Here is a 57,671-nt window from a genome sequence, read left to right on the forward strand (position 1 = left end):
GGAGCGACATATCAGGTTCGAACTGATGACCTATACCTTGGCAAGGTATCGCTCTACCAACTGAGCTAATGTCGCATTTTGGTGTTTCAACTTTCAAACTTCAACCTCTTGCAGTAATGACTCTTACTGTAAAAAGTTGAGGCCGCATTATATGTAATATTCACTACACTGCAACCCTTATTTCAAAAAAAAAGTCTGATCGGTTAAATTTTAAATACTTCGCGGCGATAAAACTGCAATTCTTCGATAGATTCTTTGATATCTTCTAAAGCTTGGTGGGTATTCTTCTTAGTCAGCCCATCCATCACTTCCGGTTTCCAGCGCTTGGTAAGCTCTTTAATCGTACTGACATCAATATTGCGATAATGGAAGAACTCTTCCAGCTCCAACATGTACTTGTTCAAAAAGCGGCGATCTTGGCCAATGGTATTGCCACACATAGGTGACGCACCTTTTGGCACATACTGCTCTAAAAAGGCAATCGTCTGTCTAATGGCATCTTCTTCAGTGTATGAACTCGCCTTTACGCGATCAATTAAACCTGATTGTCCATGGTGAGTTTGATTCCATTCATCCATACCGGCTAACACTTCATCTGATTGATGAATCGCAACCACAGGGCCTTGGGCTAATACGTTTAACTCTTGATCTGTCACAATAGTGGCAATTTCAATTACACGATCGACGCTAGGTTCTAGACCCGTCATTTCTAAATCAACCCAAATTAGATTGCTTGAGTTTACAGCCATAATATCTGCCTTATTCTGTCAAAAGCCCATAATTCAGGCTTTTTTATTAAAGAGGGTGTATCATACTGTTTTTTTAAGCGACACAAAAACACCAAATTAATGAAGATTAGCCTGTGAGTAAAAAGAAACCACTTAGCCAAGGTCAAAAGCGCAGAATGCGCGACAATCAGAGTAAGCGCCTAAAACGCAAAGACACACAAGATTCTGCTAACGAGTTACAGGATAGTCTACTAGGGCCTGAACAGCAGGGTATTGTTATTTCACGTTTCGGTCAGCATGCTGATATTGAAACCGAAGATGGCACTGTCGCCCGTTGTAATATTCGCCGTAATATCACTAGCCTTGTAACCGGTGATAAAGTGCTAGTGCGCCTTGCCAATGAAACCGATCGTGGTATTGGGGGCATTGTTGAAGCGGTTCATCCACGGATTTCGTCGCTAACTCGTCCAGATTTATATGATGGCGTAAAAATCATTGCTGCCAATATTGATCAAATTTTGATTGTATCGTCGATTTTACCCAGCTTTACCACCCAAATTATTGACCGCTACTTGGTTGCCGCTGAAGACACCGATATTCCACCAGTCATCATTCTTAATAAAATGGATTTATTAACCGATGACAATCGTGAAGAAGTCGAAGTGGCATTAGAGCGTTACCGCCAGATTGGTTACCCCGTCTATATGGTCAGTAGCCATACTGGTGAAGGTGTTGATCAAATAAAAGCCTTACTTGCTGATAAAATTAGCGTATTTGCAGGGCAATCAGGTGTAGGTAAATCATCGCTGATTAATGCACTGATGCCTGATGCAGAGCTAACAATTGGCGATGTATCCAATAACTCAGGCCTAGGTCAGCACACTACAACGACGGCAAAGTTACTTCACTTTCAAAGTGGCGGCGACTTAATTGACTCTCCAGGTGTACGAGAGTTTGCGCTATGGCACTTACCTGCCCCGCGCGTAGGCTGGTGCTTTATTGAATTTAGAGATTACATCGGTACCTGTAAGTTTAGAGACTGCAAACATGGTGATGATCCAGGTTGCGCCTTGCAAGCGGCGCTAGCTGATGGGAAAATAACCCAAGATAGATTTAGTAATTACCAGCGCATTATTGCCAGCCTAGATGAACAGCGACATGCTCGCCACTTCCGCGCCGCTGACGAGTAACTTCGCTGACGTACAAATATTAACTGTTATATTATAACAACCTCAACAACTCAAAAGGGTATTCAATTGGACTCTGTTAAAATTGCTTTGCAATACATCTTACCTAAACACTTACTTTCACGTCTTGTGGGTAAACTTGCTGCCGCTGAAGCTGGCGCAATCACCACTGCAGGTATTCGATGGTTCATCAAGCAGTATAAAATTGATATGTCTGAAGCGGCTCAAAGTGAGCCTGAAGCCTATAAAACATTTAATGCCTTTTTTACCCGCGCATTAAAACCGGGTCTTCGCCCAATTGTTGAAGATGCGAAAACAGTCGCTCACCCTGTTGATGGCGCAGTAAGTCAATGTGGTCCAGTACAAGCTGGCAAAATTGTCCAAGCAAAAGGCCATGACTACACCACCTTAGCCCTGTTAGGCGGTCAGATTAAGGATGCTGAACGTTTTAATGATGGCGAGTTTGCAACGATTTATTTAGCACCCAAAGATTATCACCGAATTCACATGCCAATCACTGGCACCTTGTCGAAAATGACTTATATTCCTGGTGATTTGTTTTCGGTTAACCCGTTAACTGCGCAAAATGTACCAGGGCTATTTGCCCGTAACGAACGTGTTGTCGCTATTTTTGAAACTGAAGTAGGCCCACTTGCCATGGTATTAGTTGGCGCAACGATTGTGGCAAGTATTGAAACTGTTTGGGCAGGCACAGTGACCCCGCCTTGTGGTAAGCAAGTCTTCACATGGGATTACCCAACTGAAGGTCCTGAAGCACTGACGTTAGAAAAAGGCGCCGAAATGGGCCGCTTTAAGTTAGGCTCTACCGTAGTAATGTTATTTGCTCAAGACGCTATTGAAAGCTTTGCCGAAGGCGTTGAGCCAACGCAAACCACACGCATGGGTCAAGCCTTCGCTCATTTAAAGTAATCGTTATTGCCCACAACATGGTTAGTTGAACGAGTATGATGCCAACAGGCGCTTTCAAAGGATCGAATCCAAACTCAGGGTTAATTCAATTGCATATCGCAGTACTGCTATTTGGCGGTACTGCACTATTTTCTAAAATTATCCCCCTCAATGCGCTAGACATCACAGTACTGCGTTGTGTTATCGCCTTTTTTGCACTTGGCTGTATCGTCAAATTAAGCAAGAAAAAGCTACAATTACAGCAATTCAAACATTACTTAGTCGCCCTAGGCCTCGGTATTCTTGTTAGCTTGCATTGGGTGACCTATTTCGCCTCAATGCAACTGTCATCAGTTGCCATTGGCATGATTGCTTTTTTCACCTACCCCGTCATGACTGTGCTTATAGAGCCGCTAGTCAATAACACACGGCTTAAATTAGTGGATGTTATTTCAGGTTTAGTGGTATTAATCGGAGTGATGTTACTTATTCCCGAGGCCAACCTCGAAAATGATGTCACCTTAGGCATTGCTACAGGTATTTTATCTGCTGCGTTATTCACTGGCCGCAATTTGCTCCATAAACGCTACTTCAGTGGTTATAGCGGCCCTCAGGCTATGTTTTATCAAACATTCGTAGCTGTAGTCGTGTTAAGCCCGTGGTTAGAAGTGGAATTAGATACTATCAAGGCTGAAATGTGGACAACAATTGTCATTTTAGGGGTATTTTTTACCGCTGCCCCCCACGCCTTATTTGCCTCAGCGCTGCGTCAATTAAGCGCTAAAACTGTCGGACTCGTCTCATGTCTGCAGCCCTTTTATGGCACGGTATTAGCCTTGCTATTGTTAAATGAGCAAGTCAATGTCACTACCACTGTGGGAGGGTTGATTATCTTAGCCACCGCAATTTTCGAAACTCAGCAAAATCATAAAAAAAATAAAGCGTAAACTCAGGTTTTTGTTACCATTGTATTAGTCCCTCTTAAGTAATCATCCAACTATGATACGTATTGCGGTTTTATTGTTCTGTATTATTTCTTTTACTGCCTCTGCAACCTCTCCGCTGCAGTTAGACAAGCGCTTGGGCTTTGCTAAAAATACCAATACAATCGCGGTTGTGGACATTCCAACTCAAATAGACAATGTCCAGCAAAGTATCACAAGGCTGCGTAATGAAGCCCAAAGCTATGATGATCTTGAGTCGACAAGTGCTGGCACAATCAACAGCATTACTGCAAAAATCAATCAGCCCGCAGCGCCAATCATCATCAATGACGATGTTGATATTAGCCAACAAGCCTCAATGGCTTACTACCATTTATCAGAGCAAAAACAATCCGAAAATGATTTAAGCTTGCAGTTAGTTGAGCTTAATAAAAGACAAACAGCCTTACCCACCTTAATACGCCAAGCCAAAGAAGCCTTAAATCAGCATAAGCGTGCCCGACAAGCGCCTTTGGATACCCCTTTAGGCAAGCTGCAAAGCTTACAAACTGAGTTACTTGAGCAACATATCGCAACCTTATCTTCTGAGCTCTCCAGTGGTCCTAAACAAAAACAAATCGTGCAACTGCAATTACAGCTTTTGCGCTTAGAGCATGCCCAGCAAGAGCGATTAATTGAGCAGTTAAACCAAAAAAACAATCAATATCGCCAACAAAAAGCCGCCAATACCATTGCCAACAACCTGATTGATGAGCAACAACTTGCCGATGAAGCCTCGCAAGAGATAAGCGCACAAAATCAGCAGTATGCTGACGAATTAATCCGTATAAATAATGCCATTTCAGACACCATCGAGTTGCAAGAAAAAGCAGAGAAACAATACCAATCCCATGCGCTACAGCTGGCTAATGTTGAGGAGCAAATCACCTGGGTAGAAACTAACTCTGCATTTGGCGACCGTTTTTTACAGATGCTGCAGTCCTTACCTAAGCCGACAAACCAAGATAAATTACTGGCATCCGTTGCTGACTCACGCCTAAAGCGTTATCAGGCTGAGCAACAAAAAGCGTTAAATAAGCAACAATTGAGCAATCAGAAGTATCTTAATAATACCCAAGTAAAATTACTTACCTCTCAGCAAAGCCTAATCGAACAAGTAGTACAAAGCTATGATGTATACCTCAATGAGCAAGCTAAACTGCGCAATAGTTATGAGCAGCTAACACAGATTTATCTTGATCTTAAAAACACCCTCAATGAACATTTATTTTGGGTTCCCAATGCGGCGGCAATATCCGGTTTGTGGCTTATTGACTTAAAGAATGCCACCGTATGGATGATGCAAACCCAACAAGGGCAACTGCTTAAACAAGCGTGGGCAGAGCAAAATATATATTGGGCTTGGTGGGTGATCACCTTGATATTGTGCTTAATGGCCCAGGATTTATTGACGCCTAAATTTAATAGAACCATTGAACATTATGGTCAATATGTGGGTAACGTAACCCAAGATAAATTCAAATACACCGCTAAAACCTTAGCGCTAACCTTATGTTATTCACTAGTAAAACCATTACCGGTACTACTTGCTGGATGGATTTTATTTGCCTCAGAACTGAACTTGGTGCATGCAATTGGGGTTGGCGTGTTATCTGTGGGTGGCAGCTACTTGGTGTACCGAGTCTTTGCATTACTTGCCTGTGATAATGGCATTTTAGTCTGTCACTTTAGAAGACCTGAAACCTTAATTAGGCGCCTTCAAGAAAAAACCCTGCGCTTTATTGTCTTAAGCTGGCCATTAATTGGCATTATCGGTTTTACTGAAGCCCTTGATAGCTCGCTTATTCGTAACAGTATTGGTCGTTTGGCATTTTTCTTATTCACCATCTCGCTATTGATGCTATATAAAGATTTATATGCCTTTATTAATGATTTTCGTGCCAACGCCAATGATGGCAAGAACATGAAATTACTCCATAAAGTCATTTGGGCATTTTTAATCACAGTGCCTTGCGCCAGCATTGTTTTCGCCCTAATAGGTTACTATTTTAGTGCCTTTCAAGTATTACTGCAGCTGCAATTAGCCTTATTGCTAGGCTTAGGCTTTTTATTGTTGTACCAACTACTAAAGCGTTGGATGCTAATCGAGCGCCGTTTAATTGCCTTTGATCGCGCTAAAACCAAACGAGCAGAAAGACTGGCGCAACGTGAGCGTGGCGAACTAAATAATACCCCAGATGTCTCTGAAAACTATGAAGAGCCCAAAGTCGACCTGGAAACTATCTCGAGTCAGTCGCTGGGGTTAGTACGTTCGCTATTGATTTTAGCCTTTTTTGCTAGTTTACTTGGGCTTATTTCTCAAACCCATACTGCACTGTTTTCTTTCCTTGATGGCATTACCTTATGGAGCACCCATTCGGTAGTTAACGGTATAGAGCAGCAAATTCCGATCACCTTAAAGTCAATTCTGTTTGCCTTTATCACCGTTGGCTTTTCCGCCATGATTGCTAAAAATCTGCCGGGTTTACTAGAGCTGACCATTTTACAACGATTAGAGCTATCGCCAGGTACAGGGTTTGCTATCACCACCGTAAGTAGTTACGTGGTGGTATTTCTTGGCATGTTAATCGGGTTTTCCACCGTCGGGGTTGAATGGTCGAAATTACAATGGCTTGTTGCAGCGCTATCGGTGGGCCTTGGTTTTGGCTTACAAGAAATTTTTGCTAACTTTATTTCTGGTTTGATTATCTTATTTGAAAAACCGATTCGAATAGGCGATACGGTGACCATTCGCGACTTAACCGGCACCGTCAGCAAAATTGAAATTCGAGCCACAACCATTGTCGATTGGGACAGAAAAGAGATTATTGTCCCCAATAAAGCCTTTATTACCGAACAACTGGTCAACTGGTCGTTATCTGATCCTATTACCCGAGTTATCGTTTATGTGTCAGTGCAGCGTGATGCAGATCCATCAAAAGTTGAAGCCTTACTCCATCAAGCAGTAAGAGAATGTGACTTATCATTGACCTTCCCTGAGCCTGAAGTCTGGTTTGCAGGTTTTGGCCAGCACACCCAAGATTATGAAGTCAGATCCTATGCTAAAGACATGAACGATCGTTGGCCCTTAAGGCATAACCTTCACAAACGTATTTGTAAAAAACTAAAAGAAAACCAAGTTGAATTGGCGTACCCACAAATGGAAATCCATATCAATAATGGTCAGAGTCGTGAATTTAATAAAATTATCAAAGGTTAAATAAATGCTGATTTTTGCTCACCGCGGTGCGAGTGGTTATGAAGTAGAAAACACCCTTGCGGCAATGGAAAAAGCACTGGCGTTAAAGGTTAGTGCCATTGAACTTGATGTTTATAATGTGGAAGGGCAACTGATTGTATTTCATGATCGCCGCCTAGAAACCAAAACCTCAGGACAAGGGTTAGTGCATCTAAGTAGCTTAGACACTATCAATAATGTGACTATCAAGCAGCATAAACTACCGACGCTATGGCAAGTCATGGGCCTGATTAAAGGTCGCTGTATTGTCAATATTGAGCTTAAAGGCTATCACACCGCCGCGCCTCTTATTGCTTGCTATAACGACATGATTGAGCAGCTTGGCTTTAGCCCAGATCAGCTACTGATCTCATCATTTAATCAGCCTTACTTACTCGAGGTTAAACAACATCTCCCCCATGCTAGAGTGGCACCCATTTTAGCGGGCGTGCCGCTAAACTATGCTGAATCAGTATCAGCCCTTGATGCCTATTCTATCCATGTTGATATACATTTTGTCACCCATAAAATGGTCAATGATGCCCATCAACGCGGCGCTAAAATTTATGTCTACACCGTCGATAATGCCGAAGACATTCAAGCTTTGAACGCCATTGGCGTAGATGGGATATTCAGTAACTATCCCGATAAAGCCGCCGAAGTAATCCAGCAATTAAATCAACAAGACACTGATTCTCAAGCAACTGACCACCATTTATACTTTGGCTAAATACCCCCTAAAGCAACAGGCAAGTGACACCGTTAAACTTGCCTGTTTCGTTGCGCCCAAGCGCCAACAGCAAAAAATGCCACCAGTAGCAGTAACAGCATCCATTGTGAAGGCATTGATTTAAGTTGCCTAGCTAACCACGGGCTAACGCTGACAATCCCTAAGCCGTAACCAAAAGCATTCACCAGTACAAATACCCAAGTTCGGACAAAAAAGCCCTGACCCGATAACGCCTTGCGTAATACCCGATTAATATCGGTGGCAAACACCACAATACAACAGGCCACTAACGCAGTGGCAATTTCACTCATCCACGGATGAAGCATTGCGCCAAGTTTGGCGATAAATGCTATGATTTGACTCATTAACAACCTCAATTTAATCAGCTTACGGGGATTTTATGGCGCACAAGTTATTATTGTTAACCCAAGATAACGACAGGTTTCGTCAATTATTAGCGGCTCACCACCTCAAGGATCTGACAATTCTAGGCGATGAGCCTAGTAGTATTACTGAGGCTGATATCTGGTTTGCAGAGCCACATCTTGCGGCGCCATTACTTAACTTAGGTCGCAACTTAACTTGGATGCAATCCACTTTTGCTGGTGTTGATCGCCTTACAGGTTCTAGACAACGACGGGATTACGTCCTAACCAATATCAAAGGGATTTTTGGCCCTTTGATGAGTGAATATTTATTTGGTTATTTACTTGCCCACCAGCGAGAGCATGCAAAATATAAACAACAGCAGCAACATAAGCAATGGATCCCTGGTAGCTACAGAACCTTACAAGGCCAAGGCTTACTGTTACTCGGTACCGGCTCGATTGCCCAGCATATTGCTAAAACGGCGAAGCATTTCGGCATGACGGTTACCGGCCTGAGTCGTAGCGGCGAGCCAAAGGCGCATTTTGACCATGTTGATACTATTGAGCACTTAGCTAACTATTTGCCTAGTGCACACACCATCGCCAGTACGCTACCTAGCACCTTAGAAACTGAGAATCTATTAAGCAAAACCATGCTGGCATTACTACCTGATGAATGTGTGCTGTTCAACCTTGGCCGCGGAAATGTGCTCGATTTAGATGCCTTAGCTGCGCAATTACTCAATAAGCCACAACAAAACGCAATCCTTGATGTCTTTAATCAAGAGCCATTGCCCGCAGACCACCCTATTTGGCACTGCCCTAATGCCATTATCACCCCCCATATTGCCGCCCCAAGCTTTCCTGAACAAGTGGTAGAAGTGTTCGTTGAAAACTTCCATTTATGGACAACACAGCAACCTTTAAAGCATCTGGTCGATTTTTTTAAGGGCTATTAATCTTTATTATTAACCGCCAGCATAATGCCTAACAATTAAGTCATACTGTAATTTAAATCTCATGGATGAGCTGATATTGAATAAAAGTAACCCCCTCTGGAGTCTAAATCCTCCCGACTTGAAAACCCTAAGACCTCTTCCTTTTAATCCAATTGATAACGCCGATATTGGCATTAAACTCCCATTGCAGCAGTAATTGTGAGCAAGTTAGCAATTTTTAATAACTAATATTCTTGGCACCAATTAAGAAATTGATAAAAAGTTATTAGCAATGAGAACGGTTTTCATTTAGAATTGCATTATAGTCAACGAGCGATCATCTCTTAGCCTTATGAATTGTCTAAGTTAAGATATGAATCAGATTAATTGAAGAGGCTTTATGTACGTTTGTCTTTGTCACGGAATTACTGATACCCAAATTAAAGAAGCGGTAAGCAAACATGGCGATAGCTCTTTAGCTGACGTTAAAAAACGCTTAGGTGTTGCTGATCAATGTGGTAAATGTGCACGTATGGCGAGCAACATTATTCAGGCTCAAGTTGACGTAGAACCTAAATTTTACGAAGTGGCGTAAGCTGTTGCTAAAAAGCAAGGCTAACTCAAGCCTTAAGTTCATCCTCAGGTTAAAATCAAATTCTCATAAAAAATGCTGCCCATTGGCAGCATTTTTTATGTCTTTCTTTTATGGCTATTCTGCTGCGCGATTAATCGCTTGATGGCTCAATGTCAGCATCCGTTTGCGCACCGAGCTCGATATCAACACTATCGACCCGTTGTAAACCACGAGGTAGTTTCGCGCCTCTACGGCCTCTCTCACCACGATAATGCTCAAGATCAGATGGTTTTAAAGTTAGCTTACGTTTACCAGCCCACAGGGTAACTGACGCCTCTTGTGGAATAACATCAAGATGGATCAATAGCTCTTCTCTGCTCTTAGCGCGATCCGTTGGGATACCAATGATCTTGTTACCCTTACCTTTCGATAACTGCGGCAAGGCATCAACATCAAAGATAAGCATTCGGCCTTCATTGGTTATCGCCATAATTGACTGAGGCACGCCTTTTTTAACCAATTTAGGCACTAAGGACTGCGCATTCGCAGGCAGGCTTAATAATGCTTTACCAGCCTTATTACGACTCACCATATCTGCATAAGAGCCGATAAAACCGTAACCGGCATCACTGGCTAATAAATAGCATTGTGAATCAACGCCCATCAACACATGGCGCATTACCGCCCCTGGCGCTAAATTAAAGCGTGTCGTGATTGGCTCACCCTGACTTCTAGCAGAAGGTAGCGTATGTGTATCGGTTGCAAAAGCCCGCCCTGTCGAGTCGATAAACACTGATGGCTGATTACTCTTACCGCTGGCACTACATAAGAAGCTATCACCGGCTTTATAATTTAACCCTTCGCCATCAATATCATGACCTTTCGCGCAGCGTACCCAACCTTTGTCAGATAACACTACGGTCACTGACTCTGCTGGGGTCAACTCTTGCTCAGTTAAGGCTTTTGATTCAATACGCTCAATGATAGGCGAGCGGCGATCATCGCCATAGGTTTCACCATCTTGTATGAGCTCTTTTTTAACTAAGGTTTTTAAGCGGCGCTCAGAACCCAAAATAAGTTGCAGCTTATCGCACTCTGCAGCTAACTCTTCTTGCTCACCTTTAATTTTAAATTCTTCAAGCTTGGCCAAATGACGTAACTTAAGCTCTAAAATCGCTTCGGCTTGCTTATCTGATAAATCAAACCGTGACATTAACTCTTTTTTCGGCTCATCATTGAAGCGAATGATCTCGATGACTTCATCAATATTTAAGAAGGCAATCATCAAAGCATCAAGAATATGCAGCCTTGCAAGTACCTTATCAAGACGGTATTGCAAACGACGGGTCACGGTTGAGATGCGGTAACTGAGCCACTCAGTTAGCATCTCTTTCAGGCCTTTAACCCTTGGGCGACCATCAAGGCCGAGCACATTTAAGTTAACTCGAAAGCTCTTTTCTAAATCCGTAGTGGCAAACAAATGCGCCATTAACTGATCGCAATCAACACGATTTGAGCGAGGCACAATGATTAATCGTACTGGGTTTTCGTGATCAGATTCATCACGTAAATCTGCCACCATCGGCAACTTTTTAGCCTGCATTTGGTTAGCAATTTGCTCTAAAATCTTGCCGCTACCAGCTTGATGTGGCAAACAAGTAATGACAATTTCGCCGCTATCAATCTCGTAAACCGCGCGCATTTTAATCGAGCCACGACCTGTTTCATAAATCTTGGCAATGTCTTTACTTGGGGTAATAATTTCAGCTTGGGTCGGATAATCTGGCCCTGGTACCAGCTCCATTAGGCGCTCAAGTTCCGCTTTAGGATTATCCAATAACTCCACACACGCAGACACTAATTCACGCACATTGTGTGGTGGGATATCGGTTGCCATACCCACGGCAATACCGGTAATACCGTTTAATAAAATATGCGGTAAGCGTGCAGGCAATGATTTCGGCTCTTTTAAAGTTCCGTCAAAGTTAACGCCCCATTCAACCGTGCCTTGGCCTAATTCAGATAAAAGCACTTCTGAAAATTTTGATAAGGTCGCTTCGGTATAACGCATGGCTGCGAATGACTTAGGGTCGTCTGGCGCCCCCCAGTTACCTTGACCTTTGACTAAGGGGTAACGATAGGAAAATGGCTGCGCCATTAATACCATAGCTTCATAACACGCACTGTCACCATGGGGATGGTATTTACCTAATACGTCACCCACGGTTCTAGCAGACTTTTTAGGCTTAGATTGAGCTGATAATCCAAGCTCGCTCATAGCGTAAATAATACGACGTTGAACAGGCTTTAAACCATCGCCAATATGTGGCAAAGCACGATCCATGATTACGTACATTGAATAGTTTAAATAAGCCTCTTCTGTAAAACGGCGTAGGGGCATTTGCTCTACACCATCAAGGCTTAATTCAATCGCATCACTCATTAGTTAATATTCCTGTGATTATTCTGGCGCTTTATAAAACAAGCGATATACATTGCCTTTTAGGTCATCAGAGATGAACACTGCACCATCGGGTGCATTTATCAGGTCATAAGGTCTAGCAACGGGAAACTCACCGTCTAAAAAGCTGACGACTCTTTCGCGCTTGATAATTTGGTCATCTTCAAGGGCTAACATCACCACCTGATAACCAATTTTACTTGAGCGATTCCACGAGCCATTTTCAGCAACAAATAATTGATGATGGTAACGCTCAGGAAAATTATCACCTTGATAAAAAAGTAGGCTGGTTGGTTTTACATGCGCTGGTAATTCAAATTCTGGTGTTGAAACATTGAGGTTGTCTGGTTTCTTAAAAGAAGGCTCAACAACATTGGTTCCATGAATATAGGGAAAACCAAAATGGCTACCCTTTACGTCTATGCGGTTTATTTCATCGGCTGGCATGGTATCACCCATCCAATTTCGGCCTTGATCAGCAAACCATAATTTAGCGCTGCTCGGCGACCAGTCAAAACCAATAACCCGCCTTAATCCTGATGCCACTTGTTCGGTGTCACCCGTCTTAATATCAATGGCTAACATGCTGCTAAATGGCGCTTCTGCTTCACACACATTACACGGAGAACCAATAGAGATATACAGTCGGCCATCGGGTCCAAACTTCATCCCACGAGCATGTTTGCGCTCAACACTTGGCAGCCCTGAGTACACCTCTTTGGGTCTACCAGGACGCCTAAGGCGGTCTTCAATATCTTGATAACGTAAAATACGGTCTTGATCAGCGACATACAAATCACCGTCATGAAACGCGATAGCTTCTGGGTACTCTAAGCCTTTACCAATTAGGTAGCGTTTGTTTACCTGACCATCGTTATCAGAGTCGACTAAAGCATAAATGGTGCCGCTCTTTTTTGAGCCGACAAACAAGGTGCCGTTAGTGCCCATTGCCATTTGTTTGGCATCACCTAAATCTGAGGCATACAGTGTCAGCCCAAATCCTTTAGTCACAGTAATCATCATGGTGTCGGCTGCAAAAGCTTTAACCACAGTCATTTGTGTTAAAGCAAGCACGGACAACGCCTTTAACGCTGTCTTCGCTTGCTTAAAGTCCATTTTAAATTTTATGTTCGACATCTTAGTAATTTTTGCCTTCATTGTTGTTATAAGCAATTGCTATCAGCAATCGTTATGGGCAATTGTTATGGGCATAAAACTGAGTAAATTACAGCTGAGCTAGATCACCTTTAGACTCTAACCAGATTTTACGATCTGGCGAGCGCTTTTTCGCAAGTAACATATCCATGAGTGCGACTGTGTCTTCATTATCATCAATGGTTAATTGCACCAAACGGCGGGTATTAGGATCCATTGTGGTTTCTCGCAGTTGCAATGGGTTCATCTCACCTAGACCTTTGAAACGAGTGACTTGCACTTTGCCTTTTTTCTTTTCTGCCACAATTCGGTCTAATATACCGTTTTTTTCATCTTCATCTAAAGCATAAAAAACTTCTTTGCCTAAATCGATACGAAACAGCGGTGGCATTGCAATATACACATGGCCTTTCTCGACCAACACACGATAATGCTTCATAAATAAAGCACATAATAGGGTCGCAATATGCAGACCGTCGGAGTCGGCATCAGCAAGAATACAAATTTTGCCGTAGCGTAACTCTGAAATATCAGCACTGTCTGGATCGCAGCCTATAGCGACTGAGATATCATGTACTTCTTGCGAGGCTAATACCTGTGACGCGTCCACTTCCCAGGTATTTAAAATCTTACCTCTAAGGGGCATAATCGCTTGAAACTCACGATCGCGCGCCTGTTTAGCACTACCACCCGCAGAGTCACCCTCCACTAGAAATAGCTCACCGCGCATTGGGTCTTGGCCACTACAATCAGTTAATTTACCCGGTAAAGCCGGCCCTGAAGTAACTTTTTTACGGGCTACTTTTTTAGCCGCTTTTAAGCGTTTTTGAGCATTGTTAATACAAAGTTCAGCTAATTGTTCAGCTTGCTCGGTATTAGAGTTAAGCCATAGCGAGAAAGCATCACGAACAATACCAGAAACAAAGGCAGAGCTTTGACGGCTTGAAAGCTTCTCTTTAGTTTGACCGGAAAATTGTGGGTCCTGCATTTTGATAGATAAAATAAATGAGGCTTTATCCCAAATATCTTCAGGTGAGAGCTTAATGCCTCGAGGCACCAGATTACGAAACTCGCAGAACTCGCGCATCGACTCCAATAAGCCTTGTCTGAAACCATTAACGTGAGTCCCGCCAAGTGGCGTAGGGATCAAGTTAACGTAACTTTCATACAAACTATCTCCACCTTCAGGTAGCCAAGTAATGGCCCACTCTGCCGCGTCCATTTTACCGGTAAAACTACCAATGAATGGCTCTTCAGGTAACAAGACCGAATCTTTTACCGCTTCTTTTAAGTAATCAGTTAAGCCACTTTCGTAAAACCACTCATGTACTTCACCGTTTTGCTTATTGCTAAACTTAATCCGTAAACCAGGGCAAAGCACAGCTTTAGCCCGCAATAAATAAAGTAGCTTAGTAAGCGAGAAGTTACCTGAGTCAAAATAACTGGCATCTGGCCAAAAATGAACTCGGGTACCGGTATTACGACGACCACAGGTGCCGGTAACACGTAAGTCTTCGACCTTGTCACCATTTTCAAATGCCATATCATACACTTGAGCATCACGACGAACGGTAATTTCAACCCGAGTCGATAAGGCATTCACCACCGAAATACCTACCCCGTGCAAACCACCAGAGAATTGGTAATTTTTATTCGAGAACTTACCACCGGCGTGCAATTTAGTGAGGATCAATTCAACCCCAGGAATACCTTCTTCAGGGTGAATATCCACAGGCATACCACGGCCATCATCAGTCACTTCCAATGAATTATCGGCGTGCAATACTACTTCAATTTTTGAGGCGTGACCGGCGAGCGCTTCATCGACACTGTTGTCGATAACTTCTTGACCTAAATGATTCGGCCTGGTGGTGTCGGTGTACATACCAGGACGGCGTTTAACAGGGTCGAGTCCATTAAGAACCTCGATAGCGTCAGAAGTATATTGATTGCTCATAGTCCACACATTTGGTCAATTATTGGCCCAATATTACAGGCCGAAAAGAATACTTGTTATTTAATTTGTAAAAAATCACATATCTTATCTAGCTGATTTTTGTAGCCAATAAAACTGTGGTCACCGTTGGCCTCTAAATGAAGCTGACAACAATGATATTTCGATAATGCTTGACGATAATCTAACACTTCATCGCCAGTTTGCAAAAAAACTAAAAATCTATCTGGGCGACGAATGACTTCAGTATTATATTCAGCAACATCAAGTTTATGTTGCGGTAATACTTGGTAATGTTCATCGGTATAGGGGTTATATTGCGGCCCTAAAAACCCATCAAACAATTCAAAGGGTTTTACTGCAGGGTTTATCAACACTGCTTTACCGCCATATTGTTCAGCTAAATAGCTAGCAAAGTACCCACCTAAAGACGATCCAATGTAGGTTAACGGTTCACCTTCGGCTTTCGCTTGTTCCACAATACCACATAACAAGGTCATCGCCGCTTTAGGTGATGAAGGAAGTTGAGGTTGGTGAAAAGGGTAATCCGGAAAACGTTGTTTTATATAGTCAGCCGTTTCCTTGGCTTTATCTGAAAGAGGTGAACTATTAAATCCATGTATATAGAGCAGCATATTTCCTCTCGCTAAGGTGATATTGAAATTCCAACAGCAGAATGAATATCAAGTTAACCAATAACGAAAAAACGTCTAATAACCGCTCGCATCATTATCTGGAGAGAAGTTTTCGCCAGGCACCCGATAAACATTAGTATGAATGCTACCATTGCTAGCTAGCTCCAGCAAACGATAGCCGGGTTGAAGTCCATCTAGGGCAAAATAAGAAGATTTTGGCTTAAATTGTATACAAGTTGACGGGGTCGCCATTAAGTGAATAGCACCATTGGCGCCTTGATATTCACTATCAATAGCTTGATGCACATGGCCCCATAGCGCGGCTTTCACTTGAGGGTATTCCCCCATGCGCTGTAAAAAGTTATCGCCATTAATCATGCAATGCTGATCAAGCCAGCTGCACTGCACTAAAATCGGATTATGGTGCATAACCAGTAACACGTGTTTCTCAGGATCAGCTTTGATAGCAGCATCAATCAATTTAAATTGATCTTCAGCCATAAAGCCACCCGGTTTACCACGCACTGTTGAGTCCAACATCAATATTTGCCAGTTACCAATGATAATGCGCTGCTGACCAAACAATTGTTTGCCCTGCATATGCAAGCTCATCAAGCGTGGGTCATCATGATTACCCGGTAAATAATGACAAGGCATATCGAGTTTTGTAACTGCATTTGAAAAATGCTGGTATGACTGAGGAGAGTAGTCTTGGCTGATATCGCCAGAGGCCAACATGATGTCAGCTTGCTGATCTGATGCTAAAAAAGTGTCTAGTACCGCCTGAAAACTGGCAGCCGTATTCACCCCTAAAAGCTGCGCTTCTGGATCGGCAAATAGATGAGGATCAGTGACTTGAATCAGCCTGACGACATCCGTTTCAGCGATGGGGTAACTCACTGGCTCTTTTAGCACTAATTAATCCTAGACATAAATTAATTCAATGTAGCAGAACTATGTCGAACATAGATGCTGGGGACGGCATCCAATCTTAAGTAGCTCTTCCAAAAATGCATTAACTTGATATTTCTCATCCGTTTGATGCATATGTACATTTGGATAATCATACACTGCTTTTAATCGATAAATCTGTTGACTAGTTAACACTTCTGCTAATTGAGCATCATGATAGACTCGCACACATGCTTTAGGTGTGGTAAGGAAATCTCCCAAAGGAAAATGCCGCTTTATTTCAATTAGTTGTGTATATTTAGTATTTTCAATAATCGTGATATCTAATAGCCCAAATTGGCCTTTAACAGTCCAAGGCTCATTAATTTCACCATCTTCAGGTAACCATTTCAAAATCAGCGCATAATTACGGCCGCACAATGCTAAAAAAGCACTCACGTTTGGCTGGTACTTATTTTTGGTTACTTGCTGACTCAATTCAAACCTCTTTAATTAGCTTTACATTACGCTTAAATATTGATGATAAGCCGCTTAGCCAGTGTGCTGATTGAACGGCTATGAGGTCACTTTATCTAAGTTTAATGCCAACCATTGTAGACCAATCACGGTAGAGGCATTATCAATACGGCCATTGTTGACCATATCCATGGCGACATCAAAATCGACCACATGCACTTTTATATCTTCATGCTCATATTCAAGGCCGTGTATGCCTTGGGCTTTACTGGCATCAACTTTAGCCCAGTAAAAATAAAATCGTTCAGATGAACCACCTGGTGTCGCCAGAAAGCTATTAACGAAATGCATTTCAGTGGCACTAAGCCCTGTCTCTTCCATTAACTCTCGATGGGCAACCTCTTCGGCCACCTCGTCAGTGGCGATCATACCTGCAACCAATTCAAGTAGCCAAACAGAATTGGTGGTCCCTATTGCAGGTAAGCGTATTTGCTCGATAAGGACGACTTGATGAGTGACTGGATCATAGGGCAGTACCACAACCGCATTACCCCTTTCAAATACTTCACGAGAGACAACCTCACTCCAACCACCGTCAAAAAGTTTATGCTTAAATTGATATTCATCCACTTGAAAAAAGCCTTTAAAAACGGTTTTAGTATCAATGATTTCAACATCTGTTTCAGCGTTAAACTGTGCAAGTATTTCATTATTTTTCATATTTTTTTCTTACAATTTGTAAGCCCTTTAAAATATTTCATACACTATTATACGGTGGTTATATTTAAGCAGGGGATTTTAATAAAGTCTGTTACAACTTGAAAGTTGATATTTGCCTTAGAAATGATAACCTTTTTCACGATATACAGCAGAGTCTGTTGATCTTTCATGGTTATTTTTGCAACAACAGCTAAAATCTATCTAGGTAATTGAGCAATAAATGTAACATTGGCATTTTTCATACCAATTAATGCATTATCCGTAGCAATAAATGCTACTGAAACACTGTAAAATTTAAGCTAGAAAGATGAACAGATCCTCGCTGCATAGCGACAACTCAGGATTTTAAGCAAGTGCGATAGTACTAAATGATGCTTACTTAATAATGAGTACCGTAAACACCAAAATTATTTTTCCTCCATTGATGGAGATATTGTCTAAAAGGGCAGCAAATGAAATTTAAAATTAGTTCAATATACGCAGCGCTAACATTAGCAGTTGCTGCACCTGCGGCAAATGCTGACGATTTACTGCAAATTTATCAACAAGCACTTACCAGTGACACCGTAGTACTGCAAGCACAAGCTCAGCGCGATGCATTATACGAAAGCATTGAAGAAAACCGTGCGCCTTTACTGCCGACTATTAGTGCCAACGTGGGTTACTCAAAGGCATGGAATAAAGAAGATGGTCAGGACACCAACAAGCCAGATGGCTTTACTGGTGGTATCAGCTTAAACCAAGTTATTTATGATCACAGCGCTTGGGTCGGTTTAGATTTAGCTGAAATGGCAGCATCACAAGCTGACTCAGCTTATGCATCAACGTTACAATCATTAATTATCCGTGTAACTGATGCATACTTTGCTGTATTAACCGCAAAAGATAACTTTGAGTTCCAAGGTGCTGAAAAACGTGCGATTGAGCGTCAATTGGAGCAAACTAAGCAACGTTTTGCAGTAGGTCTTACCGCGATTACCGACGTTCATGAAGCTCAAGCGCAATATGATTTAGCCTCAGCCACTGAGATTTTGGCCGAAAATACCTTAGCAAACAGTTACGAAGCATTACGTGAAATCACAGGTATAGATCACAAGTCAATTAACATTCTAGATACGACCCGCTTTTCTGCTGGCGCAACCTCGCCAACAACCTCAGCTGAATGGTTAAAAATTGCAGAAACCAACAGTATTGATTTAATGACCCAACGTATTGGCCGTGATATTGCCAGTGAAACCATTAGCCTTTTTAAAGCTGGCCATATGCCATCATTAAACTTGGGCGCTGGTTACACTAAAGGCTTTGATCAAAACCCAGGTCTTGATTACGACAATGCCAACATTGGCATTACCTTAAGCGTACCGATTTTTGAAGGCTTTAAAGTTTCGTCACAAGTAAAGCAAGCTCAATATCAATATGTTGAAGCCAGTGAACTGCTTGAGCAAACTCACCGTAGTGTGGTTAAAAATGTACGCAATAACTTTAACAATGTCGGCGCGTCAATCAGCTCTATCCGCGCTTACGAGCAATCTGTTATATCTTCTGAAAGTGCTTTAAAAGCCACTCAAGCAGGTTTTGAAGTGGGCACGCGTACCATTGTTGATGTATTAAACCGTACTCGTGATTTATACGATTCAAAGCGTCAACTGTCTGATGCTCGTTACGGCTATATCACTTCAATCCTTGCTCTTAAACAAGCAGCCGGTACTTTAAACGAAGACGATATCATCTCAATTAACAATGGCCTTATTTCAGAATAACCTTTGTTACTGAGTAAGCCCTATTGCTGATGCCTTATTCAGGCAACAAAAAAACCGCCAAATGGCGGTTTTTTATTGGGCATTTATAACGCTTATTCAGTCTTTAGAATGTCAGTTCAACACCGGCAAAGGCACCTTTAAACGACATATTCTGAGTTGTGCGAGAAAAATCATCAACATCAAATTTGAACTCGCGGTAACCCACTCGGATTGCCGTGTCTAAAGCAACACCATCAAATTTCCAACCTAAACCAGCGTTGTAGTCATAAACATTTGACTCATCAATGCCTAGCATAACGTCAGCAAATGCATATAAACCCAGCCCTGGCACACCGACTTCAGCACTACCGTAAAGCATAACAATACCGCTATCAACATCGACTTCTGAAGAAATTGCAGAACCAGCATCGGTAGTGCCATTAATTCTTATTGAACCATGCATTTGCTTGTAGGCAGCACCTAAATCTAAAGCTACTAAATCATTGTCTAGAATTTCGTAATAAAGTACGAAATCCGTATTACTTAGATCATTATAAGCAGTAGAAGCGCCATCGATAGAAATATCGTTAAAGAAAAAGTTTGAATCAGTTTGCTTGCCTTTACCTTCTAAACGATTTTCACGAATTTTAACGTTAGGCACTAACGGAATTGGGTGCTCAAAAGCAATCCATACACTGCCCTGTGCATCAGAGTCATAGTTATAAGTTTGCCCTACACCATCGTCACTATTGAATGAGCCGCTGGTGTCAGCTTGCCAATAATCACCACCGACTTTAAAACCAAGCACAGTTGCAGCTTGCGCTGAAGAGATGCTTAATAAACCCAATAAACTGGTGGCAAGAAGTGTCTTTTTCATCATTATCCCTGAGAGAGTAAGTTAGTTAAATCGATTACCGCAGCATTCGCGCGGGAAATATAGTTAGCCATGACTAATGAATGGTTGGCGACTAAACCAAAACCATCTCCGTTCAGCACCATTGGGCTCCAAACAGTTTGCTGAGTGGCTTCAAGTTCACGAATAATTTGTCGTAAACTCACCTCAGCATTTTTCTTTTCCAGTACATCTGCAAAATCAACTTCAATTGCCTTCATGAAATTAAGCAAAGCCCAAGCACTGCCTCGGCTTTCATAAAGCACATCATCAATTTTCCACCAGCTGGTTTTAATTTCTGAACTGGCGAGCGATGGCGTTGATTGCCTTGCAGTAGAATCACCGGCTAAATCAGTATTTAAACGCTCTTGACCAACACTGGCAGACAGCCGTTGTGAGATACTGCCTAAACGTTTTTGCACTTCTTTAAGCCATTCATTGAGGTTGTCTGCGCGAGCGTAAAACTGGGCATTACTGTTTTCGGTATCACTGATTTTAGCGCGGTAAAGTTTCAGTAATTTTATCGCTTCACGGTACTCGCCTTCAGCGCTAGGCACCAACCAACTGGTATGCTCAATATTAAGTTTTGAATGCGCAGCCAGTAAATCGCTATCTGCTGTCGATTGAGATTGTGAGCGACTAAACTCTTTACGCATAATCAGCGCTAAATCGCGAGACTGCTCTAATGCACCAAACTCAAATGCTGGCATATTATCCATCATCACTGATGGCGGCATAATATCGTTGGAAAGCCAGCCACCTGGTTTGTCCAATAAGCTTTCGAGAGTGTCTATCAGTGAAGAAGTTGTCGCGTAGCCAATAACGTGCTCGCCACGTTCATTTTGTAGCGTTTCGGGCTCTAGGATGTCTGGCTCAATGCTCCACCAAACCGCAATGACATAGCCGATTAATAGAATAATCCCTATGACACTAAAAATTTTTTTCCTTGTGATTTGCATCAATACAACTCCTTAATGATGATGGTGATGATGGCTTTCTTGCTGATCAGTACTCGCCTTTTTATCAACCATTAATTCAATATTTAACTGCTGACCATCAGCAAAAGTTAATGTTAATGGTACTTTATCACCGACGGTTAACGGCTTAACCAGTGACAACAGCATGATGTGATCACCCGATGGTTGCAATGTTAAGCTGCCATGTGATTCTATATCAAACCCTTCAACTTGGCGCATTTTCACAATGCCATTTTCTTCAATTAGGGTATGTAATTGGGCTTCTTTTGCCACTGGTGTAGTCACAGAGACTAATGTAGCAGTGTTATCTGAATGGTTCATTAAAGTAAGATAAGCTGCGGTGTTGGGCACACTGGCAGGCATGGCTCTAACATGGCCTTCTGAAAGCATAATGCCCGCAGTGGCCGAAATAGAAAATGTGGTTAAAACTAAAAAACTAAACAGCTGTTTGAATATCGCTTTCAATGTCTTAAACTCCATGTACACCCTAGTCGCTTCCCGAAGGAAAACAGCCTATGAGTCAGATTCAGATAAAGGATGATCAAGGCGTACGTATTATCAGTTTCAATCGTCCTGAAAAACGAAATGCCTTTAATCTTAAAATGTACCAACAGCTTACAGAATACCTGATCCAAGGTGAGCACGACAATGCAATTCGCGCCTTTATGTTACGAGGCGAAGGCAATTGTTTCACATCGGGTAATGATATTAGCGATTTCCTCAACAGCGGCGAGTTAAATGAAACCCATCCCACAGTGCAATTTTTGCATTGTATCCTTGAGATAAAAAAGCCATTGATAGCCGCAGTATCTGGCGCAGCTGTGGGCATTGGTACCACTTTATTACTGCATTGCGATTTGGTTTATGCCGATAACAGCGCTACATTTCAGCTACCTTTTGTCAATCTCGCCTTGGTACCAGAAGCAGCATCAAGCTTGTTACTTCCGCTCATTGTCGGGCAGCAAAAAGCGGCTGAACTTATCTTATTAGGTGAAAGCTTTACTGCCAGCACCGCAAAAGAATTAAATATTATCAACCAAGTGGTTGAGCAATCACAATTAGATGATTTTGTATTATCACAAGCAAAGAAATTAGCAGCTCAGCCACCGTTGGCGCTGCAGGCATCTAAACAGTTATTAAGGCATAACCAAGCTGAAGTGAAACAACAAATGCTTAAAGAGTTAGTGTTGTTTAGTGAAAGACTAAAAAGTGATGAGGCCAAAGCTCGGTTCCAAGCTTTTTTAACGAAGTAGTCTCTGGTTTAAGCATTGATATCATTTACGCTGGGATAAGCCAGTAAAATAGTCATTTAACACTGAAGTATGAATGATAATGCTGAACTAATCTTGAACGACAGCAGCGTTCATACTTCAGTTTAATATCTGGATTTTTTCTGGGTCATGATAATGGCAGTCACAAAGTAACCAATGAGTCCGATGCTAGGGCTCATTAAAATTGCCACTAGGGTTAACACTCGGGTCCACAATACTGACCAGCCAAATTGTTTTGCTAATCCGTGTGATGCGCCACATATCAAACTGTCATCGGTTGTTAACCATTTTTCTAAGTCTGTTAAGTTCATTTTTGTTCTCCTGCGATCTCCATTGAAGCCAGTTCAGCAGACATTGCCTTGACGCTATTAAATTGGTACCACTGCAACCCACATATCATTATCGAGCATGCGATAAAGCTAAAAACAGGAAGCAGTAGTAAAGAAGTTAATGGATCAGCTAAATGAAATATCATCATTAAATCCATAAATCAGTCCTCATTGCTTGCTAAAGCAGTGTCTGATTGTGTTGCTATTACATCGTCAGTCATTTCAAGCGAGCTGTTTAACTCAAAAACTTGTTCAGCAATTTGGCTATGTAAGCTCAAGCTAATTTCTTGTCTCGCAGTTTGTAGCATTTCAGTGGTTGCATCAGTCAAACGAGCTTCTAATACCTCTACCATGTCAGCACTATTAAGTTCATTTGCTTGAGCACCAATACTTGCGGTGGCGATAACAGCAATTAATGCCAGTTTCTTAAACATGCGATTGCTTGTTGTAGATGATGAACTAACCACTGAATTTTCATTTGATATTGAGTTAAACATGATGTTTTCCTTTCCTAATGTTGGGTACACCATGGTTATTACAAGCTACGTGCCAAGTTTTAAAAAACAATATAAACGACTGATTAATAGTAGTTATATTAACTTTAAACAAAAACAGGCTCACAACAGCCACTGAACAATAATCAAACAATTAGTCATTTTCACCATCCTGATAGTGAATTTAGCTAATACTTAATTAGCTAAGCTACAGGCATAAAAAAAGCGCCTCAATGAGACGCTATTTTTAACGAAAAAGACTTAATCATTACTCATGTTATTAGGGTAGAAAGTCACATCAGTAGGCGGCCTACTTTGATGCATTTTCTCAACCGCATCCCAAATAACCTCAACACCCGCACCCGGCTTATGAGCGTTTTCACTAAGATATCTACGCCAGCCCCTTGAGCCAGGTAGGCCTTGAAATAAGCCAATCATGTGACGAGTGATGTGGTTTAAACGCCCGCCTGACTGTATATGCTGCTCAATGTAGGGCACCATTTGTTCAATCACTTGCTCACGAGTTAACACAGCTTTGTCGTCACCGTAAATACGTTGATCCACTTCAGCTAATATATAAGGGTTTTGGTACGCTTCACGGCCGATCATCACCCCATCTAATTGCTGTAAATGCACCAATGAATCTTCAATGGTTTTAACGCCGCCATTAATACTGATATTTAAATCAGCATAATCCCGCTTTAATTGATACACCCGCTCATAGTTAAGCTCTGGAATTTCACGATTTTCTTTTGGGCTTAACCCTTGTAACCACGCTTTTCTGGCATGGACAATAAAAGTATCGCAACCAATAGCTTTAACCGTATCAACAAATTCGGTGAGAAATTCATAACTGTCTTGCTCATCGATACCAATACGGGTTTTAACCGTCACAGGGATATCAGCAACTTGCTTCATGGCATCAACACATTCTGCAACTAACTTAGGCTCAGCCATCAAACAAGCGCCAAACCGTCCGCTTTGGACTCTATCTGATGGACAACCCACATTTAAATTGATTTCATCATAACCGCGCTCAAAAGCCAGTTTGGCACAGGTGGCTAAATCTTTAGGGTTAGACCCACCAAGCTGCAAAGCAAGCGGATGCTCTTCTTGGTTATAAGCTAAGTAATCAGCCTGACCATGAATGATCGCCCCTGTCGTCACCATTTCGGTATAAAGCACAGTATGTGCAGACATCAGGCGCGCAAAGTAACGGTAATGCCTATCGGTCCAATCAAGCATGGGAGCGATTGAAAGTGAGCGGTTGAGTGTTGTTAGAGCCAAAATGGTACCTTATCGAAGAAAATCAACGATTAATAAAATATGATGCTTACTAAAAAACGAACTAGTGATTATATCATTAACAAACGGCTAATTAATATCAGCAGCCACTAATTTCATCACCAAGAAACTAAAATGCTTGATTAACCATAACCCAAAACTGACTTTCATCACCGCCAGTAACAAAGTCGGTTCTTATCACTATACCTTCAACTTCAAAACGTATGCCTGCGCCGTAGTTAGTTTTCATATCATCATGCAGTTCAGTTAAAGTAAATTCATCAGCCACATTGCCAGCTTCGGCAAATAATACCCACTGCCACCAAGGAATGTTATATAGATTAAACACCGGCAGTGATTGTAGTGGCTGCCATTGAGGTGTGACTCGATACTCTAGGGCATAATTGACTGCGCTGCGGCCAGTAAACTGCTTTGAAGAGTAACCGCGCAAACGATCAAAGCCACCTAATGACACCCCAGCAAAACTAGGAGGCTGCTGAAATTGCTGTTGTTTATAATCTTGCTCCCAACTTGGGGTATCCGCTAAGTAGAAATTAATCCCGAGCACTTGTTGCTCAAACCAACTGTTACTCCCAAAAGACATAAATGCGCTTTGTTCAAATTCCCACATCAACCAGCTTGGATCATCATCGACACTAAAGCCTTTGGTGATGGTTAGATTTGTTTGACCACCCTCGGTGCTATTTAGTTTGGCATCGCGGTTATCCCAATTAAAAGCAAGCTCAACACCACGGGCTTCGTCGGCTAAATAGGCTAATGCTTCAAGCTCTCGATACTTGCTAAACGGGGTTAAGCTGATAGAGCTAACACCTGACTCTAATGGGTTCCAGCTAATTGGTGTGGTGTTTTTCCCAAGCGCGTTTGCAGCGCCATGCTTACCTCTGGCGATGGGTAATACATATTCCATGGTCAGTTTGCTAAAGCCTTCATCCCCGACACTAATGACTCGACTGATGTCATTGGCTTTTGGCTCGTATAGGTCACTATTGGGCAAGTAATATATCCCTTGCTCGTAATGACCACGAAACAATTCGGCACTAAATAACCATTGATCAAGCTCTGGCAATTGATAATGATAAAAACCTGCATAACTTAGCCAACTGTCATTGGCAGAGTATAAGCCAATGCCTAATGCTACGGCTTGCGGTTGACCGGCATGCTTAAGGACACCTGCTGCGCCGAATGTGGTGCTCAAGGTCTCAGTTGAAAAGACAATTGGCACAGCGACAAATTCTGGAGACAGTGCTTTTTCAGAGGGCGTTACCGCAGACGGCTTTTCAGCAGTATTTTGTTGCTGTGACTGTGGGTTTATCTCAGAAATAAGCTCAGTCTCTACAACCACTTCTGTATCAGGGCGATGACTCGTTGTGGTTTTACTGGCAGTCACATACTCTGGATCATTTGAAATTACGGAGTGAATAGCTTCAGACTGGGCGACACTGTCGATACTAAAAAACACGCAATAAATCATAACGACTGATTTATACAACTGCACTTAATACTTCCTATCTATGACTAATTTAAGATTCAAGCTCTAGGCTATAAACCATTAATTAAATTGAGATTAATCTTGTAAATCAACCACGACTCTTGGGGTGAGTTTAGTTACTAACTCATAAGCAATGGTGCCAATGTGCTCTGCCACTTCTTCTACAGCGAGCCCTTTACCCCACAGCTGCACTGAATCCCCGACCTTATCAGTTGCATCAAGCCCCAAATCAACGGTCAGCATGTCCATAGAGACTCGACCAACAATGGGCACTCTGCGGCCATTAAGCAACACGGGGGTACCTTCAGGGGCATTGCGCGGATAACCATCGCCATAACCTATGGCAACCACGCCTAGACGAGTATCTTGTTTTGCAGTCCAATAAGCGCCATAGCCAACACTTTGTCCGGCTTTATGCTCACGTACCGCAATAAGGTTTGACACTAACTCCATTGCGGGAACTAGCCCATGATGAACACCTTTATCACCCAGTACAGGCGATACCCCATAGAGTGCGATACCTGGTCTTATCCAGTCACACTGGCTTTGAGGCCAAAATAACGTAGCGGCAGAATTAGCTAACGTTCGATCGCCAGGTAAATCGTTAATCAACTGCTGAAAAGCATCAATTTGCACTTGGGTTAAGGGGTTATCAGGCTCATCGGCACAAGCAAAATGGGTCATTAAATGAATAGGTTTGGCAACTTGTGGGCAAGCCATTAAGCGTTGATAAACAGCCTTGAATTGTTCAATACCAAAGCCTAAACGATGCATGCCTGTATCAATTTTAAGCCAGACGGTAATGGGCGCAGTAAGTGTCGATTGCTCTAACATCACCAATTGCGACTCATGATGCACCACGGTATCAATTTTATGCTCAACTAATGTGGGTAAGTCAGATTGACGAAAACAACCTTCAAGCAACAGTAGCTTAGCGTTAACACCGCCTTGGCGTAATTCAAGCGCCTCTTCAAGTCGCGCCAGTCCAAATCCATCGGCGCAGTCAATACAGTCAGCGACAGACTCGGCCACGTTGAGCAAGCCATGCCCATAACCATTGGCTTTAACCACAGCCATGACTTTACTGTTGGGCGCAATTTCACGCAGCCTTGCAAGGTTAGCCTGCAAAGCTTTACGACTAATTTCAGCACGGGGAAATGGTTTCAAATAACTAACCTTACTGATTGCTTCATTCAAATAATTGAGCAACACAAGACTAAAAAATGAGCCTCTGCGTTAAAACAGAGGCTTTTCGGTACGACTAACGCAAAGACTAAATACCTATCTGATGAGATTAATCTTCATCAAAGACTTGTGCGCCAGAATAATTATCAAAACGCGAGAACTGGCCTTGGAACGCCAGCGGCACGCGGCCAATCGGGCCGTTACGTTGTTTACCAATAATGATTTCAGCGACACCTTTTTGTTCTGAATCATCGTTATACACTTCATCACGATAAATAAACATGATCAAATCCGCATCTTGCTCAATTGAACCTGATTCACGTAAGTCAGAGTTAACTGGGCGCTTATCAGCACGTTGCTCCAACGAGCGGTTAAGCTGTGATAACGCAATGACCGGGATCTCTAGTTCTTTGGCTAAGGATTTAAGTGAGCGCGAGATTTCTGCAATTTCTAAGGTACGGTTATCTTTTAATGAAGGCACCTGCATTAACTGCAAGTAATCAATCATGATCATTGATAAACCGCCATACTCACGCGCAATACGACGGGCACGACTTCGCACTTCTGTCGGCGTTAAGCCTGAACCGTCATCGATATACATTTTGCCTTGCTCAAGCATAATCCCCATGGTTGAAGAAACACGCGCCCAATCTTCATCATCTAACTGACCGGTACGAATTTTAGTTTGATCAACCCGGCCAAGTGATGCCAGCATACGCATCATAATTTGTTCTGATGGCATCTCTAAACTGAAAATAAGCACAGGTTTATCTTCATTCATGGCTGCTTGTTCACACAAGTTCATCGCAAAGGTGGTTTTACCCATTGAAGGACGTGCCGCCACAATAACAAGGTCACCCGATTGGAAGCCGGCGGTCATTTTATCAAGATCGGTAAAACCACTTGATACACCGGTCACACCGTTATGGGGGTTATTGTATAACTGCTCAATTTTGTCGACGGTTTTTTCAAGGATCGATTTAATCCCTTCAGGGCCTTCGTTGGCATTAGCACGCGACTCAGCAATTTTAAAAACTTTAGTTTCCGCTAAATCCAGTAAATCACTGGAGTTACGACCCTCAGGGTTATAGCCTGCATCAGCAATTTCATGGGCAACACCAATCATGTCACGTACAACAGCTCGTTCACGTACAATATCGGCATAAGATAAAATATTACCCGCACTCGGGGTGTTTTTGGCAATTTCACCTAAGTAAGCAAAGCCGCCAGCGTCTTCAAGTTGATCTTCAACTTCCAGGCGCTCTGATACGGTGATCAAATCAATCGGGTGACTGCTTTCAACCAAACGGCTCATCGCAGCGTAAATCATCCGATGGGAGCGAGAATAAAAATCTTCGGGCACAAGCGCTTCAGCCACTCTATCCCAGGCCTCAGCATCAAGCATCAACCCACCAAGAACCGATTGCTCAGCTTCAATTGAATGCGGCGGTAATTTCAGCGCATCAACTTGAGCATCTTTGAACCTTTCTCTGGCTTTAAAAGGACCTTTCTGTGACATTAAAACTCCCAATTCCCAACCTGTTTGTAAATATGGTATAACACCGAGGTCATGCAAACATGTAGTACAATGATATCGCGTAACATTTATCCCAACACGGATAAACAATCAGAATAAATAACAACAATAAATAATAAAAAATAAGGAAAGAACATGCGTTATGCACTCGTTGCAGCCCTTGTGCTGTCTTCTGGATTTGCCTATGCCGATGAAGGTCAGTGGCAACCCTATCAAATGCCTTCTATTGCAGATAAATTAGCACAACGCGGCATCGATATTCCTGCTAAACAGCTTGCAGATTTAACCCAGTATCCAATGAATGCGGTTGTGGGTCTGGGCTATTGTACCGCCAGTTTTGTCTCTCCCCAAGGCTTAGTTGTGACCAATCACCATTGTGCCTATCGAGCCATCCAATATAACAGCAAAACTGAACATAATTACTTAGCAGACGGCTTTCTAGCTAATACTAAAAAAGAGGAGCCATCAGCAGGCCCTAATGAGCGATTATACATCACTGAGAAGGTAACGGATGTCACTTCTCAAGTGAATGCGAATTTAAGTCGCGATCCTCTTAGCCGTTATGAAGATATCCAATCAAACCGTAAAGCATTAATCAAAGACTGCGAAACCGACGAAAACTACCGTTGTTCAGTCAGCAGCTTTCATAATGGACTTGAGTATTACTTAATTAAACAACTCATTATTCGTGATGTCAGACTAGTATACGCACCACCTGAAAGCGTAGGGGCTTTTGGCGGCGATATTGATAACTATGAATACCCACGCCACTCGGGCGATTTTACCTTCTTACGTGCCTATGTGGGCAAAGACGGTCAGCCGGCAAGTTATGCCGAAGACAATGTGCCTTATCAGCCAAAAAGTTATCTTAAAATAAATGCTGATGGCGTTAAAGCCGGAGATGGCGTGTTTGCCGCAGGCTATCCGGGAGCGACCAGTCGTTACCGCCTAACCAGCGAGTTAGAGTTTGCCAGTGATTGGATGTATCCAACCTACGCTAAGCGCTATCAACTGCAAATCGACACCATTAATCAAATGGCTGCCGACAATAACGCCATTGCGATTAAATACGCCGGTAACCTTGCCTCCATGGCAAACAGAATGAAAAAACTGAACGGGTTACTCGATGGTTTTAAAGCCACAGATATTGTCGGTATCAAACAATCACGTGAAGATAACTTCTTAGCTTGGCTTAAAAAAGACGCCAATGCTAACCATCAATTGATTGGTGAATTAGAAGCATTACTAGCTGAGCAAAATAACCTCATTCAAACTGACTATTATTTTAATAATGCCCAATCAAGTGCAATACTTGCCGCAGCTAAAAAGCTCTATCGTTTAGCCAAAGAAAAACAACTGCCCGATGCAGAGCGTGAGCAAGGGTTTCAGCAGCGTGATATGAAAATGTTTGCCGCTAACTTAAAACGCCTTGATAGAAGTTTTGATGCCAGTGTCGATAAAACCTTGTGGCTACAAGACTTGAACGCTTACATGGGGCAAAATCAGCGCGTTGAAATTCTTGATAACGCACTGAATAAGATCTCTGATGCTGAGGCATTATCAGCAAAATTAGATGCCTATTACGCCTTAACCACTTTAATGGATAAAGAGCAGCGTTTAGCTTGGATGGACAAAGACGCCCAAGCCTTTGAAACCAGCTCAGATCCGTTTATTCGCTTAGCGGTAGCGCTGCACGACACCAACATGGCACAGGAAAAAGCCGAAAACACTTTAAAAGGTAAGTTATCAACCGCTCGCCCTGAATACATGAAAGCCATCATCAGCTATTACAAAGCCAATGACTGGCCTGTGTATCCAGATGCCAATCGCACCTTACGGATCACCTACGGCATGGTCGATGGTTATCAGTCTGCAGATGCACTCTATAAGCAGCCTTTTACCCGTCTCGAAGGCATAGTGGCTAAACATACTGGCGAAGATCCATATAACGCGCCACAAAAGCTATTAACGGCAATTAAAGCCAATGATAACGGTGAGCACTCTGTCGCATCGGTTTATCAAGATCCACGCTCATGGGTTTGTCGTTTATTCTCTTGTTTAGATACGCCAGAAGAATTTAACTCAGTGCCGGTTAACTTCTTATCCAGTGTTGACACTACAGGTGGTAACTCAGGTTCACCGGTATTTAACGGTAAAGGTGAGTTAGTAGGTTTGAACTTTGATTCAACTTACGAGGCGATTACTAAAGATTGGTTCTTTAACCCAACGATAACCCGTGCAGTACACGTAGACTTTCGTTACATCCTATGGATGATGGATAAAGTTGATCACGCCCAAAACTTGATTGATGAGTTAGAGCTAGTAAGAAATTAGAGTATCACGCCCCAACTTGTGCAAACGAGCTTGGGGTGACCCTGACCACTCTCATTACAGGTAAAGCTGAAGCCTTAAAAGCCTAAAAATAAGACATAAAAAAACACCGCCAATTGGCGGTGTTTTTATTTAAATCAATGAGCTATTAATCTTCTGCAACAACAGAGATTTTAACTACTGATTTAACTTCAGTGTGAAGTTGAACTTCAACTTCAAAGTCACCTAGGTTGCGTAAAGCACCTAAAGGTAGACGTACTTCAGCTTTAGCTAGCTCAACGCCTGCTGCAGTAACTGCATCAGCGATGTCGCGGTTGCCCACTGAACCGAATAATTTACCTTCGTCACCAGCTTTAGAAGCGATAACAACTGACTCTAATGCAGCAAGCTTTTCAGCGCGAGCAGTACAAACACTTAATTCAGCAGCTAATTTAGCTTCTAATTCAGCGCGACGTGCTTCGAAAACTTTAACGTTTTCGTCATTAGCGATAACAGCTTTGCCTTGTGGCAAAAGGAAGTTACGAGCATAACCAGCTTTAACAGCAACTTGGTCACCTAAGTTGCCTAGGTTAGCGATTTTATCAAGCAGAATAACGTTCATTATCTAATTCCTCTGATTTAAATACTGCGATTACTGATGTAAATCAGTGTAAGGCAGTAGAGAAAGATAACGAGCACGCTTAATCGCGCGAGCTAGTTGGCGTTGATATTTAGCACTAGTACCAGTAATACGGCTAGGAACAATCTTACCGCTTTCAGTTACGTAGTTTTTTAAAGTAACGATATCTTTGTAATCAATTTCTGCAACACCTTCAGAGGTGAAACGACAGAACTTGCGACGACGGAAATAACGTGCCATGTTGACAGTCTCCTAAGTTTTCAATTCGACATTTTCGGCATGCAAAACCAATTTATTTTGGCCATTTCGCCCTTGTTGTAAAGAGATAAACCCTTCAACTTGGACCTGCACACCTGCTTTTAATTCTTCTGTTACGCTGTTAAAGCGCTTACCACTTAATATGACTTGGATCAGACAATAAACATTTCTCAACATTTGATCGTCATACCGCTGTGTTTTGTGTTCTAGCGTAATCACCTTATGGGGAATGCCGCTGGGACTATCAAAACGCTTTGAACGAGTTATCGTTCCGGTCAACACTAAGTGATTAATCACAGACTAATTATTCAGCAGTTTCTTCAGCGCTTGCTTCAACTTCTTTTTCAGCAGCTGGTGCAGCAGTAGGAGCACGACGTGAATCACGCTCATCTTTTGCTTTAGCCATTGGAGAAGCTTCAGTAACAGCAGTTTTAGTGCGCATTACCATGTTACGCAGAACAGCGTCATTGAAACGGAAAGCTGTTTCTAACTCTTCGATAGACTCTGCAGTTGCTTCTACGTTCATAAGAACATAGTGAGCTTTATGTAGGTCTTGAATTGGGTAAGCCAATTGACGACGACCCCAATCTTCTAAACGGCTGATAGTACCGTTAGCATCAGTGATTACACTGCTGTAACGCTCGATCATACCTGGGACTTGTTCACTTTGATCTGGGTGAACCATAAATACGATTTCATAATGACGCATTTATTGCTCCTTACGGTTAATTAGCCTCACGTGTGGCTCAGTCAGACCAAGTTGGAGGCAAGGAACGGAATTAAATGACTGATTTAAGCGCGGGATGATACATAAAGCCCGCACAAAACTCAAGCAATACTTGTGTGGTGCATGCTTTATTACCTTTAACTGATTAACTCACTCAAGCAGGCGTTGACAGCAATGACGGTAAATAATGAAAATACCCAGCAAAAAACAATAACCAGCGTGAAATTTAATTTGATATTGAATACACAGATGAAGCCATTGAGCGCTTTGCAGCCACTGCGAATACAGGTATTATGGCGCTTCATCCGTATTTCAGGCGTTCCTAATAACTATATAGAAACAACGTAATGAAAAAAGTCTGTATCTTTATGTCTTCTCTTCTCACAACGTCTTCAGCGTGGGCACTTGTTCCCCCAGACTATAAAGAGCCTCCCAGTGACTTTAAGGCTGAAATTGAAGCCGGTATGCAACTCAATACTGGTAATAACCAATCGCAAAACTTCAACGGCCGCACCTACTTAAATTACGATACTGAAAAAGCCCGTCAGGAATTTACCTTTAAGGTGTATTACGCCGCAGATAAAGACTCTACCACGGCTGAAAAGTATGATGTATTTGCCCAGTCGAGTTATAAGCTAGAAAGCGGCTATATTTTTGGCCGCGGTGAATTTACCTGGGATGATTTTGGTAGTTATACCAAACTGTCGACGGTTTCTACCGGTTATGGTTTTGATTTACTCTCAAACTATACCCAGAGCCTGAGCATAGAAGTCGGCCCCGGTTACCGTTATGACTTACCCAAAGCAACAGATACAGACTTAAACCCTGCAGCCAACCAAGACATCATTTTGCGTACCGCCGCCAAGTACAATGTGAAACTGCAAGAATATACCAGCCTCAATGCCGATTTGACCTCTGAAGTGGGTGAAGATAACAATACCTTGACCTTAGACGTCAGTTACAGAAATACCTTTTTACAGGACTGGGCCTTTAAACTCGGGGTGAACGTGAGATACACAGCGGTAGTTCCTGAAGACAGTGTAAAAACCGATACCATCACCACATTTAACTTGCTATATACTTTCCAATAAATTGCAACGCCGTTACAGCGGCCTGTAATGAGCCTTTTCAACATTCCAGATACAAAAAACGGGCCTTAAGGCCCGTTCCACTATCTGCTGATCAGCTCAGTAAATTACTTCACTAAACGTTGACGCACAGCTTCAAACAAACAAATACCGGTTGCCACTGATACATTCAAGCTTGAGACACTTCCCGCCATCGGGATTGACACTATTGAATCACAGCTTTCACGGGTTAAACGGCGTAAACCTTTATCTTCTGCGCCCATCGCAATGGCTAAAGGCCCTTTTAAGTCTGCTTGGTATAACTCACAATCCGCTTCACCGGCGGCACCAATAATCCACACCCCTTTTTGCTGAATATGACGCATAGTACGGGCAAGGTTGGTAACTTGGAATAATGGAATCGTTTCAGCCGCGCCGCAAGCAACCTTGCTCACGATTGACGTCAGTCCCACCGAGTTATCTTTTGGTACGATAATCCCTTGTACACCGGCAGCATCGGCATTACGTAAACAAGCACCTAGATTATGTGGGTCAGTGACACCATCAAGAATTAACAAAAATGGTAGGTCTGTCTTTTCTAATAAAGCATCTAAGTCCGCTTCAGCCAAGATTTTAGCAGCTTTAACTCGTGCAACAATACCCTGATGCTGAGTGCTCGATGCTTTGTCATCTAGTACTTTACGACCTGAACTTTGTACAGACACACCAAACTCTGTCGCTTTTTTGATTAATGGTAATAAACGCTCGTCATCACGACCTTGTAATACCCAAACTTCAATGACGCGTTCAGGTGAGTTGCTTAGCAAAGCTTCTACTGCGTGAATGCCAAAAATGATATCTTGTTTTTTCATTTACTTATTTTCTCTTGCGCTTTGCTTTAGTCGATGGTTTTTTAGCAGCCGGTGATGTTACACCAGCCGCTGAACTATTTGCAGCTTTAGCTGCAGGCTTGCGCTTTTTTCCGCCTTTAGTGGCAGATTTTTTCGCTTTGCCCGCTGTGCTTTTACCCGCTTTGCCAGAACGCCCCTTTGCTGGCGACTCTGCAGCTGGCTCACCTTTTGCTGATGCGCCCATTTTAGCGCCTTCAAGATTGGCTCTTTCTCTGGCTGTTAATGGCTTCTTATTGGCTTTCTTACGGCTCTTACCGTGATCACCAATCATGATCAGATCGATTTGACGATCATCTAAGTTAACCGCGGCAACTTTGACATTGACCTCGTCACCCACTTGATAAACCTTGCGGGTGTTTTCGCCAATCAAACGCTGACGCATTGGGTCAAACTGATAATAATCGCTGACTAAGCTTGAGATATGCACTAAGCCATCGATATACAAATCCTTTAAACGTACAAACAAACCAAAATTGGTCACTGAAGCAATGACAGCTTCAAATTCATCACCAACATGATCTTGCATGTATTCACATTTGAGCCAGTCGCTGACATCACGTGTGGCTTCATCTGCACGGCGCTCAGTAGTTGAACACTCTTCGCCCAGTTTATCTAGCTCTTCAAGTAGATAATGGTAGCCACCTTCTGGGGTCCACTTCTGCTTCATCTCACCTTGCTCTGCCGCTAACAAATAACGGATAACGCGATGTAAGACTAAGTCAGGGTAACGACGAATAGGCGAGGTAAAGTGTGAATACTCTTCTAATGCCAAGCCAAAGTGACCGTCATTATCAGGGGTGTATATCGCTTGTCTCATTGAGCGCAGTAACATTACCTGGATCAATTCAGCATCCGGTCTATCTGCAATTTTCAGCATTAAGTCCTGATAATCTGACGGCGTAGGTTCAGTGCCGCCATTCATTGATAAACCGCGTTCTGCCAGAAACTCTTTGAAGTTTGCCAACTTGGTTTCTGAAGGTGACTCATGCACACGGTATAACACTTCACCTTTATGCTTTTTGACGAACTTAGCTGAAGCGACGTTGGCTAAAATCATACATTCTTCAATGATTTTATGTGCCTGATTACGGCTACGGGGCACAATTGCTTCAATTTTACGTTGCTCGTTAAACACAAACTGGGTTTCAACGGTTTCAAACGCAATCGCCCCACGTTCTGCGCGGCGCTCATTTAAGGTTAAATATAACGACTGTAAACACTGAAGATGCGGGAACAAAGCTTCATGCTCAGGGGCAATCTTGCCACCTTCTAGCATGGCTGCCACTTGCGTGTAAGTAAAACGCGCATGTGAGTGCATCACTGCCGGATAAAACTTATAACCCGATAGTTTACCCGCAGCTGAAATGGTCATCTCAGCCACCATACAAAGGCGATCAACATGGGGATTTAGTGAACACAAACCATTAGAGATTTTCTCTGGTAGCATCGGGATAACTTGCGATGGAAAATACACTGAGTTACCACGGGATCTCGCTTCATCATCTAATGCCGAGTCTGTACGCACATAGTGACTTACATCAGCAATAGCGACCCATAAACGCCAGCCACCGCTAGGCTTAGTTTCGGCATAAACAGCATCGTCAAAATCGCGGGCATCTTCGCCATCAATGGTCACTAAGGGTAAATGTCTTAAATCGACGCGACCTTGTTTATCTGACTCTGGGACTTCATCCGGAATGCGCTTAAGTTTTTTCTCAATAACAGCTGACCATTTGTGAGGCAAATCGTAATTGCGCAGAGCAATTTCAATTTCCATACCTGGCGCCATTGTTTTACCGAGCACTTCGGTCACTTTGGCTGCCGCTTTAACAAATCGTCCAGGACGACGGGTTAATTCAAGCACAACAACGTCGCCAGCTCTGGCGCCATTAGCGTCTTCTTTGGCAATCAAGATTTCTTGGGTAATTCGTCTGTCATCGGCAATCACAAATGCCATGCCAGCATCAACATGATAACGGCCGACTAATGGCGCGCTGCGCTGCTGCACTAAACGAACGATACGCGCTTCACGTCGTCCACGGCGATCGGAACCTGCTTTTTGCGCCAACACTTTATCACCGTGAAAATACATCTGCATATCACGATTATTAATAAAGAGATCGTCACCGCCTTCATCAGATTTAAAAAATCCGAAACCATCACGATGGCCGATAATCGTACCGGTAAGCAGATCCATTTTTTCAGGAAGACCATAACTATGGCCACGGGTATAAACCAGTTGCCCATCACGCTCCATGGCGCGCAGTCGTCTTCTTAACGCTTCTAAGTGGTCTTCATCAACCATTTTTAGCGCGGCGGCGATATGTTCTCTGGTGACAGGTGACTTTTGCTCACGCAAATACTCTAGTATGTATTCACGGCTTGGGATTGGGTTTTCGTACTTGTCTTGCTCTCTCTCAAAATGAGGATCGATGATCATTCAATTTCCAAATAATTTACTCCCTCGTGGGAGTCTTAGCGGTTGTGCAGCTGTGGCTGCTGTGCTCGCTCTATTATACTGGCGGGCATTTTAGCGGCTAACATCTGCAATAATGATGTGGCTTTTTTCTGTGTCGCGGCATCATTAAATACGCTGTTATATAACCAATGGTAACCTAATTGATAATCAACAGGGCTACCATAACCTTCGCCGTATAGGCGAACTAACATCAATCTTGCAGGCAGATCGCCATTGGCTGCTGCCGGCATCACATATTGCACTGCTCGATTTTTGTCTTGCACTACCATTTCACCGTGATAGTAATATTCGGCCAGTTTCAGCATCGCCTCAGCGCTACCTTGCTCTGCAGCAGTTTGTAATAACGCCATGCCACGGGAAGCGTGTTTATCTACACACACACCATGGTTGAGCATTTCGGCCCATAAAAACTGATACATGGGCTGCTGGAGTACTTCTGCTCTAGCTTCAATATCTTGCACTAGTTGGCAGTCATCGCGTTTAACTTGCTTTAAATAAACATCATTGCGGATCAATTTAATTAATTGCTCATCACCATAGATATCCACCGCGGTTAATTCAGCAACAGCTAAATTCGGCAGTAAGCACAACACCAACAAACATAAACGCAGCATAACGATTCTCAATGACACTTTAGTTACTCTATGCATCGGCATTATAGCCTATATCTTGAGTATTAACTGCACAAACAACAATATTTAGTGGTTATTTGAATTGCCAAAATGATTTTAAAAAAGCAGTAAAAAGAAGAGAAATTGCGCGGAGTTACAGTTTCAATTTTATCGTCTAAGGTTTGTTAATTCTGCATATTAAAAAGGCCGCTAAATAGCGGCCTTTTTATGTGTTAGTTAAATGGATTAACTAATACGATTGTCTCGTTTCTGTCAGGACCGGTTGATACGATATCAACAGGCGCTTCAAGTAACTCTTCGATACGAGCAATATAATTAAGCGCTGCTTGTGGCAGTTGCTCAATTGAAGTCGCACCAAAGGTAGACTCACTCCAGCCAGGCATAGTTTCGAATACAGGAGTAACCTGTTCGTAACCTTCAGCTGCAAGTGGTGTGACAGTTTCTACAGTTCCATCAGGATACTGGTAACCAACACAGATCTTAACTTCTTCAAGACCGTCAAGAACGTCAAGTTTAGTTAGGCAGAAGCCGCTAACACTGTTGATTTGAACTGCACGGCGCATTGCCACAGCATCTAACCAACCTGGACGACGTTTACGACCAGTAGTTGCACCAAACTCTTGGCCTTTATGACCTAAGTAATCACCGATCTCATTCTCAAGCTCTGTTGGGAAAGGACCTGCACCTACACGTGTAGTGTAAGCTTTCATGATACCTAGAACATAATCTAAGTGACGAGGACCAAAACCAGAACCGGTAGCGACGCCACCTGCTGTAGTGTTTGATGAAGTCACATATGGGTATGTACCATGGTCGATATCAAGTAATGTACCTTGTGCACCTTCAAACAAGATAGGCTCACCCGCTTTACGGGCTGTATCAAGTAATTCAGTAACATCAGTACACATACTCTTAAGATAATCAGCAATTGCTAATGCATCATCAAGGGTAGTTTGATAATCAACTGCGTCACAGTCATAGTATTCAGTCAGCATAAAGTTGTGATATTTCATCACTTCTTTTAATTTAACTGCGAATAACTCTGCATTGAATAAATCACCAACGCGTAGACCACGACGAGAAATTTTATCTTCATAAGCTGGACCAATACCACGACCCGTTGTACCGATAGCTTGATTGCCGCGCGCTTTTTCGCGAGCTACATCAAGAGCACAATGGAAAGGTAGGATCAGTGGACATGCTTCTGAAATAAGAAGACGCTCTTCGACAGGAACTCCACGCTCTTTAAGCATGTTGATCTCTTTCATCAAAGCATCAGGAGCCAATACCACACCATTACCGATAATGCATTTCACATTATCACGTAAAATCCCTGACGGAATTAAGTGAAGTACGGTTTTATCGCCGTCAATTACCAGAGTATGACCAGCATTGTGGCCGCCTTGGTAACGAACTACATATTTTGCCTGTTCTGTTAGAAGGTCGACAATCTTACCTTTTCCTTCGTCACCCCATTGAGTGCCGAGTACTACTACGTTTTTGCCCATCGTCTGCTGCAAGGTTGCGGTATAAAGGCGAATTTTAACAGATTTAGGGGGGTAATATGCAAGTATTTTATGCGAAAATTATTAATAGTACTATGCCGGCAGAGACTAGGCAGCCACCTAACCGCCTGAGATTATTCTTATTTTGCATCGAAAATTCGGCTAAATATTTTTTCCATTGCAGCGGAAATAATAAGGGTCCGATACCTTCAAGTACCAAAACAAGCCCCATGGCAAACATCAACATTTGAAAATTCATGGTCTAGTTCCACTATTTGGTTTACACATTAGCAAAAAACATCGACTACACCATAACGCTTCTAAGCGGTCATCGCATTACATCGAATGACTAATTGGCGTTTTTACCTAAAAAAAGCCAATAAAAAACCCAGCATATAGCTGGGTTTTTTGAATTCTGAAAACGTATTAACGTTTTGAGAATTGTGGCTTACGACGTGCTTTACGTAGACCAACTTTCTTACGCTCAACTTTACGAGCATCACGGGTAACGAAACCAGCAGAACGTAAAGAAGGACGTAGAGCTTCGTCTAACTGAAGCAATGCACGAGTAATACCGTGACGAATTGCACCTGCTTGGCCAGTGGTTCCACCGCCCTTAACAGTTACATAGATGTCAAGTTTGTCAGTCATTTCAACTAGCTCTAGAGGCTGACGAACAACCATGCGAGCAGTTTCACGACCAAAATATACATCTAGTGGACGTTGGTTAACAACGATTTGACCACTACCTGCTTTAGCGAATACGCGAGCAGTTGATGTTTTACGACGGCCAGTGCCGTAGTACTGAGTTGCAGACATTAGCTTACTCCCGTATTAGATATCAAGAACTTGAGGTTGTTGTGCAGCATGGTTATGTTCAGTGCCAGCGTAAACTTTAAGCTTACGGAACATAGCACGGCCCAAAGGACCTTTTGGTAACATACCCTTAACTGCTTTCTCGATAATCATTTCAGGCTTATGATCTTGCAGCTTTTCAAAAGAAATCTGCTTAATACCACCGATGAAACCTGTATGTGAGTAGTAAATTTTGCCTTTAGCTTTGTTACCAGTCACAGTAACTTTCTCAGCGTTAATAACGATGATGTAGTCACCAGTGTCAACATGAGGAGTATACTCTGGCTTGTGCTTACCACGTAAACGAGTAGCAATTTCAGTAGCGATACGACCTAAAGTTTTACCTTCGGCATCAACGACGAACCAGTCACGTGTGACTGTTTCTGGTGTAGCAGTAAATGTAGTCTTCATTTTTACAAAAACCCAATGTTTAAAATTCTGTCTCAATGCTGAATGCGGAATGCAAACAACACAATGACCATTTCAAAGCCCCTTCGAGCTGAAATTGGTTTAAATCGTCCACCCAAATTCGGTGGAGTAACGAGGGCAGGTGGCGGATTATAGACAAAGCTGAGTTAAAAATCACCTAATTTCTGATAGTTTTCTAAAAAACTTCTCTGGTGCTTTAGCTGATTTCATCCCTCAATAACTATTTATGGTAAATGCTCCAACATTAAATAGTCATGTGATTGCATTTCAATCAATCTTGAGCGGCAGCGTCTAAACTCAAAACTGAGTAAACCATCTGTGTAAATATCTTCTAATGAAACTTCAGCAGAAATAATTAACTTCACATTACGCTCATAAAATTCATCTACCATCGCGAGAAATCGCCGAGCAATATCATCACCGGTTGTGGCTGAGCCCATTTGTTCAAGCCCACTTAATAGAACGGTATGGTACAAACGAGCCACTTCCATATAGTCGCGCTGGGATCGAGGGCCGTCACATAAGTCTCTAAAGTTGGCCAATAGCACCCCTTGGGATTGCTGGCGAATATTCACCTCACGGCCTTCAATTTCAATGGCGTCAGTGAATACTTCTGATTCTGGAGCAAGCTGGGCAAAATAGCTTAACAAGTTGGTGTCAGCCTGCTCATCCAGTGGGTAGTGGTAAATCTCAGCTTGCTCAAGGGTTCGTAAGCGATAATCAATACCCGAATCCACATTAAGGATTTCGCAGTTTTGGTTTATTAAGGCGATTGCGGGTAAAAATCTTGCGCGCTGTAAGCCATTTTTATAGAGGTCATCGGGAATGATGTTTGAGGTGGCCACTAACGCGACCCCTTCTTTAAATAAGTGTTGGAACAAGGTGCCCAATAACATGGCATCGGTAATGTCAGAAACAAAAAATTCATCGAAACATATGATGTTATATTGCTGCGCCATTTTGTTAGCAATAGTAATTAATGGGTCCTGAACACCGTCAAGTTCGCCTAAGTCATGGTGTAGCTGGTGCATAAAGCGATGAAAGTGGGCCCGCAGTTTTTTCTCTGTTGGCAGCGCATCAAAAAAAGTATCCATCAAGTAAGTTTTACCACGACCTACTCCGCCCCATAAATATAAACCTTTGACGCTAGGGGCTGATTTTTTAAGGCCGATTGAACCTAAAAGCCGACTCAATGAGGACTGCTGAACATCGGCTGCGATAAGTTCTTCATAAACACGTTGCAATGACTTTACCGCTTGCTCTTGGGCTAAATCATGGGAGAAACCTTCACGGGTTAAATCTTGCTGGTAATGCTGCCAAGGGCTTAACTGCGACACGGGGACTACTCTCTATATACTGCTGAAAATTCCACACAACCATAACATATCCCCCTTAGCCGGCGTAACGGTAAACCACATAAAAATTAACCTTTGTTAATGATGGCTGAACTTATTGAAACTTAGAACACTCCGAGGTTATATAGTCAATACAGCTAAACTGAAGTTGTATTTACGCCAGTCACCCATAATATGTGTATAAGCAAAGATTAATTTTCAAGGAGCAAGAAACAATGAAACCCAAATTAACCTTAGTTTCAGCAGCGATATTATCCGCCTCTTTATCGTTAATGCCGGCGTTGTCCCAAGCTGCAATTCCACAAACTGTTAATGGTCAAGCGCTACCTAGCCTCGCTCCCATGCTAGAAAAAACAACTCCCGCTGTCGTCTCTGTTGCAGTCAGCGGCACCCAAACCTCTAAACAACAAATTCCCGATGTGTTTCGATATTTCTTTGGCCCTAACGCCCCCCAAGAACAAGTGCGTGAACGCCCTTTTAGAGGCTTAGGATCAGGGGTCATCATTAACGCCAAAGAGGGTTACATCGTCACGAATAACCACGTTATTAATGGTGCTGATGAAATTAAAATTGGTCTGCATGATGGCCGTGAGATTGACGCAAAACTCATTGGCTCAGATCCTGAATCTGATATTGCGCTATTACAAATAGAAGCGAAAAACCTTACCCAAGTGAAACAAACCAACTCTGATGATATCCGTGTCGGCGATTTTGCTATCGCCATTGGTAACCCATTTGGTTTAGGGCAAACCGTGACTTCAGGTATTGTTAGCGCCTTGGGCCGTAGCGGTTTAGGGATTGAAATGCTGGAGAACTTTATCCAAACTGACGCCGCGATTAATAGTGGTAACTCAGGCGGCGCCTTGGTTAATCTTAACGGTGAGTTAATCGGTATTAATACCGCCATTGTGGCCCCCGGTGGTGGCAACGTCGGTATTGGCTTTGCTATTCCGGCTAATATGGTTAACAACCTAATTAATCAAATTATTGAGCATGGTGAAGTTAAACGTGGCGTGCTTGGCGTTATGGGCCGAGACTTAGATAACGAATTGGCCAAAGCATTTGGTCTAGAAACCCAGCATGGCGGTTTTATTAGTGAAGTCATGCCTGATAGCGCCGCAGACAAAGCAGGTATAGAAGCGGGTGACATCATTGTCAGTGTCAATGGTAAGCAGATTAAAAACTTCCAAGCCTTGCGAGCAAAGGTCGCCACTATGGGCGCTGGTGCTAAAGTTAAAATTGGCATCATTCGCGATGGTGATAATGAAACCATTAATGTCACCCTTGGTGAGTCAAATAGCAGTTCAGGCACCAGTGCTGATGCATTACACCCAATGCTTGAAGGGGCTGAGTTAAGTAATAGCCGTAAAGGTATTGAAATTGCTGAAGTGGCTCAAGGATCGCCAGCCGCCAGAAATGGACTCGAGAAAGGCGATTTAATTGTCGGGCTAAATCGCAGTAAAGTAAAAAGCCTTAAAGACTTAAAAGAGCAGCTAAAGACTCAGCAAGGCGCGGTCGCATTGAAAATATTGCGTGACAATAAGCTGCTTTACTTGGTACTGCGTTAAAGCAGCACCGAATAAACCCTGTTGTTTTACCCAATAAGCATCGTAGCCCTGTTACGATGCTTAATTTTTTTAATCATGATAATATCTTGGGTACTTTTTCATAATTTAGTCAGCCAATGAATTTCAAAGACACAATTTTATATTTGACCAAAGCTGTGGCATTTGGATTAGTCATGGCGGCCGCTTTCATATTTGTTACTTCGATAACCAACAACAGTAATTTCAATAATGGCTTAACCACTACCCAGCACCACAATGACTTATCCTTTGCTAAAGCCGTTCGTCGAGCAGCCCCTGCTGTGGTCAATATTTATAGCCTTAGTTTAGATCAAAATAGCCCATTAAATTCAAGCTCGCTTCAAGGCTTGGGTTCTGGGGTTATCATGAGTAAAGAAGGCTACATTTTAACCAATTACCATGTAATTAAAAAAGCCGATGAAATTGTTATCGCGCTACAAGATGGCCGAAAATTTACCTCAGAAGTTGTCGGTTCAGATCCAGTCACCGATTTAGCGGTCCTTAAAATTGAAGGCGATAATCTACCTATCGTGCCGATCAATTTATCCAAACCTGCACAAGTGGGCGATGTGGTACTTGCCATTGGTAACCCTTACAACTTAGGCCAAACCATTACCCAAGGTATTATCAGTGCAACCGGCCGAAACGGCTTAAGTTCAGGCTATCTTGATTTCTTACAAACCGATGCAGCCATTAATGCCGGTAACTCTGGCGGTGCACTTATCGACACCACTGGCGAACTAATTGGTATTAATACTGCGGCATTTCAAATCGGTGATGAAGGTGGCGGGCACGGTATTAACTTTGCCATCCCAATTAAACTGGCTCACAGCATTATGGGAAAGTTGATTAAAAATGGCCGCGTTATTCGTGGCGCGTTAGGGATTTCAGGCGAGCCGTTAAGCCCTGTTATGGCGCAAATCCTCAACTTACCGGATTTAAAAGGCGTATTGGTCACCGCTGTTGATCCCAAAGGGCCTGCGGCAGATGCGAAACTGCGTCCAAGAGATGTGATTATCGCTTATGCAGAAGAGAGTGTTCCTGGGGTTGAAATGCTGATGGATAGAATTGCTGAAACAGCGCCCGGAGATAGCATCACAATGACCATCATCCGCGAAGGTAAGTCTTATGATGTGCCAGTGATTATTGGTGAGAAGGCTGTCGAACCTTAAGCACAAATTACAACTTAACCATTTAATCATAAAAAAGTCAGCTACCTTAGGTAACTGACTTTTTATTCTTTACTATAAAGCTTTGGCAAACAACTTAAGCAATCTACAGCTTATGCAATACGAACCACTTCACCGCCGATGGCTTTAAACTTCTCTTCGATATGCTCATAACCACGATCTAAGTGATATATACGATCAACGGTTGTCGTACCATCAGCCATAAGGCCTGCAATCACTAAACTCGCTGAAGCGCGTAAATCTGTCGCCATCACTTGCGCACCGTTCATGCGCTCAATACCATTAATGATGCAGGTGTTACCCTCTAGCTCCATTTCAGCGCCCATACGGCTTAACTCAGGTACATGCATAAAACGATTTTCAAAAATCGTTTCAGTCACATGACTGGTGCCTTCAGCTAATGCGTTTAACACACAAAATTGCGCTTGCATGTCCGTCGGAAAAGCAGGATATGGCGCAGTTTTAATATTAACCGCTTTAGGGCGCTTGCCTTGCATATCAAGTTCAATCCAATCGTCGCCAGTATTAATCACCGCGCCAGCATCTTCAAGTTTTGCCAGAACTGCTTCTAGGCTTGAAGGATCAGCGCTTAGACAGCGAATTTTTCCGCGCGTCACGGCTGCAGCCACTAAAAATGAGCCGGTTTCGATGCGATCAGGCATCACTCTGTGGTTACAACCAGAGAGTTTCTCAACCCCTTGAATACGCAAGGTTGCGCTGCCAACACCGGTAATTTTTGCGCCCATTGCAATTAAGCAATGTGCTAAATCATTAATTTCAGGTTCGCGAGCGGCATTTTCAATAATGGTTTCACCATCAGCTAAGGTCGCAGCCATCAATAGGTTTTCAGTGGCACCAACGCTGACCATATCCATAAAGATATGCGCGCCTTTTAAGCGGCCATCAACTCTGGCTTTAATATAACCTTCTTTTACCTCAATAGTAGCGCCCATTTGCTCTAGCCCTTGCAAATGCAAGTTCACAGGTCTTGCGCCAATCGCGCAGCCACCAGGCAATGAAACATCAGCGGTACCAAATCGAGCCAGTAACGGCCCTAAAATCAAAATAGAGGCGCGCATGGTTCTAACCAAATCGTATGGCGCACAAAACTCTTTGAGATTAGTGGTTGAGATCCGATATTGGCTATTGCCTAACTCAGTGACATCAGCACCAAGGCAGCGAAGTAATTCACAGGTTGTTTTTACATCGCGAAGGTTAGGTACATTCGAAATATTAAAGTCAGTTTCAGCTAAAACACCAGCAAACAGGATCGGCAAAGCCGCATTCTTAGCGCCAGAGATGGTCACATCTCCGGCAAGGGGCTTGCTGGCTTGTATTGTTAATTTATCCACACTAATTCTCTACACTCAGTATTACGCTTACATATTAAATAATTTTTCACGCTTCCACTGAGTCGGCGTAAAAGTCTTGATAGTAAGCGCATGTAACTCACCACTGGCAATATGTTCATTCAGTGGTGCATAAATGGTCTGCTGCTGCTTCACTTTACTCATAGCGTCGAACATTTCGCCAACTGCAACCACTTTGTAGTGGCTACCATCTGAAGTCACATGTACTTCATCTAGGGTTAACGCCTCTGATAAAATCTGCTCAATTACTTTGCAATCCATGAAATGTGCTACCTTAAATTCAATGCTATTGTTCTATGAAAAAGGACTCTAAATCATACAACTCGATAAGTTTTTTTAGATGCTTACTCGGATTAGCCAAGCTCCTTGGCTGAGTGTTGTCCCCATGACAATGACCTAAACATATTAGTTCAAGCAATAAGGCCACGCCTGCACTGTCAACATACTCTAAAGCAGACAAGTCTAACACTTGAGTCGTATCAGTAAACAATTGTTGTTGATTTGGCCACAATTCTCTGACCTCAACCTGAGTTAATTGCCCTTTTAGGTGACAAATATCACCTTGCTGTGAAAATTCAATCACGCAGCATTGCCCTCGTCCTGATCTAAGCGAATATTTTGGTTGGTGCGCTCATAAAGCATGTCGATGACCTTATCGACGCCTTTTTGGCGAATTAAATTGGAAATTTCTGATTGCTTTGACGCCAGTAAACTCACGCCTTCCGCCACCAAATCAAACGCTTTCCAGCTGTCATCTTTTAGACGTCTGGCTTTAAACACCACTTTAATGGGCGGGCGACCATCTTCAATAATTTCGACGCGGACATCGATCATTTTCTCGTTACTAAAATCAGCAGCCGGGAAAAACTGTACTTGCTGACCAGTGTACTCAGTAAAGGCTTGGGCATAGGTAGCCACTAAATAACCTTCAAAAGCATCCACAAACCGCTGACGTTGTTCAGGAGTCGTGTCACGCAGGTATTGCCCCATCACTTTATACGCGGCGTATTTATAATCAACATAGGGCATAAGCTCTTCGCGAACGATAACTTTTAAATAGCTTAAATCATTGTCAATGAGGGCTTTGTCTTTATCAAAACGCGCAAAGGTTTTCTCTGATACTTGCTGCACCAGCTTGAACGGATCATGGGTATCTATGTCATCAGTCGTCAGCTCTGCAGCACCAAGCTGGCTGATGCTTAACCATAAAAAGACACTTAACATAACGCGAATAAACTGCTTCATATACCGCTCCTACTTATCATCCGATGACATGCTATAGATTAACTGACCGATTAAGTCTTCCAGTACTAATGCTGAGCGCGTGTCATAAATTTTATCGCCATCAGCGAGCATCTCAATATCATCATCCATAAAGCCTGGGGTTAACCCCAAAAACTGCTCACCCAATAAACCTGCAGTTAAAATCGATAAGCTGCTGGTCTCTGGAAATTGATCATATTGCTTATCCATAGTGATGCTCACTATCGGTACAAGCTTTTTGGGGTCGAGCTGAATATCAGTTACCCTTCCGACAACCACCCCGCCCACTTTCACTGGCGAGCGTACTTTTAAGCCACCGATATTGCTAAATTCAGCGTGTAAACTGTAAGTTGCCTGATTAGGCTTAAGCTCAACATTGGCCACATTAAATACCAGCACACAAAATGCCACTAAGCCTGACAATAAGAACAATCCAACCAATAACTCTATTTTCCGTGTCAACATACGACTAAACCACTTTAATTAATGAATGTAAAATTTACCCAACTTACCTCCCGCTAACACTCAGCAGTTAACATCAATTGCCGAACATAATCGCTGTCAGTAAAAAATCGAGCGCTAACACTGCTAAACTCGCCTGAACCACAGTGGATGTGGTCGCTCGGCTAATGCCTTCGGGGTTGGGAATGACTTCATAACCACGATATAAAGATATCCAGGTTACCACTACGCCAAAAAGCACACTTTTGATTAAACAATTTACAATATCTTGGCGCCACTCAACCGATGCTTGCAGAATTGACCAAAAAGAGCCGCTATCAATGCCTTTCCATTCAACTCCCACTAAATGACCGCCGATAATGCCAACAAGACAAAACATCATCACTAATAATGGCAGGGTGATAACCCCCGCCCAAAAACGTGGCGCTATGATTTGGTGTAAAGGGTCAACCGCCATCATCTCTAAGCTTGATAACTGCTCGGTTGACTTCATTAAGCCAATTTCAGCGGTTAATGCCGAGCCTGCGCGCCCGGCAAAAAGTAATGCCGCAACCACAGGACCAAGCTCTCTTAATAAGCTCAATGCCACCATGGGCCCTAGGCTTTCGACCGTGCCAAAATCAGCCAGTACCGTATAAGCTTGTAATGCCAGCACCATACCGATGAACAGGCCAGAGACTATGATGATCACCATGGAGCGAACACCCAACACATAAACTTGCTTGGTGATTAAGCCAATATCTTTTTTAACATTCGGCCAACGGGCAATAGCGCCCCATAACATCAGCCCTGCTCGGCCTAGACCTGAAATAAAATCCAAAGCAAAGCGGCCAATATTACTGATAAAGTTAATCACGTCCACTTAACATCTCCTGTTGATAGTCTTCAGCTGGATAATGAAAAGCCACCGGCCCATCGGGTGCTCCATGAATAAATTGCTCAATTTGTGGATTGGTTGAAGCCCGTAATTCAGCAGGCGTGCCTGAAGCGATTACTTTTTTCTCGGCGATAACATAAACATAGTCGGCAATACTCAATACCGCATCCACATCGTGGGACACGACCACCGAAGTCAGCCTCAATGTTTCAGATAATTCGCCAATCAATTTCACCAGCACCGCCATCGAAATAGGATCTTGACCGGCGAAAGGCTCGTCATACAAAATCATTTCAGGCTCAAGTGCTATCGCCCGCGCCAATGCAACTCGGCGCTGCATGCCGCCGGATAACTCATTGGGCATCATCAGAGCGGCGCCCCGCAGCCCCACGGCTTGCAGCTTCATCAACACAATCTTACGAATAATAGTTTCAGCTAACCCTGAGTGCTCACGCAGCGCAAACGCCACATTATCAAACACATTCATATCGGTAAAAAGCGCCCCACTTTGAAACAACATACTCATGCGCTTTCGCTGCTCAAATAATTGTTGCCGCTTCAGTTGGTGAATGTTTTGCCCAGCAAAAAGCACCTCACCACTATCAGGGGTTAATTGACCGCCGATAAGTTTAAGTAAGGTGGTTTTACCTATGCCACTTGGCCCCATAATGGCGGTCACTTTGCCAGTTGGAATGCTGAGACTGATATCATCAAAGATAACCTTAGTCCCTCGGCTAAAGCCCATGTTCTTAACTTCTACAAGGGCTGACCTAGTGGGCTCTAAACTTGGAGTAGACATATCTATAGAGGAAATAATAGCCTTCCTAGAGAACGAGATGTAGAGCTGAAGTGTACGAAATTGTGTAAGAACCTACAACAAATCAATCACCATGCGTTACAATCCCTAACAATTTTCGCAATAGCGACGATTTTTGTTAATATCTGACAAAAATATCGCCATAACTCAAATAATTGGAACAAGATGCTTTTTAATATCATGATGCTCATCGTCGGATTGGGCGCATTAGTTTGGAGCGCAGATCGCTTTGTTTACGGAGCTGCCGCCTTTGCTAGAAACTTAGGCCTGCCACCAATGTTAATCGGTTTAACCATTGTGGCCATGGGCAGCTCAGCGCCAGAAATGCTGGTTGCTGCCACCGCATCAATGGAAGGCATGAGCGATACTGCAATTGGTAACGTGCTCGGCTCAAACGTGGCTAACATCACCTTGATATTAGGGGTTACCGCATTGTTTGGGGCTATTTCAGTTCGCTCAGAAACCTTAAAGCGTGAAATTCCAATCATGATTGCGGCAACCGTATTAGCTGGCTACCTTATTCACGACGGCATGCTCACCCGTGTTGAAGGTGGGGTATTATTAATCGCATTTTTCGCCTTGATGGGCTATTTCATTTGGAGCGCGATGCGAAATAAGAAAAAAGATGTCCTAGCTGATGAGTCTGACGCAGAGATCCCTAAAAATGTACCCACATTACATGCTATTATCTGGATCATTGTTGGTATGGTGTTATTGCCACTCTCGGCAGACTGGATGGTGACGGGCGCGGTAGGCATTGCCAAGACATTTGGCTTGTCAGATCTGGTCATCGGCTTGACCATTATTGCCATTGGCACCAGTTTACCGGAACTAGCAGCATGCATCGCTGGCGTCCTAAAAAAAGAAGACGACCTCGCGATTGGTAATATTGTTGGCTCAAACATTTTTAATATTTTAGCAGTGCTGGCCATTCCAGGGCTGATTGCCCCAGGTGAAATCGACATAAATGCAAGCGGTCGAGATTTTTACATGGTACTAGCAACCAGCACCGCATTAGCAGTACTGGTATTATCGAGTGGCGCTAAAAAGCAGCTTACTCGCTGGCATGGAGCCCTTTTATTAATCGTCTTTATTGCGTACCAAGTTGTCTTATTTCAATCACAATAATGGGGCATAAAGATGTGTGACTCACCAAAGCGTAACCCGAAATCGCTTTGGACAATAGAGAGATACATATGACAGAACAAACACAATTGCGCCAATGGGGTCGTCAAGTCATTGATATTGAAAAGGCAGCATTAGATAACCTTTATCAATATGTAGACTCAGACGAGTTTGGCCAAGCCTGTGAACTCATTTTAGAATGTAAAGGCAAAGTCATTGTCATGGGCATGGGCAAATCTGGCCACATTGGCAATAAGATTTCTGCCACACTCGCCAGCACAGGCACGCCTGCATTTTTTGTTCACCCTGGCGAAGCAAGCCATGGCGACTTAGGCGCTCTGGCAAAAAATGATATTATTTTAGCCATATCAAATTCTGGTGAAGCCAGTGAAATTCTCACCTTAATGCCCGTTATACAGCGCATGGGGGTCCCGGTAATCGCGATTACGGGTAAACCAGAATCCAATATGGCCAAGCTATCTAAACTGCATTTATGTATTGAAGTGCCTGAAGAGGCCTGCCCATTAGGGCTAGCACCAACATCAAGCACTACCGCAACCTTGGTGATGGGTGACGCCTTGGCCGTAGCATTATTGCAAGCGAAAGGCTTTACCCGTGATGATTTCGCCCTATCCCACCCTGGTGGATCTTTAGGTCGTAAACTATTACTTAAAGTCAGCGATGTAATGCACAAAGGCGCTGATATTCCACAGGTGAAAAGTGAGCTCTGCATTACTGAAACCCTATATGAGATCTCAAATAAAGGTTTAGGTATGACTGCAGTGATCGATAATGCAGACAAGCTAGTCGGGATCTTTACTGACGGTGATTTACGCCGCGTCATCGATGCTGAAGTGAACCTGCGTACTACCGCTATTGCCGATGTAATGACAACCAACTGCATTACCATCAGCCCAGGTATTTTAGCCGCGCAAGCATTACAGATTATGGAAGAAAAAAGTATTAACGGTTTAATTGTCGTAGACGAGAACCAACGCCCAGTCGGCGCACTTAACATGCTCGATATGGTTAAAGCTGGAGTCATTTAACATGTCATTACACGAAACACTGCACCAAGGTTTTTACGGCCCAATCTCTGATGATGTTTGGCAAAAAGCCAAAAAAATTAAGCTGCTTATTTGCGATGTCGATGGGGTATTTTCCGATGGCCGTATTTATTTAAGTAATGCAGGGGAAGAGTTAAAAGCATTTCATACCCGTGATGGTTATGGCATTCGCTCTATTTTAACCAGTAATATTCATGTTGCTGTGATAACCGGGCGTAAATCTGCCATTGTGGAAAATAGAATGACCGCTTTAGGTGTCACTCATATTTATCAAGGTGTTGATGATAAACTAGTGCCTTACCAAAGCCTGTTAGATACCTATGGCGTTAGCCCAGATGAAGTCGCCTATATTGGTGATGACATGGTTGACTTACCTGTGATGAAACAGGTTGGCCTTGCAGTTTGTGTGGCTGATGGCCATCCTTATGTTAAACAACATTGCCATATGACCACCACCATTAACGGCGGAAATGGCGCATTACGTGAACTCACCGATTTGCTATTACTTAGCCAAGATAAGTTTGAAAATGCCCACGGAATGAGTATATGAGCCGAGTGACCTTCGCTATTATCGGATTTTTTGGCGCAGCCTTAGTCCTTTATTGGCAAGTACAAGTTAAACGTAGTCAGATGGAGGCAAGTAAATTGCCAGCCCCTGCTCGCCCTGATTTTATCGCCAATGACTTACGCACCACTGAATTTAATGAGCAAGGTTTAGTGCAAAGCCGAGTCTCAGCGAAATACATGGAGCACTTTCAGCAAAGTAATGAAACCATGTTTACTGAGCCTGTCTACCTTATTTATCCTGAAAATGGTGAAGCCGAATGGCAATTAAGCGCAGATTTAGGCAAGCTGAATAATGAAACAGGCAAAGTAGTTTTAGAAAATAATGTTATTATTGATGCAATAAACATCGACGAGCCATTACAATCTTTGACAACCACCATGTTGGCACTCGATATGAACACCATGATTTTGACCTCAGATAGACAAATTTTTGTTACTGGGTCAGATTTTAATATACAAGGTTTAGGCCTGTATGCTGATTTAAATGCTCAAGAACTTGAACTTTTAAGTCAAGTAGAAGGAACGTATGAAGCAAAGTAAACTTTTGATTGCCTCACTACTCAGTGTAGTCAGTATTGCCAGCGCCTATGCAAAAGAAGGCGATTTACAGCAAGAGCTTAAAGTCGCAGCTGTGAGCCAAAAAGCTGACATAAAAAACAATCAGGTCATCTTCTATGGCCCAGTTAATGTGACTCAAGGGTCGATTAACATTAATGCCGACGAATTACGCGCATTTGGCACCGAAAGCGGCACCCAAAAAACCATGGTTGCCACAGGTAACCCTGCGACATTTTCCCAAGAGTTAGATGATGGCCGTATTGGTACTGCCAGTGCCGATGAAATTAAATATGAGCTTGCCACTAGCATTTTAACCTTAACGGGTAATGCTAAATTGGACCAAGCTGGCAGCCAGGTTACTGGTAACCTAATTAGCTACAACATTGAAAAGCAGCAGTTAATTGCTGAAAGCACCGGTACTGGTGAAGATCGGGTTATCACTATTTTTCAACCAGAAAGTCACCCAGACTTGATTGATTCTGAAAAGAAAAAAGATGAGCAACCACATTTACCAGACAGCGCTAAACCCGGTGATGATACGCCACCAGCTATAATTGAAAACAACAATTTATCTGCTGTAGAGGCTGTGAACTCAACTGAAACACCCGAAGTAACTGAATCACTTAACGCTGAGGCGCAGGCGACATTGTCAGCCCCAGCAGCTGAGCAAAATGACTAATGACCCAAATTACGTTAACCGCTGAAAATCTCGCTAAGAGTTATAAAAGTCGCCAGGTAGTAAAAGATGTCAGCCTGACGGTAAAAACCGGCCAAATTGTTGGCTTACTTGGCCCTAATGGCGCGGGTAAAACCACCACCTTTTATATGGTCGTAGGCCTAGTCAAAAGTGATAAGGGCCGCATTCTGATCGATGAAGATGATTTAACCGCAGATCCAATGCATTTGCGCGCCCGAAAAGGCATTGGCTACTTACCTCAAGAAGCCAGTATTTTTCGTAAGCTCACAGTACACGATAATATAATGGCAGTGCTTCAAACTCGCAAAAGCTTATCAAATGAGCAGCGCATTGAAGAACTGGAACATTTATTAGAAGAATTTAACATAACTCATATCCGTGATAGCCAAGGTATGGCGTTATCGGGAGGCGAGCGTCGCCGAGTTGAAATTGCACGCGCATTAGCGGCAAATCCTAAGTTTATTTTATTAGATGAACCTTTTGCAGGGGTAGATCCTATCTCAGTAATCGACATCAAGAAAATTATTCAACAACTTAAAAGCCGTGGTTTAGGGGTGCTAATTACCGACCATAATGTCCGTGAAACACTTGATGTGTGTGAGCGAGCATATATTGTGAGTCACGGAAACTTGATTGCTGAAGGAACACCTGCTGAGATCTTAGTCAATCAGCAAGTTAGGTCGGTATACTTAGGTGAACAATTCAAGCTATAGTTAGCACTATTCAGTTTTTAGTATGGCATTCGCGGCCAACAACAAACCTTAATCTAGTCTATTTTTCTAGGATCATAAACTAGCGCCCACACTGTTCGTCGCGATGATGTAATTCAATTAGGGACAAGCGGTACATGAAAGCCTCACTCCAACTCAAAATGGGTCAACACTTAACCATGACCCCACAGTTGCAACAAGCGATTCGCTTATTGCAACTTTCCTCATTGGAGCTACAGCAAGAAATTCAACAAGCACTTGATTCAAACCCGCTATTAGAGCTTGAAGACGAATTCACTAAAGCCAAAGAGCCCGTAAAAGAAAACGCCCTGCAAACTGACACCGATTTTAGTGATAATAGCCAAGTCACCATAGAAAAAGACACCTCAACGGTTGATACCACTGAATCGCTCACTAAAGATTCTATGCCTGAAGAACTCCCTATGGATACCACATGGGATGAGGTGTATACCGCCTCGCCGACTTCTGGCTCTGGCGCAGTATCGAGCGGTAATGATATGCCGTTTCAAGGCGAAACCAGTGAAGGCTTGTATGAGCATCTTGAATGGCAAAAAAACCTCACTCCCTTTTCTGAAAATGACTTAGTGATTGCAACCGCCATTATTGATGCCATTGATGAGCGCGGTTACCTCACCCAGAGCGTTGAAGACATTTTGCAATCCTTAGGCACTGACGATATCGAACTCGATGAAGTTGAAGCTGTACTTAAACGGGTACAACACTTCGATCCCGTCGGCATTGCAGCGCGAGATTTAAGTGAGTGTCTATTAATTCAATTAGGCCAATACCCTAATGAAATTCCTTGCATAGATAATGTTAAGTTACTGATTAAAGATCATCTTGATTTAATCGCCGGTCGTGACTTTAGGTTACTGATGCGTAAAACCAAGCTTAAAGAAGATGATTTACGTGAAGCCATTGAATTTATTCAAACGCTCAATCCACGTCCAGGCTTGCAAATTACCCCCATTAAAGATGAGTACGTCATTCCTGATGTTACTGTACTTAAAAAGAATGGTCGCTGGGTGGTCGAGCTAAATCCCGATAACATGCCTAAAATTGGCGTTAATCAGCAATATGCAGCTATGGCCAAAGGCGGTTCAAGCCAAGCTGACAGCCAATTTATTCGTGGTCATTTACAAGAAGCTAAATGGTTTATCAAAAGCATCGATAGCCGTAATGAAACCTTACTAAAAGTGGCTAACTGTATCGTACAATTTCAGCAAGGTTTCTTTGAGTTCGGTGAAGAAGCCATGAAGCCGATGGTGCTCAATGATATTGCTGAAGCGGTTGAAATGCACGAGTCGACCATTTCACGGGTCACGACCCAAAAATACATGCATACCCCCCGTGGACTTTTTGAACTTAAATATTTTTTCTCAAGCCATGTAAGTACCGATGATGGTGGAGAATGCTCTTCTACAGCAATTCGCGCATTTATTAAAAAGCTCGTAGCTGCAGAAAACCCGAAAAAGCCTCTTAGTGATAGTAAAATGGCGACACTATTGGCTGAACAAGGGATTAACGTTGCTCGACGTACGATAGCCAAATATCGAGAGGCAATGCTCATCCCTCCCTCAAACCAACGCAAAAGCTTATAACTTTTGTTATTGGAGGATGACCTATGCAAATTAACCTGACTGGAAACCATATTGAAATAACTCAATCTTTACGGGAATACGTGCAAACAAAATTTTCAAAGCTTGAACGACACTTCGAACAGATCAATAATGTTCACGTTGTGCTCGATGTTCAAAAGCTACAACAGATTGCCGAAGCCAAACTGCACCTAAAAGGCGGTGAAGTGTTTGCTGTATCGCGTAACGCTGATATGTATGTGGCAATAGACGCCCTGATAGATAAGCTAGACCGTCAGGTAATTAAACATAAAGAGAAACTCACTAAGCATTAACGATGGAACTTCGTACCATCCTGCAGCCGGCGTGCACTACCTGTGCCACTCCGGGCAGTAAGAAAAAGGTACTGGAATTAATCAGCAATTTAATGGCTGCCCAGTACCCAACCCTTTCTTCACAGGCTATTTTTGAAAGTCTAATAGCGCGTGAAAAAATGGGCAGTACAGGTATAGGAAATGGCATAGCAATTCCACATGGGCGCTTAGATAATATCGAAGAACCCATTGCTATTTTAATCAAATGCGAAGAGCCAATCGCCTTTGATGCCATAGACAAGCAACCTGTAGATATTTTATTTGCGCTTCTTGTACCTGCAGATCAGTGCCAGCAACACCTAAGCACATTATCTAGCATGGCAGAGAAACTCAGTGATAAATTGATACTTAAACGACTTCGAAAGAGTCATGACGCTACAGAACTTTATCAGGTTATTACTGCATGAAACTTGTCATCGTATCGGGACGTTCAGGTTCAGGAAAATCAGTCGCACTGAGAGTGCTTGAAGATTTAGGTTATTACTGTGTTGATAACCTGCCACTGCCACTGATTGGCAGCCTGCTTGAACAGCTTAAAGATAGTAACGAGCTTGTCGCCATTAGCGTCGATGTGCGTAATATCGAAGAGCAAGGCAAAGTACTCAAAGAGCAAATTGCTTTACTGTCTGACGATACCAGCATTACCAGTTTCTTTTTAAACGCCAACGATAAAGTGTTACTGAAGCGTTTTAGTGAGACCCGCCGATTACACCCACTGTCTAAGAATCAAATTTCGTTACAAGAAGCCATTAAGCTTGAGGGGCGGTTACTCGAACCCATAGCCAAAATGGTTGATCACTATATCGACACCTCGCAAACTAATATCTACGAATTGAGCGATCATGTTCGGCAAATCTTGCTAGGCAGTGTTGATAAAGAATTAGTGGTACATTTTGAGTCATTTGGCTTTAAGCATGGCATGCCGGCTGAAGCAGACTTTATGTTTGATGTGCGCTTTTTACCGAATCCGCACTGGGAGCTTGAGTTAAGGCCCTACACAGGCCTAGATGCGCCCGTGCAAGAGTTCTTAGAGCGACAGCCTTTGGTGAATAAGTTTATCTGGCAAATTGAAAACC

At 42.9% G+C, this 57,671-nt stretch carries 60 protein-coding genes and 1 tRNA gene (1 of these 61 running past the window's edge); 23 read left to right on the plus strand and 38 right to left on the minus strand.

All coding sequences use genetic code 11. The features are described 5' to 3' along the window. Positions 1-2: 2 nt before the first annotated feature. Together Q4591_RS14940 and orn are read right to left on the minus strand one after the other, a co-directional pair. A tRNA-Gly gene (locus Q4591_RS14940) sits at positions 3-75 on the minus strand. 128 nt (positions 76-203) lie between these two features. After that, a complete protein-coding gene (orn, locus tag Q4591_RS14945) occupies positions 204-749 on the minus strand; it encodes an oligoribonuclease (RefSeq protein ID WP_102439938.1) in 546 nt (181 codons plus the stop codon). 113 nt (positions 750-862) lie between these two features. Between orn and rsgA the strand changes: the two genes are divergently transcribed. The 5 genes from rsgA (at position 863) to Q4591_RS14970 (ending at position 7,775) form a co-directional block, all read left to right on the plus strand. Further along, complete coding sequence (gene rsgA, locus Q4591_RS14950) at positions 863-1,918, plus strand: small ribosomal subunit biogenesis GTPase RsgA (protein WP_303461730.1); 1,056 nt, start codon at positions 863-865, stop codon at positions 1,916-1,918. A gap of 66 nt (positions 1,919-1,984) precedes the next feature. Beyond that, positions 1,985-2,845 carry an archaetidylserine decarboxylase gene (gene asd / locus Q4591_RS14955; RefSeq protein ID WP_102439940.1) on the plus strand — a complete coding sequence of 287 codons (861 nt, stop codon included), beginning with the start codon at positions 1,985-1,987 and terminating at the stop codon, positions 2,843-2,845. A gap of 35 nt (positions 2,846-2,880) precedes the next feature. After that, positions 2,881-3,771, plus strand: a complete 891-nt coding sequence (locus tag Q4591_RS14960) for a DMT family transporter (RefSeq protein ID WP_241903573.1) — start codon at positions 2,881-2,883, stop codon at positions 3,769-3,771. 52 nt (positions 3,772-3,823) lie between these two features. Then, the gene (locus Q4591_RS14965) at positions 3,824-7,027 is read left to right on the plus strand and encodes a mechanosensitive ion channel domain-containing protein (RefSeq protein WP_303461732.1); all 3,204 of its coding nucleotides are present in this window, start codon (positions 3,824-3,826) and stop codon (positions 7,025-7,027) included. 4 nt (positions 7,028-7,031) lie between these two features. Then, entirely contained in the window at positions 7,032-7,775 is a 744-nt protein-coding gene (locus Q4591_RS14970) for a glycerophosphodiester phosphodiesterase (protein ID WP_102531741.1), read from the plus strand. A 32-nt stretch (positions 7,776-7,807) separates the two neighbouring features. Here the strand turns inward: Q4591_RS14970 and Q4591_RS14975 are convergent, their stop codons facing one another. Next, complete coding sequence (locus tag Q4591_RS14975; RefSeq protein ID WP_303461735.1) at positions 7,808-8,140, minus strand: DUF3392 domain-containing protein; 333 nt, start codon at positions 8,138-8,140, stop codon at positions 7,808-7,810. A 35-nt stretch (positions 8,141-8,175) separates the two neighbouring features. Here Q4591_RS14975 and Q4591_RS14980 point away from each other — a divergent pair, with 35 nt between their 5' ends. Beyond that, the gene (locus Q4591_RS14980) at positions 8,176-9,102 is read left to right on the plus strand and encodes a D-2-hydroxyacid dehydrogenase (RefSeq protein WP_303446487.1); all 927 of its coding nucleotides are present in this window, start codon (positions 8,176-8,178) and stop codon (positions 9,100-9,102) included. Positions 9,103-9,481: 379 nt separating this feature from the next. Then, complete coding sequence (locus tag Q4591_RS14985) at positions 9,482-9,676, plus strand: bacterioferritin-associated ferredoxin (protein ID WP_076539068.1); 195 nt, start codon at positions 9,482-9,484, stop codon at positions 9,674-9,676. Positions 9,677-9,806: 130 nt separating this feature from the next. On the opposite strand, the gene parC is transcribed toward Q4591_RS14985, so the two are convergent. The 7 genes from parC to nudF all read right to left on the minus strand — a co-directional run bounded on the left by parC (position 9,807) and on the right by nudF (position 17,948). Then, a complete protein-coding gene (gene parC, locus Q4591_RS14990; RefSeq protein WP_303461737.1) occupies positions 9,807-12,098 on the minus strand; it encodes a DNA topoisomerase IV subunit A in 2,292 nt (763 codons plus the stop codon). A gap of 18 nt (positions 12,099-12,116) precedes the next feature. Beyond that, positions 12,117-13,172: a sorbosone dehydrogenase family protein gene (locus Q4591_RS14995; protein ID WP_241901088.1), complete on the minus strand. Its 1,056-nt coding sequence runs from the start codon at positions 13,170-13,172 to the stop codon at positions 12,117-12,119. A 169-nt stretch (positions 13,173-13,341) separates the two neighbouring features. Then, positions 13,342-15,228, minus strand: a complete 1,887-nt coding sequence (parE, locus tag Q4591_RS15000) for a DNA topoisomerase IV subunit B (RefSeq protein WP_102439947.1) — start codon at positions 15,226-15,228, stop codon at positions 13,342-13,344. A 56-nt stretch (positions 15,229-15,284) separates the two neighbouring features. Further along, entirely contained in the window at positions 15,285-15,860 is a 576-nt protein-coding gene (locus Q4591_RS15005; protein WP_102439948.1) for a YqiA/YcfP family alpha/beta fold hydrolase, read from the minus strand. 75 nt (positions 15,861-15,935) lie between these two features. Further along, positions 15,936-16,775 carry a 3',5'-cyclic-AMP phosphodiesterase gene (gene cpdA, locus Q4591_RS15010; protein WP_076539079.1) on the minus strand — a complete coding sequence of 280 codons (840 nt, stop codon included), beginning with the start codon at positions 16,773-16,775 and terminating at the stop codon, positions 15,936-15,938. 39 nt (positions 16,776-16,814) lie between these two features. Further along, positions 16,815-17,249: a DUF1249 domain-containing protein gene (locus tag Q4591_RS15015; RefSeq protein WP_102439950.1), complete on the minus strand. Its 435-nt coding sequence runs from the start codon at positions 17,247-17,249 to the stop codon at positions 16,815-16,817. Between the two features lie 78 nt (positions 17,250-17,327). Further along, positions 17,328-17,948: an ADP-ribose diphosphatase gene (nudF, locus tag Q4591_RS15020; protein ID WP_102520513.1), complete on the minus strand. Its 621-nt coding sequence runs from the start codon at positions 17,946-17,948 to the stop codon at positions 17,328-17,330. 452 nt (positions 17,949-18,400) lie between these two features. Here nudF and tolC point away from each other — a divergent pair, with 452 nt between their 5' ends. Then, on the plus strand, positions 18,401-19,708 hold the full coding sequence (gene tolC / locus Q4591_RS15025; RefSeq protein ID WP_102439952.1) for an outer membrane channel protein TolC: 1,308 nt from the start codon (positions 18,401-18,403) through the stop codon (positions 19,706-19,708). Between the two features lie 103 nt (positions 19,709-19,811). Here tolC and Q4591_RS15030 read toward each other — a convergent pair whose 3' ends face one another. From Q4591_RS15030 to Q4591_RS15040, 3 genes are read right to left on the minus strand one after another with little or no spacing between them, the layout of a single operon-like run. Further along, a complete protein-coding gene (locus tag Q4591_RS15030) occupies positions 19,812-20,564 on the minus strand; it encodes a TIGR04219 family outer membrane beta-barrel protein (protein ID WP_102475900.1) in 753 nt (250 codons plus the stop codon). 2 nt (positions 20,565-20,566) lie between these two features. Continuing rightward, positions 20,567-21,538 (minus strand): DUF2333 family protein, encoded by a 972-nt coding sequence (locus Q4591_RS15035; protein ID WP_102439954.1) that lies wholly within the window; start codon positions 21,536-21,538, stop codon positions 20,567-20,569. A gap of 12 nt (positions 21,539-21,550) precedes the next feature. Then, positions 21,551-22,036 carry a copper chaperone PCu(A)C gene (locus Q4591_RS15040; protein ID WP_102439955.1) on the minus strand — a complete coding sequence of 162 codons (486 nt, stop codon included), beginning with the start codon at positions 22,034-22,036 and terminating at the stop codon, positions 21,551-21,553. 35 nt (positions 22,037-22,071) lie between these two features. Here Q4591_RS15040 and Q4591_RS15045 point away from each other — a divergent pair, with 35 nt between their 5' ends. Then, entirely contained in the window at positions 22,072-22,809 is a 738-nt protein-coding gene (locus Q4591_RS15045) for an enoyl-CoA hydratase (protein WP_102439956.1), read from the plus strand. Between the two features lie 122 nt (positions 22,810-22,931). Here the strand turns inward: Q4591_RS15045 and Q4591_RS15050 are convergent, their stop codons facing one another. The 6 genes from Q4591_RS15050 to dnaB all read right to left on the minus strand — a co-directional run bounded on the left by Q4591_RS15050 (position 22,932) and on the right by dnaB (position 29,148). Beyond that, positions 22,932-23,138: a PspC domain-containing protein gene (locus Q4591_RS15050; RefSeq protein WP_102439957.1), complete on the minus strand. Its 207-nt coding sequence runs from the start codon at positions 23,136-23,138 to the stop codon at positions 22,932-22,934. Positions 23,139-23,317: 179 nt separating this feature from the next. After that, the gene (locus Q4591_RS15055) at positions 23,318-23,653 is read right to left on the minus strand and encodes a hypothetical protein (RefSeq protein WP_133126612.1); all 336 of its coding nucleotides are present in this window, start codon (positions 23,651-23,653) and stop codon (positions 23,318-23,320) included. 258 nt (positions 23,654-23,911) lie between these two features. Continuing rightward, entirely contained in the window at positions 23,912-24,937 is a 1,026-nt protein-coding gene (gene dusA / locus Q4591_RS15060; RefSeq protein ID WP_303461739.1) for a tRNA dihydrouridine(20/20a) synthase DusA, read from the minus strand. A gap of 127 nt (positions 24,938-25,064) precedes the next feature. Continuing rightward, entirely contained in the window at positions 25,065-26,414 is a 1,350-nt protein-coding gene (locus Q4591_RS15065) for a hypothetical protein (protein WP_303461741.1), read from the minus strand. A 105-nt stretch (positions 26,415-26,519) separates the two neighbouring features. Then, positions 26,520-27,611 carry an alanine racemase gene (alr, locus tag Q4591_RS15070; protein WP_102440117.1) on the minus strand — a complete coding sequence of 364 codons (1,092 nt, stop codon included), beginning with the start codon at positions 27,609-27,611 and terminating at the stop codon, positions 26,520-26,522. Positions 27,612-27,738: 127 nt separating this feature from the next. Next, positions 27,739-29,148 (minus strand): replicative DNA helicase, encoded by a 1,410-nt coding sequence (gene dnaB / locus Q4591_RS15075; protein WP_076539121.1) that lies wholly within the window; start codon positions 29,146-29,148, stop codon positions 27,739-27,741. 153 nt (positions 29,149-29,301) lie between these two features. Between dnaB and Q4591_RS15080 the strand changes: the two genes are divergently transcribed. Continuing rightward, positions 29,302-31,500 (plus strand): S46 family peptidase, encoded by a 2,199-nt coding sequence (locus Q4591_RS15080; protein ID WP_303461743.1) that lies wholly within the window; start codon positions 29,302-29,304, stop codon positions 31,498-31,500. 145 nt (positions 31,501-31,645) lie between these two features. Here the strand turns inward: Q4591_RS15080 and rplI are convergent, their stop codons facing one another. The 4 genes from rplI to rpsF are packed head-to-tail and all read right to left on the minus strand — an operon-like array spanning position 31,646 to position 33,083. After that, positions 31,646-32,098 (minus strand): 50S ribosomal protein L9, encoded by a 453-nt coding sequence (gene rplI, locus Q4591_RS15085; protein ID WP_076539126.1) that lies wholly within the window; start codon positions 32,096-32,098, stop codon positions 31,646-31,648. A 30-nt stretch (positions 32,099-32,128) separates the two neighbouring features. Next, positions 32,129-32,356: a 30S ribosomal protein S18 gene (rpsR, locus tag Q4591_RS15090; RefSeq protein WP_055023454.1), complete on the minus strand. Its 228-nt coding sequence runs from the start codon at positions 32,354-32,356 to the stop codon at positions 32,129-32,131. Between the two features lie 12 nt (positions 32,357-32,368). Then, positions 32,369-32,671 (minus strand): primosomal replication protein N, encoded by a 303-nt coding sequence (gene priB / locus Q4591_RS15095; protein WP_076539129.1) that lies wholly within the window; start codon positions 32,669-32,671, stop codon positions 32,369-32,371. A gap of 7 nt (positions 32,672-32,678) precedes the next feature. Beyond that, entirely contained in the window at positions 32,679-33,083 is a 405-nt protein-coding gene (gene rpsF, locus Q4591_RS15100; RefSeq protein ID WP_076539132.1) for a 30S ribosomal protein S6, read from the minus strand. Between the two features lie 365 nt (positions 33,084-33,448). Here rpsF and Q4591_RS15105 point away from each other — a divergent pair, with 365 nt between their 5' ends. Further along, positions 33,449-34,192, plus strand: coding sequence for a YdiY family protein (locus Q4591_RS15105; RefSeq protein WP_198590856.1), 744 nt, complete (start codon positions 33,449-33,451; stop codon positions 34,190-34,192). A gap of 104 nt (positions 34,193-34,296) precedes the next feature. Here the strand turns inward: Q4591_RS15105 and rlmB are convergent, their stop codons facing one another. The 8 genes from rlmB to zapE all read right to left on the minus strand — a co-directional run bounded on the left by rlmB (position 34,297) and on the right by zapE (position 42,316). Next, entirely contained in the window at positions 34,297-35,040 is a 744-nt protein-coding gene (gene rlmB, locus Q4591_RS15110) for a 23S rRNA (guanosine(2251)-2'-O)-methyltransferase RlmB (RefSeq protein WP_102440114.1), read from the minus strand. Between the two features lie 4 nt (positions 35,041-35,044). Continuing rightward, the gene (gene rnr / locus Q4591_RS15115; protein WP_102475896.1) at positions 35,045-37,519 is read right to left on the minus strand and encodes a ribonuclease R; all 2,475 of its coding nucleotides are present in this window, start codon (positions 37,517-37,519) and stop codon (positions 35,045-35,047) included. Positions 37,520-37,554: 35 nt separating this feature from the next. Next, positions 37,555-38,208, minus strand: a complete 654-nt coding sequence (locus tag Q4591_RS15120) for a tetratricopeptide repeat protein (protein ID WP_102440124.1) — start codon at positions 38,206-38,208, stop codon at positions 37,555-37,557. A gap of 194 nt (positions 38,209-38,402) precedes the next feature. Next, positions 38,403-39,698 (minus strand): adenylosuccinate synthase, encoded by a 1,296-nt coding sequence (locus Q4591_RS15125; RefSeq protein ID WP_076539144.1) that lies wholly within the window; start codon positions 39,696-39,698, stop codon positions 38,403-38,405. 67 nt (positions 39,699-39,765) lie between these two features. Beyond that, positions 39,766-39,954, minus strand: a complete 189-nt coding sequence (locus Q4591_RS15130) for a DUF2065 family protein (RefSeq protein WP_102440112.1) — start codon at positions 39,952-39,954, stop codon at positions 39,766-39,768. Positions 39,955-40,121: 167 nt separating this feature from the next. After that, a complete protein-coding gene (gene rpsI, locus Q4591_RS15135) occupies positions 40,122-40,514 on the minus strand; it encodes a 30S ribosomal protein S9 (protein WP_076539149.1) in 393 nt (130 codons plus the stop codon). 15 nt (positions 40,515-40,529) lie between these two features. Further along, positions 40,530-40,961: a 50S ribosomal protein L13 gene (gene rplM / locus Q4591_RS15140; RefSeq protein WP_076539151.1), complete on the minus strand. Its 432-nt coding sequence runs from the start codon at positions 40,959-40,961 to the stop codon at positions 40,530-40,532. 242 nt (positions 40,962-41,203) lie between these two features. Next, on the minus strand, positions 41,204-42,316 hold the full coding sequence (zapE, locus tag Q4591_RS15145) for a cell division protein ZapE (protein ID WP_102440111.1): 1,113 nt from the start codon (positions 42,314-42,316) through the stop codon (positions 41,204-41,206). Between the two features lie 233 nt (positions 42,317-42,549). Here zapE and Q4591_RS15150 point away from each other — a divergent pair, with 233 nt between their 5' ends. Then, the gene (locus tag Q4591_RS15150; RefSeq protein WP_102440110.1) at positions 42,550-43,902 is read left to right on the plus strand and encodes a DegQ family serine endoprotease; all 1,353 of its coding nucleotides are present in this window, start codon (positions 42,550-42,552) and stop codon (positions 43,900-43,902) included. 116 nt (positions 43,903-44,018) lie between these two features. After that, entirely contained in the window at positions 44,019-45,092 is a 1,074-nt protein-coding gene (gene degS, locus Q4591_RS15155) for an outer membrane-stress sensor serine endopeptidase DegS (protein ID WP_102440109.1), read from the plus strand. Positions 45,093-45,202: 110 nt separating this feature from the next. Here the strand turns inward: degS and murA are convergent, their stop codons facing one another. The 7 genes from murA to Q4591_RS15190 all read right to left on the minus strand — a co-directional run bounded on the left by murA (position 45,203) and on the right by Q4591_RS15190 (position 49,881). Then, positions 45,203-46,462: a UDP-N-acetylglucosamine 1-carboxyvinyltransferase gene (murA, locus tag Q4591_RS15160; protein ID WP_102440108.1), complete on the minus strand. Its 1,260-nt coding sequence runs from the start codon at positions 46,460-46,462 to the stop codon at positions 45,203-45,205. 27 nt (positions 46,463-46,489) lie between these two features. Continuing rightward, positions 46,490-46,741, minus strand: a complete 252-nt coding sequence (locus Q4591_RS15165; RefSeq protein ID WP_076539160.1) for a BolA family protein — start codon at positions 46,739-46,741, stop codon at positions 46,490-46,492. A gap of 25 nt (positions 46,742-46,766) precedes the next feature. Further along, on the minus strand, positions 46,767-47,063 hold the full coding sequence (locus Q4591_RS15170) for a lipid asymmetry maintenance protein MlaB (protein WP_076539162.1): 297 nt from the start codon (positions 47,061-47,063) through the stop codon (positions 46,767-46,769). Continuing rightward, a complete protein-coding gene (locus tag Q4591_RS15175) occupies positions 47,060-47,704 on the minus strand; it encodes a phospholipid-binding protein MlaC (RefSeq protein WP_241904092.1) in 645 nt (214 codons plus the stop codon). Before Q4591_RS15175 ends, Q4591_RS15170 begins: the two co-directional genes overlap by 4 nt. Positions 47,705-47,734: 30 nt before the next feature. Then, on the minus strand, positions 47,735-48,208 hold the full coding sequence (gene mlaD / locus Q4591_RS15180; protein ID WP_102440106.1) for an outer membrane lipid asymmetry maintenance protein MlaD: 474 nt from the start codon (positions 48,206-48,208) through the stop codon (positions 47,735-47,737). Positions 48,209-48,281: 73 nt separating this feature from the next. Continuing rightward, a complete protein-coding gene (gene mlaE, locus Q4591_RS15185; protein WP_102440105.1) occupies positions 48,282-49,067 on the minus strand; it encodes a lipid asymmetry maintenance ABC transporter permease subunit MlaE in 786 nt (261 codons plus the stop codon). Next, entirely contained in the window at positions 49,054-49,881 is an 828-nt protein-coding gene (locus Q4591_RS15190) for an ATP-binding cassette domain-containing protein (RefSeq protein WP_102440104.1), read from the minus strand. Before Q4591_RS15190 ends, mlaE begins: the two co-directional genes overlap by 14 nt. Before the next feature lie 183 nt (positions 49,882-50,064). On the opposite strand from Q4591_RS15190, the gene Q4591_RS15195 reads away from it, so the two are divergent. From Q4591_RS15195 to rapZ, 10 genes are all read left to right on the plus strand, one after another. Next, positions 50,065-51,027 (plus strand): calcium/sodium antiporter, encoded by a 963-nt coding sequence (locus Q4591_RS15195; RefSeq protein WP_102440103.1) that lies wholly within the window; start codon positions 50,065-50,067, stop codon positions 51,025-51,027. Between the two features lie 68 nt (positions 51,028-51,095). Then, positions 51,096-52,073, plus strand: a complete 978-nt coding sequence (locus Q4591_RS15200; RefSeq protein ID WP_076539174.1) for a KpsF/GutQ family sugar-phosphate isomerase — start codon at positions 51,096-51,098, stop codon at positions 52,071-52,073. A 1-nt stretch (position 52,074) separates the two neighbouring features. Beyond that, a complete protein-coding gene (kdsC, locus tag Q4591_RS15205) occupies positions 52,075-52,641 on the plus strand; it encodes a 3-deoxy-manno-octulosonate-8-phosphatase KdsC (protein WP_076539176.1) in 567 nt (188 codons plus the stop codon). Beyond that, complete coding sequence (lptC, locus tag Q4591_RS15210; RefSeq protein ID WP_303413838.1) at positions 52,638-53,198, plus strand: LPS export ABC transporter periplasmic protein LptC; 561 nt, start codon at positions 52,638-52,640, stop codon at positions 53,196-53,198. The genes kdsC and lptC overlap by 4 nt, the downstream gene beginning before the upstream one ends. Next, positions 53,185-53,895, plus strand: a complete 711-nt coding sequence (gene lptA / locus Q4591_RS15215; protein WP_102440100.1) for a lipopolysaccharide transport periplasmic protein LptA — start codon at positions 53,185-53,187, stop codon at positions 53,893-53,895. Before lptC ends, lptA begins: the two co-directional genes overlap by 14 nt. Continuing rightward, positions 53,895-54,626, plus strand: a complete 732-nt coding sequence (lptB, locus tag Q4591_RS15220) for an LPS export ABC transporter ATP-binding protein (RefSeq protein ID WP_076539182.1) — start codon at positions 53,895-53,897, stop codon at positions 54,624-54,626. The genes lptA and lptB overlap by 1 nt, the downstream gene beginning before the upstream one ends. Before the next feature lie 134 nt (positions 54,627-54,760). Continuing rightward, the gene (locus Q4591_RS15225; protein WP_102440099.1) at positions 54,761-56,245 is read left to right on the plus strand and encodes an RNA polymerase factor sigma-54; all 1,485 of its coding nucleotides are present in this window, start codon (positions 54,761-54,763) and stop codon (positions 56,243-56,245) included. A 23-nt stretch (positions 56,246-56,268) separates the two neighbouring features. After that, entirely contained in the window at positions 56,269-56,556 is a 288-nt protein-coding gene (gene hpf / locus Q4591_RS15230; RefSeq protein ID WP_076539186.1) for a ribosome hibernation promoting factor, read from the plus strand. Between the two features lie 2 nt (positions 56,557-56,558). Continuing rightward, positions 56,559-57,002, plus strand: coding sequence for a PTS IIA-like nitrogen regulatory protein PtsN (ptsN, locus tag Q4591_RS15235; protein WP_102440098.1), 444 nt, complete (start codon positions 56,559-56,561; stop codon positions 57,000-57,002). Next, positions 56,999-57,671, plus strand: the 5' portion of a protein-coding gene (rapZ, locus tag Q4591_RS15240) for an RNase adapter RapZ (protein WP_102475893.1). The gene runs 176 nt beyond the window's last position; the window shows 673 of its 849 coding nt (coding positions 1-673); its start codon is at positions 56,999-57,001; the stop codon falls past the right edge of the window. Before ptsN ends, rapZ begins: the two co-directional genes overlap by 4 nt.

The sequence above is a fragment of the Shewanella sp. 3_MG-2023 genome (assembly GCF_030548765.1).
Taxonomy (GTDB): Bacteria; Pseudomonadota; Gammaproteobacteria; order Enterobacterales; family Shewanellaceae; genus Shewanella.

Bases quoted from the DNA above. Each gene is read 5' to 3' on its own strand.
- orn (WP_102439938.1), bottom strand. From the start codon at position 749: ATGGCTGTAAACTCAAGCAATCTAATTTGGGTTGATTTAGAAATGACG.
- Q4591_RS14960 (WP_241903573.1), top strand. From the start codon at position 2,881: ATGATGCCAACAGGCGCTTTCAAAGGATCGAATCCAAACTCAGGGTTA.
- Q4591_RS14965 (WP_303461732.1), top strand. From the start codon at position 3,824: ATGATACGTATTGCGGTTTTATTGTTCTGTATTATTTCTTTTACTGCC.
- Q4591_RS14970 (WP_102531741.1), top strand. From the start codon at position 7,032: ATGCTGATTTTTGCTCACCGCGGTGCGAGTGGTTATGAAGTAGAAAAC.
- Q4591_RS14975 (WP_303461735.1), bottom strand. From the start codon at position 8,140: ATGAGTCAAATCATAGCATTTATCGCCAAACTTGGCGCAATGCTTCAT.
- Q4591_RS14980 (WP_303446487.1), top strand. From the start codon at position 8,176: ATGGCGCACAAGTTATTATTGTTAACCCAAGATAACGACAGGTTTCGT.
- Q4591_RS14985 (WP_076539068.1), top strand. From the start codon at position 9,482: ATGTACGTTTGTCTTTGTCACGGAATTACTGATACCCAAATTAAAGAA.
- parC (WP_303461737.1), bottom strand. From the start codon at position 12,098: ATGAGTGATGCGATTGAATTAAGCCTTGATGGTGTAGAGCAAATGCCC.
- Q4591_RS14995 (WP_241901088.1), bottom strand. From the start codon at position 13,172: ATGACTGTGGTTAAAGCTTTTGCAGCCGACACCATGATGATTACTGTG.
- parE (WP_102439947.1), bottom strand. From the start codon at position 15,228: ATGAGCAATCAATATACTTCTGACGCTATCGAGGTTCTTAATGGACTC.
- Q4591_RS15005 (WP_102439948.1), bottom strand. From the start codon at position 15,860: ATGCTGCTCTATATACATGGATTTAATAGTTCACCTCTTTCAGATAAA.
- nudF (WP_102520513.1), bottom strand. From the start codon at position 17,948: ATGAAAAATAATGAAATACTTGCACAGTTTAACGCTGAAACAGATGTT.
- tolC (WP_102439952.1), top strand. From the start codon at position 18,401: ATGAAATTTAAAATTAGTTCAATATACGCAGCGCTAACATTAGCAGTT.
- Q4591_RS15030 (WP_102475900.1), bottom strand. From the start codon at position 20,564: ATGAAAAAGACACTTCTTGCCACCAGTTTATTGGGTTTATTAAGCATC.
- Q4591_RS15035 (WP_102439954.1), bottom strand. From the start codon at position 21,538: ATGCAAATCACAAGGAAAAAAATTTTTAGTGTCATAGGGATTATTCTA.
- Q4591_RS15040 (WP_102439955.1), bottom strand. From the start codon at position 22,036: ATGGAGTTTAAGACATTGAAAGCGATATTCAAACAGCTGTTTAGTTTT.
- Q4591_RS15045 (WP_102439956.1), top strand. From the start codon at position 22,072: ATGAGTCAGATTCAGATAAAGGATGATCAAGGCGTACGTATTATCAGT.
- Q4591_RS15050 (WP_102439957.1), bottom strand. From the start codon at position 23,138: ATGAACTTAACAGACTTAGAAAAATGGTTAACAACCGATGACAGTTTG.
- Q4591_RS15055 (WP_133126612.1), bottom strand. From the start codon at position 23,653: ATGTTTAACTCAATATCAAATGAAAATTCAGTGGTTAGTTCATCATCT.
- dnaB (WP_076539121.1), bottom strand. From the start codon at position 29,148: ATGTCACAGAAAGGTCCTTTTAAAGCCAGAGAAAGGTTCAAAGATGCT.
- Q4591_RS15080 (WP_303461743.1), top strand. From the start codon at position 29,302: ATGCGTTATGCACTCGTTGCAGCCCTTGTGCTGTCTTCTGGATTTGCC.
- rplI (WP_076539126.1), bottom strand. From the start codon at position 32,098: ATGAACGTTATTCTGCTTGATAAAATCGCTAACCTAGGCAACTTAGGT.
- rpsR (WP_055023454.1), bottom strand. From the start codon at position 32,356: ATGGCACGTTATTTCCGTCGTCGCAAGTTCTGTCGTTTCACCTCTGAA.
- rpsF (WP_076539132.1), bottom strand. From the start codon at position 33,083: ATGCGTCATTATGAAATCGTATTTATGGTTCACCCAGATCAAAGTGAA.
- Q4591_RS15105 (WP_198590856.1), top strand. From the start codon at position 33,449: ATGAAAAAAGTCTGTATCTTTATGTCTTCTCTTCTCACAACGTCTTCA.
- rlmB (WP_102440114.1), bottom strand. From the start codon at position 35,040: ATGAAAAAACAAGATATCATTTTTGGCATTCACGCAGTAGAAGCTTTG.
- rnr (WP_102475896.1), bottom strand. From the start codon at position 37,519: ATGATCATCGATCCTCATTTTGAGAGAGAGCAAGACAAGTACGAAAAC.
- Q4591_RS15120 (WP_102440124.1), bottom strand. From the start codon at position 38,208: ATGCATAGAGTAACTAAAGTGTCATTGAGAATCGTTATGCTGCGTTTA.
- Q4591_RS15125 (WP_076539144.1), bottom strand. From the start codon at position 39,698: ATGGGCAAAAACGTAGTAGTACTCGGCACTCAATGGGGTGACGAAGGA.
- Q4591_RS15130 (WP_102440112.1), bottom strand. From the start codon at position 39,954: ATGAATTTTCAAATGTTGATGTTTGCCATGGGGCTTGTTTTGGTACTT.
- rpsI (WP_076539149.1), bottom strand. From the start codon at position 40,514: ATGTCTGCAACTCAGTACTACGGCACTGGCCGTCGTAAAACATCAACT.
- rplM (WP_076539151.1), bottom strand. From the start codon at position 40,961: ATGAAGACTACATTTACTGCTACACCAGAAACAGTCACACGTGACTGG.
- Q4591_RS15150 (WP_102440110.1), top strand. From the start codon at position 42,550: ATGAAACCCAAATTAACCTTAGTTTCAGCAGCGATATTATCCGCCTCT.
- degS (WP_102440109.1), top strand. From the start codon at position 44,019: ATGAATTTCAAAGACACAATTTTATATTTGACCAAAGCTGTGGCATTT.
- Q4591_RS15165 (WP_076539160.1), bottom strand. From the start codon at position 46,741: ATGGATTGCAAAGTAATTGAGCAGATTTTATCAGAGGCGTTAACCCTA.
- Q4591_RS15175 (WP_241904092.1), bottom strand. From the start codon at position 47,704: ATGTTAAGTGTCTTTTTATGGTTAAGCATCAGCCAGCTTGGTGCTGCA.
- mlaD (WP_102440106.1), bottom strand. From the start codon at position 48,208: ATGTTGACACGGAAAATAGAGTTATTGGTTGGATTGTTCTTATTGTCA.
- Q4591_RS15190 (WP_102440104.1), bottom strand. From the start codon at position 49,881: ATGTCTACTCCAAGTTTAGAGCCCACTAGGTCAGCCCTTGTAGAAGTT.
- Q4591_RS15195 (WP_102440103.1), top strand. From the start codon at position 50,065: ATGCTTTTTAATATCATGATGCTCATCGTCGGATTGGGCGCATTAGTT.
- Q4591_RS15200 (WP_076539174.1), top strand. From the start codon at position 51,096: ATGACAGAACAAACACAATTGCGCCAATGGGGTCGTCAAGTCATTGAT.
- kdsC (WP_076539176.1), top strand. From the start codon at position 52,075: ATGTCATTACACGAAACACTGCACCAAGGTTTTTACGGCCCAATCTCT.
- lptC (WP_303413838.1), top strand. From the start codon at position 52,638: ATGAGCCGAGTGACCTTCGCTATTATCGGATTTTTTGGCGCAGCCTTA.
- lptA (WP_102440100.1), top strand. From the start codon at position 53,185: ATGAAGCAAAGTAAACTTTTGATTGCCTCACTACTCAGTGTAGTCAGT.
- lptB (WP_076539182.1), top strand. From the start codon at position 53,895: ATGACCCAAATTACGTTAACCGCTGAAAATCTCGCTAAGAGTTATAAA.
- Q4591_RS15225 (WP_102440099.1), top strand. From the start codon at position 54,761: ATGAAAGCCTCACTCCAACTCAAAATGGGTCAACACTTAACCATGACC.
- hpf (WP_076539186.1), top strand. From the start codon at position 56,269: ATGCAAATTAACCTGACTGGAAACCATATTGAAATAACTCAATCTTTA.
- ptsN (WP_102440098.1), top strand. From the start codon at position 56,559: ATGGAACTTCGTACCATCCTGCAGCCGGCGTGCACTACCTGTGCCACT.